Source organism: Halorubrum sp. B53, from assembly GCF_059752395.1.
On sequence record NZ_MWTH01000015.1, the window covers coordinates 55,424 to 111,239 of the forward strand.

Here is a 55,816-nt window from a genome sequence, read left to right on the forward strand (position 1 = left end):
CTCGAAGGCGTCGAGCGCGAGCGACTCGACGACGTCGGGGAGCTCCATCGACTCCACGAGCGCGACAACCTCGGGGTAGCTGCGGTGGACGCCGGCGCCCTCGGCGCGCTCCGATTCGTGGTCGTGGCTGTGGTCGTGGTCGTGGCTGTGGTCGTGACCGTCGTTGTGGCTGTGGCCGTGCTCGTGGCTGTGACCCCGGTCGTGCTCCTGATCGTGGCTGTGACCGTGGTCGTCCGCGTCCTCGTTCCCAGTCGCCCCTCCGCCGTCCGCTCCGTCGAGGAGCACGTCCACGGTCGTCGCCCGGATCCCGTTCTTCGTCGTCTCTCCGACCTCGTATCGGACGGGGAGCGCGTCTTCCACGACCGAGAGGACATCGGGGTCGGCGCCGGCCGCGATCAGCGCGGCGCAGACCATGTCGCCGGCGGCGCCGGTCCGGCCGTCGAAGGCGAGCGTTCGCATGCCCGACCGGAGGCGAGCGCGGGACAAATACCTCCGGATCCGTCGACGAAGGCCGCCTCGATCTCCGGGCGCGACCGCCGCCGGATCGACGGCGAAAACGCACGCTTACGACGGCGTTTTAAGTGAGGGATTCGTATCGTGACATATGATAACACAGTTCTCTGTGCCCGCCGGTTCTCCCGGACTGGCCGGCGGCACCGCCAGGGGCAACAGGCTTATTCCCGAACCGGATGGAGATACGGACAACCCCCGCGAGGAATCATGAACGAAGTCCAACTCGAAGTGGCGAAGGCGTACCCGAACGACTCGGGACGCGGCATCGCCCGACTCGACCCCGACACGCTGTTGCACCTCAAGCTCTCGCCCGGCGACATCATCGAGATCGAGGGCGCGGAGACGACCGCCGCGAAGGTCTGGCGCGCCGACCGCCAGGACTGGAACACCGACACGGTCCGCGTCGACGGGTTCACCCGGCAGAACGCCGACGTCGGCATCGGCGAGCGCGTGACCATCCGCAAGGCCGAGGCCGAGAAGGCCGACAAGCTCGTGCTGGCCCCGCCGGAGGAGGCGTCCGTGCAGTTCGGGTCCGACGCCGCCGGCATGGTGAAACGACAGATCCTCAAGCGCCCGGTCGTCGAGCGCGACATCGTCCCCGTGATGTCATCGACGAACCACCCGTTCATGCGGTCGCCCGGGCAGGCGATCCCGCTGATCGCGGTGGAGACCGAACCCGACGGCGTCTGCCTGATCACCGAGGACACCGAGGTCGAGCTCCGCGAGGAGCCGATCTCCGGGTTCGAGAAGACCGGCGGCGGGATCACCTACGAGGACATCGGCGGCCTTCAAAACGAGATCCAGCGCGTCCGAGAGATGGTCGAGCTGCCGATGAAACACCCGCAGATCTTCTCGAAGCTCGGGATCGAGCCGCCGCAGGGGGTCCTCCTGCACGGCCCGCCGGGGACCGGGAAGACCCTGCTCGCGAAGGCCGTCGCCAACGAGACGTCGGCGTCGTTCTTCTCGATCGCCGGCCCGGAGATCATCTCGAAGTACTACGGCGAGTCCGAACAGCAGCTCCGGGAGATCTTCGAGGACGCGAAAGAGGAGAGCCCGAGCATCATCTTCATCGACGAGCTCGACTCGATCGCGCCCAAGCGCGAGGACGTCACCGGCGAAGTCGAGCGTCGGGTCGTCGCCCAGCTCCTGACGATGATGGACGGGCTGGAGACGCGCGGGCAGGTGGTCGTCATCGGCGCGACCAACCGCGTCGACAGCGTCGACCCCGCGCTCCGCCGCCCGGGGCGGTTCGACCGCGAGATCGAGATCGGCGTCCCCGACGAGACGGGCCGCAAGGAGATCCTCCAGATCCACACCCGCGGGATGCCGCTCTCGGACGACGTCTCCCTCGACCACCTCGCCGACGAGACGCACGGGTTCGTCGGCGCCGACATCGAGAGCCTGACGAAGGAGGCCGCGATGAAGGCGCTCCGGCGCTACCTCCCGGAGATCGACCTCGACGACGAGGAGGTCCCGCCGAGCCTCATCGACCGGATGATCGTCAAGCGCGACGACTTCGGCGGCGCGCTGAGCGAGGTGGAGCCGTCGGCGATGCGGGAGGTGCTCGTCGAGCTCCCGAAGATCTCGTGGGACGACGTGGGCGGGCTCAGCGACGCCCAACAGCAGGTGCAGGAGTCGGTGGAGTGGCCGCTCACCTCGCCGGAGAAGTTCGACCGGATGGGCGTCAACGCTCCCAAGGGCGTCCTGCTGTACGGGCCGCCCGGCACCGGGAAGACGCTGATGGCGAAGGCGGTCGCCAACGAGACGAACGCGAACTTCATCTCGGTCCGGGGACCGCAGCTGCTCTCGAAGTGGGTCGGCGAGTCGGAGAAGGCGATCCGGCAGACCTTCCGGAAGGCCCGGCAGGTGAGCCCGACGATCATCTTCTTCGACGAGCTCGACAGCCTCGCGCCCTCGCGCGGGCAGGAAATGGGGAACAACGTCTCCGAGCGCGTCGTCAACCAGCTGCTCACCGAGCTCGACGGGCTCGAGGACATGGGCGACGTGATGGTGATCGGCGCCACCAACCGCCCCGACATGATCGACCCCGCGCTGCTGCGCTCGGGCCGGTTCGACCGGCTCGTGATGATCGGCCAGCCGGACCAGGAGGGCCGCGAGCAGATCCTCGACATCCACACCCGGGACACGCCGCTCGCGCCCGACGTGAGCCTCCGCGAGGTCGCGGAGATCACTGACGGCTACGTCGGCTCCGACCTCGAGGGGATCGCCCGCGAGGCCGCCATCGAGGCGCTGCGCGACGACGACGACGCGGAGGAGGTCGAGATGAAACACTTCCGGCGCGCCATGGAGTCCGTGCGCCCCACTATCAACGACGACATCCTCGCGTACTACGAGGAGATCGAACAGCAGTTCAAGGGCGGCAGCGGCAGCGCGATCCGAGACACCGGCGGCCGTATCGGGTTCCAGTAGGCGGCGGACCCGTCTCCGGGCCCGACCGTCCGCGCCGACCGTTTTTGCGTGCGCGGTCCGTAGCGAGAGCCGACTATGTCCGAGGACGTCACCGTCGACGTCGAGGTCGAAGTAGAGGTCGACAGCGACGAGCTCGAGATCGAGCGCGACGACGCCGAACTCGTCGAGGCCAGCTACGAGGCCGGGGGCATCGAGATCGAGGTGGAGGCCGAGGTGGAGACGCACGGGGGCGGTCACGAAGACGACGACTCCGACCACTCAGACCACGAAGGCGACCACGAGTAGCCGCCCGTTTCGCCCCGGGATTTCAATCCGCCGAGCGTCTCGTTCCGCTTCTTTTAACCTCGACAGCGACCAAGCGGGGCCATGTCCCAGCCGCGCGTCCCGGGCGATGACGAGAACACGCTGGAGCTGCCCTGCGGGCAGACGATGGCGGCCGGCGAGCTGGACCTCGGCATGCGCGAGTTCGAGTGCGACTGCGGCGAGTCGCACGCGGTCGTGATGGACGTTCATCCGCCCGAGCGGTTCCTCCCCGACTTCCTCGTCGAGGTGCTCCGCGAGGCGATCGAGACGACCAGCGAGGAGATGCCGGAGTTCGACACGCCGCACCTCCTCGGCGTCGTGTTGGAGGAGTTCCCGGAGGCCGTCGTCGCCTACGACGCGAGCGAGAACGCGGACGTCGGCTACGCGATGGCGTGGGTGACCGACTTCGACTCCCGCCGCCTCCACGAGATCGTCGTCGAGCTCGTCGTCGAGCTGATGGAACACGCCGTGAGCCACGCCGACGACGACGAGGCGCTCTCGGCGTTCGAGGCGGAGATGGTCGAGTTCGACGTGAGCGAGTTCGTCGAGCAGTACCGCGCCGAGCGGGACCTCGAGGCCGAGGACCCGTACGCCTGACGTCCAGCGGCGGGGTGTCCGGGGCTCGAAATCGGCCGAATCCCCCGCGAACGCCGGTCTCACGCCTCTTGTCAGACAGTTGTCCGACTCCTGTCTCACTGAACCCTATATGTGCGGGTACCGTACGTAAGACGTATGAGCACCCGCGAATACGACCGATACGACCGGATTCGCAGCGTGCTCGCCGACGCCGACGAGCCGCTGACGGCGCGGGAGATCCTCGCGCTCGCGGAGGAATGCGAGGAGATCGACAGCCCGCACCGCGTCGCGACCGTGCTCGGTCGGTGGGCCGAGCGCGGCGAGGTCGAGGTCATCGCGGACCGGCCCTACCGGTACCGACTGGAGACCTGATCGCGGCGCCCCGACCGAAGCGACTCCCACGGACGGAGCGGTCAGTCCGGGTCGAACCGGAGCGCACCGTCCGCCGGATCGAGCGTCGCGACCGCGCCGAGCGGGAGCGGGAAGGAGGGGTCGGTGTGGCCGAAGTCGTAGCCGAGGCCGGCGACGGCGCCGGGCGCGTATCGCTCGAGTTCGCGAGTGACCACGCGCTCCAGCTCGGTCGGGTACTCCTCGGGGTCGGGGTCCCACTCCAGCGTCGGGGCGTTCGTCCGCGGGCGACCGACGAGCACGCCGTCGAATCGCTCCAACAGCCCGCGCTCGCCCATCGCGCGCAGCGCGTAGCCGACCTCGCGCGGCGGCGGCACGTCCTCGGATGTCTCCAGCGCGAGGACGGCGCCGTCGAGGCGCTCCGGGGCCGGCAGATACCGGTCCGCCTGGAGGTGCCACTTCACGATCCCGAAGGAGCCGCCCCAGACTCGGCCCCCGACCGGTTCGTCGGGATCCGCGTCCGGGCCGACCCACACCGTCGGGCCCGGGTTGTCGCGCCACGCGCGCGGTTCGCCCGTCTCGAAGTCGAACCACTCGTCGGTCCACTCGTCGGCGGGCTCGACGGTGCCGAGCGAGTCCTCGAACAGCGCGCGCCGGAGGTACCGCTCGGTGTACGGGTGGAGCTCGGCGTCGCAGACGAGGTCCGGATGGACGCCGATCCCGTAGCTGACGATCCCGAGGTCCCAGAGGAACAGCCGGAGGTTGTCGTTGTCGCTGTACCCGAAGAACCGCGTCGGATTCGCCGCGAGCGCGTCGCCGTCCAAGTGTCGCAGGACCCGTATCTGGTCGTCGCCGCCGGTGTACGCCATCACGGCGCCGACTTCCGGGTCGGCGAAGGCCGCCTCGACATCGGCGGCGCGCTCGGCGGGCGACGCCGGGTCGTCGCGGTCGGGCTCCGCCGTCGGCAGCACTCTCGTCTCGACGCCGAGCGCGTCGAGTCGCTCGCGGCCGATCCGAAGCCGTGTGGCGTCGGCCGGCCGCGAGGGCGCCGCGATCGCGAGCACCTGCCCGTCGGCGAGCGGCGGGGGCGTCGTGAACGCCATGCTGGCGGGCTGTGTCCGGCGGTCTTATAAATTGTCGGGGAGCGTGGCACCGTATCTCGTGCGCTATGGCTCGACATACCTTGCGAAAATCGCAAACTAGCTGCGAGATTCGTACTTTATCGTCGACCTTATTACGATGAGCGTACTTCGTCGCGATAATGAGCGAGGACCGGACCATTCTACTCATCGGTAGCGGGCCGATCCAGATCGGACAGGCGGCCGAGTTCGACTACTCCGGCGCACAGGCGTGCCGCGCCCTCCAGGAGGAGGGGGCCCGCGTCGTGCTGGTGAACTCGAACCCGGCGACGATCATGACCGACCCGGAGACCGCGGACCGGGTGTACATCGAGCCGATCACGCCGGAGGCCATCGCGGAGGTCATCCGGATCGAGGAGCCCGACGGCGTCATCGCCGGGCTCGGCGGCCAGACCGGGCTCAACGTCACCGCCGAACTCGCCGAGGAGGGCATCTTAGAGGAGCACGACGTCGAGGTGATGGGGACGCCGCTCGACACCATCTACGCGACGGAGGACCGCGACCTCTTCCGCCAGCGGATGGAGGGCCTCGGGCAGCCGGTACCCAAGTCGACCACCATCTCGCTCGACGAGGACGAGTCGGTCACCGACTTCGACGAGGAGTACTTCCGCGAGCGCGTCCAGGACGCCGTCGACGCGGTCGGCGGGCTCCCCGTCATCGCCCGGACGACGTACACCCTCGGCGGCTCCGGCTCGGGCGTCGTCGACGACTTCGAGAAGCTTGTCGAGCGCGTCCGCAAGGGGCTCCGCCTCTCGCGGAACAGCGAAGTGCTGATCACGGAGTCCATCGCGGGCTGGGTCGAACTGGAGTACGAGGTGATGCGGGACGCCGACGACTCCTGTATCATCATCTGCAACATGGAGAACATCGACCCGATGGGGATCCACACCGGCGAGTCGACGGTCGTCACCCCGTCGCAGGTGATCCCCGACGACGGGCACCAGGAGATGCGCGACGCCGCGCTCGAAGTGATCCGCGATCTGGGCATCCAGGGCGGCTGTAACATCCAGTTCGCGTGGCACGACGACGGGACGCCGGGCGGCGAGTACCGCGTGGTGGAAGTGAACCCGCGCGTCTCCCGCTCCTCGGCGCTCGCGTCGAAGGCGACCGGTTACCCGATCGCCCGCGTCACCGCGAAGGTCGCGCTCGGCAAGCGCCTCCACGAGATCGACAACGAGATCACCGGCGAGACGACCGCCGCCTTCGAGCCCGCCATCGACTACGTGGTGACGAAGGTACCGCGCTGGCCCATCGACAAGTTCGACGACGTCGACTTCGAGCTGGGCACGGCGATGAAGTCGACCGGCGAGGCGATGTCCATCGGCCGGAACTTCGAGGAGAGCCTGCTGAAGTCGCTGCGCTCCTCCGAGTACGACCCGGCGGTCGACTGGGAAACCGTCGACGACGACACCTTAGAGACCGAGTACCTCGAACGCCCCTCGCCCGACCGCCCGTACGCGATGTTCGAGGCGTTCGACCGCGGCTACACCGTCGCGGACGTCGAGGAGCTGACCGGGATCAAACCGTGGTACCTCGAGCGGTTCAAGCGCGTCAGCGACTCGGCGCAGGCCGCCCAGAACGGCGAGTTCGCGCAGGCGGCCACCGCGGGCCACACCAACGCCGAGATCGCCGCGCTGGCCGGCGGCGTCGACGTCGACGCCGTGGAGGCGGACGTTCCCGGCCGGACGTACAAGCAGGTCGACACCTGCGCCGGCGAGTTCGCCGCCGAGACCCCGTACTACTACTCCGCCCGCCAGTCGGAGTTCGAGCGGGGACCGCTGAAGGGCGACGCCGCGGCGGGCGAGCTCGTCGTCGACAAGAGCGTCGACAGCGTGGTCGTCGTCGGCGGCGGCCCGATCCGCATCGGGCAGGGCGTCGAGTTCGACTACTGCTCGGTCCACGCCATCCAGGCGCTCCGAGAGCTCGGCATCGAGGCGCACGTCGTCAACAACAACCCCGAGACGGTGTCGACGGACTACGACACCTCAGACGGGCTGTTCTTCGACCCGATCACGGCCGAGGAGGTCGCCGACGTGGCCGAGGCGACCGGCGCCGACGGCGTGATGGTCCAGTTCGGCGGGCAGACGTCGGTGAACATCGGCGAACCGCTGGAGGCGGAGCTCGAGCGCCGCGGGCTCGACTGCGAGATACTGGGGACGAGCGTCGAGGCGATGGACCTCGCCGAGGACCGCGACCGGTTCAACGTCCTGATGGACGAGATGGGGATCGCCCAGCCCGAGGGCGGCACCGCGACGAGCGAGGAGGAGGCGCTGGCGCTGGCCCACGACATCGGCTACCCGGTCCTCGTCCGCCCCTCCTACGTGCTCGGCGGGCGCGCGATGCGGGTCGTCGAGGGCGACGCGGAGCTGGAGGAGTACATCGAGGAGGCGGTCCGGGTCTCCCCGGACAAGCCGATCTTAGTCGACCAGTTCCTCGACGACGCGGTCGAACTGGACGTCGACGCCGTCGCTGACGGGGACGACGTGCTGCTCGGCGGCGTGATGGAGCACGTCGAGAGCGCGGGCGTCCACTCGGGCGACTCCGCCTGCATGATCCCGCCGCGCTCGCTCGACGACGAGACGATGTCGCGGGTCCGCGAGGTCACCGAGGACATCGCCCGCGCGCTCGACACCGTCGGCCTGCTCAACGTCCAGCTCGCGGTGACCGGCGTCGGCGACGACGACGCCGACAGCGAGGTGTACGTGCTTGAGGCGAACCCGCGCTCCTCGCGCACGGTCCCGTTCGTCTCGAAGGCGACGGGCGTCCCCATCGCGAAGCTCGCGGCGAAGGTGATGACCGACGACCTGACGCTCGCCGACCTCGACGCCGACGAGCAGGTCCCGGAGCACCGCAGCGTGAAGGAGGTCGTGCTCCCGTTCGACCGTCTCCCGGGCTCCGACCCGCGGCTCGGCCCGGAGATGAAGTCGACCGGCGAAGTGATGGGTACCGCCCGCTCGTTCGGCAAGGCGTACGACAAGGCGCAGGACTCGACCGGCAAGCCGATCCCGGAGTCCGGCACGGCGGTCGTCGACCTCTCCGCCGAGGAGTTCCCCGACCCCGACACCGAGGCCGGCGAGGCGCTGGTCGACGGGTACGCGGCGCACTTCGATCTCTCGACGGCGACGGACCTGATCGAGGCCGCGAAGCGCGGCGAGATCGACCTTATCGTCTCGCGTCAGCGCGAGCTGTTAGAGGTCGCCGTCGAGGAGGAGATCACCTACTTCTCGACGCACGCCTCCGCGAAGGCGGCTCTGGAGGCGCTCGACCACGCCGGCGACGACCTCGACGTGATGGCCGTCTCCGACCGGCCGAAGCGCGTCGAGCGGTGGGGCGCGAGCGAGTAACCGGCGGGAACGCCGTCGTCCACTCGCACACCGTTTATAAGAGACCCGCGCTCGCGACGACCTGTTTATAACGAATACGCCGTCGTCCACGATGTCGACGGACTCGATGTCGACAGCCTCGACTATTTATAAGGCTTCGAGCGTCGACCGTTCCACGTCAGTCGCCGCCATCGGTTCGCCCCCGTACTCCTCGACGAAGGAGTCGACGTCGTCCGCCTCGCTGAACGGGATCAGTTCGGGGCCCATGGCGCCGACGACCTCGCTGCGCGCGACGACCGTGAGCTCCGTCGTCCGCGAGAACGCCTCGCTCTCGACGTGTGAGGAGAACATCGTGTCGGAGCCCTCCTCGAACACCTCCTGGTCGACGAGCGAGTAGTCGGTGAGGAACGTCGCCAGCGGGGTCCGGCCCGCGTCCTCGGCGTCGAACAGGTAGGTGTACGTGCAGACGCTGCTGCAGAACTGTCCCGGTCGGCCGCCCTCGGGCTCGTCGTCCTCGAAGTGGATCTGCCCGACCGGACCGGGGTGGTCCTCGACTATCATGCCGCACTCGTCGCAGGCGCGCTCCCCGTCGAGCGAGATCGGCGTGATCGACGCGCTCTCCTCGCCCAGACAGCCGGCGGCCGCGAGCGAGAGGCCCGCGCCGACCCCGGCGAGAAGACTCCGACGCGACACCGACTGACGCTGGTGTTCGGTCATACGTAACCGTTGGAAGACGACCGTCTTAGCCCCTCGGAACCGATTCAAGCCGTCGTTCGAGGAACGAACCAGATCGGCTAAACCCCGGGGCTTCGAAGCCGCACCGTGACGCGTTTCGATCCCTACGGCGAACCGTCGCTCCCGGTTCGGCTCGCTGTCGCGGCGCTCGTCCTCGCCGCCGCGGCCGCGACGGCGGGGGCGTTCGTCGCCGACCCGGAGTCGGCCGCGCCGTCGCCGGTCGCCTACGACGACGTCGTCGAGCTCGGCCTCTCCTCCGAGACGGACGCGCTGATGGCGGGGTCGGCGACGATCCCCCGGACCCAGGTCTTCTACTCGCAGCTCCAGTACGTCGTCGGCTACAACGGCGTCGAGTCGTTCGCGGCGGCGCTCGACGACGGCCGGACGGAACGGCAGTTCGGCTACCCGGTCGTCGCCTACGTCGAGACGTTCGACGACGCGCGGCCGGGGACGACCGAGAGCGGCCTGTTCGACGCCGAGCTGGCCGGCGAGTGGACCCCGGCGCCGGAGGCGATGTACGTCGTCGGGAGCGACGCCCGGAGCCCGGCCGGGGAGACGGTCGTTCCGTTCCGGGAGCGGGGCGCCGCCGAGGCGTTCACCGCCGACCACGGCGGACGGGTGGTGGACTGGGAGGCGGTCCGGAGCCGGTCGTTCGACGTGGACTCCGCGGCGGCGGTGCGCGGGATGGCTCCCGACCGGTGGAACGCGGCCGACGAGCGGATCGCGGCCGCCGAGCGCCGCGCCGACCGGCCGGTCTCCGTCGTCGTCGGCGAGGACGCGCCGACGATCGAGGCGGCGCTCGCGGCCGCGCCGCCGAACACGACCGTCGTCGTCCCGCCGGGGACCTACGAGGAGACGCTGACGGTGACCGAGTCGGTCACGATCGCCGGCGACGACGCGCGGATAAGCGGTGACGGGAACGGGTCGGTGATCACGGTGCGAGCACCGGACGTGGCGATCACCGGAATCGCGGTGGACGGGAGCGGGGGCGAGACGCGCGACCCGGAGGCGGCGCGCGAGGACCGCGACCCCGAGGACGGGGCGTGGGACACTAACATCCAGCTCGGGTACGGCCACGGCGACGCGGGGATCCGCGCGATCGGCGCGCCGGGGCTCTTCGTCGACGACGTGACCGTCGAGGCGAACGCGAGCGGTCTGCTCCTGCGGGAGGGCTCGCGCGCCGCGGTCCGGGACCTCCGCGTCGACGGGGCGGACGAGTGGCAGGACGGGTTCATGGGAGTCACCGGCATGGGGTCGCGGGTGACCGTGACCGACAGCGCGTTCGCTGGCGGCCGCGACGGGATCTACCTCCACCGCGCCGACGGCTCGGTCGTCCGGAACTCGTCGTTCGCGGACAACCGCTACGGCGTCCACCTCATGTACACGAGCGACGCGCTGATCGCCGACAACGCCTTCCGGGACGAGCTGTTCGGCGGGATCACGGTGATGACGCGACCCTCGGGCAACGCGATCGTCGGCAACGACGTGCGGAACTCCAGCGCGGGGATCCAGGCGTCGGGGACCCGGGCGTACCTCGGCTACAACACCCTCGTCGGCAACGAGCTCGGCTTCTCGACCAGCTCGCGCGGGTCGCTGTACGAGCGCAACGTCGCCGCGAACAACGAGCTCGGGGCCCGCGCGACCACGGTCGTCCCGTCGAGCCGAGTCGTCGCGAACGACTTCGTCGGCAACGCGGACCACGCGGCCGCCGGGGCGGGCGCGCTCCGGGTCTGGGCCGACGGCGACCGCGGGAACTACTGGGAGGGGGCGAACGTCGGGATCCACGAGCCCGGCGAGCGCGCGTACCGCCCGACCTCGCCAGTCGACGGCGCGCTCCACCGCGAGGTCGCCGTGGTCGGCGTGCGCGAGTCGCCCGCGGTCGCCCTCCTCGACCGCCTCCGCGGGACGGTCCCCGGCGCGCGCTCGGGGAGCATCATCGACCCGGCGCCGGCGACCGAGCCGTACTCGCCCGACAGAGTCGACGCCGCCCTCGATCCGGGCGCGGGGCCGGTCCACGCCGACTGGCGCGCCCGATTCGACGAGCGAGCGGGGAGCGGAGCCGCTGGATCCCCGACCGAAACCGCTCGGAGCGCGACGAGCGGGGCGGCGACGAACCGGACCGTGACGAGCGGGGTGGCGGATGCCTGACGACCTCGTCGCGAGCCTCTCCGAGGTGGCTCGGACGTACGGCGGCGTCCGAGTGCTCGACGACGTGTCGATCGACTTCGAGCCGGGCGTTACCGCCGTCGTCGGCCCGAACGGTTCCGGGAAATCGACGTTACAGCGGATCCTGGTCGGCGCGACGGAGCCGACCGCGGGCGAGGTCCGGTACCCCGGTGCGACCGGCCCGAAGCCGATCGGCTACCTCCCGCAGCGGGTCCCGTTTCGGGACGGGTTCACCGCCCGCGAGACGCTCGCGTTCTACGCGCGGCTCGTCGACGACGACCCCGACGCGGCGCTGGAGCGGGTCGGGCTCGTCGACGCGGGCGGTAGGCGCGTCGAGGCGCTCTCGGGCGGGATGCGTCGCCTGCTTGGCATCGCACAGGCGGTCTTAGGTGACCCATCGCTCGTGGTCCTCGACGAGCCGGCGAGCGGGCTCGACCCCGGGATGCGCGAGCGCGCCTTCCGCGCGGCCGCCCGGCGCGCCGACGGCGACACCGCGGTCGTCGTCTCCTCGCACGCGCTCGACCTCGTCGACGCACACGCCGACCGCGTCGTGATCCTGGGACAGGGGCGTGTCGCCGCCGCGGGGGCGCTGGACCGACTCCTCGAGGAGCGCGACGTGGCCGACGCGAGCGAGCTCTACCGCGCCGTGATTGAGAGTACCGGAGCGCGGGCGAGCGACGAGGGAGACGCGGGCGACGGGGGCGGCGGTGACGGCGATCCAACGGAGGGAGACGGCGAGCGCGAGGAGAGCGACGACGCGGAGCGGGACGTCCACGTCACGGGGGTGTCCGACCGATGAGCGGCCGCCTCTCGGCTGTCGCGACCGTGTTCCGCCGCGAGCTCGCGACGGTGATCCGAACCCCCGGCTACGGCGTGTTGGCGGTCGGACTGTTCGTCGCCCTCGGCGGACTCCTCGCCGCGGGCGGGGGCGGCGCGACCGGCTTCGTGCCGGCGGTCGTCGACCTGCTCCTCCCGACCGAGGCCTTAGTCCCGCTCGTCGCGGTGGTGTTGGGCTACCGCGCGCTGCTCACCGACGCCGCGAGCGGCGAGCTCGCGGTGATCCGGACCTACCCGGTCCGCGTCGGCGAGTACGTCGCGGGGGTGTTGCTGGCGCGGACGGTCGCGCTCGTCGCCGTCGTCGGCGTCCCGTACGCGGTCATCGGGGGGGTCGTCTGGCTGACCGCCGCGCCGGACACGGGGATCTTCGCGACGCATTCGGGGGTCGACTCGCCGCTGTTGTACCTGCGGTTCCTCGCGTTCGTCCTCCTCTTAGGCGCGGCGTACGTGTCGCTCGCGGCGGCCGTCTCGGCGCTCGCCGCGAGCCGCCGCAGCGCGATCGCGCTCGGCGTTCTCGCCTTGGTGGGGGGCGTGCTCGGCGGCGACCTCGTCCTGCTCCGGTCGCTCGCGGCCGGGGCGTCGCCGACGACGGTCCCCGCCTCCATCGCGCTCGCGCCGAACGGAGCGTTCCGCGGGCTCGTGTTCGAGCACGTGATCGGGGTCGCCTTCGCCCCGGAGGGCGGGTTCGTCGCCACCGGACTGGCGGTCGGGTCGCTGGTCGGCTGGACGCTCCTCGGCGTCGCCGTCGCGGGCGCGACGCTCGCGTTCGGTCGCCGCGTCGACGCCGCGATCGAACGCGTTCGCAGGGGGATCGGGGACTGAGCGCGCGGCGAGGGACCCCTTCCCGGTCAATCCGAGCGCGCGTCGTCCCCCACCGACCCGGGGGCGTGAGCGTACACCGCGTAGAGGACGAGCGCGGCGATCGTGAAGTCCAGCCCGTGTTCGAGGAAGTGGTGGACCGGCATCGGCACGACGCCGAGGATGGTGCCCGCGCCCACGACCGAGCGGGCGAGGAGGGCGCCGACGGCGACGCTTATCAAGGCGTACTGCGCGCTCCGGCGACGGCGATACGCGGCGAGGCTCACGAGGAAGAGGGCCCCCGTTCCGACGCCGGCGACGAGCACGACGGCGAGCAGCGGCAGCGACCCCTCGACGCCCCAGCCGCCGGCGGTCGCTGTCGGGGGCACCGTAGTCGTCGCCGTGGCGGTCGCGGTCGCGACCGCGGTCGCGGAGGTCGGGCTCACGCTCTCGACTCCTACTGCGGCGGGCGATAACAATACTCTCCCGGTCGCTCCCGCGCGGATAGAACGCGCGGGCCCGTTTTAAACACCGACCCGGTAGCTCGAGATAAGCACCCATGTCGGACACCAGAGCCCGGGTCCGTCGACACGTCCGCGACACGCCCGGCGTCCACTTCAACCGGGTGAGCCGCGACCTCGACATCGCCACCGGACAGGCGCAGTACCATCTCCGCCGCCTCGTGAGCGACGACGAGGTCGCCGTCGAGCGGATCGGCGGCCGCGCCCACTACTTCGACCCGGCGTTCGACCCGTGGGAGCGACGGGCCGTCGCCTTCCTCCGTCGCGAGACCGCCCGCGGGATCCTCGTCCGGCTCCACGCCGAGGGGCCGACCCGCCCCGCGACGCTCGCCGACGAGCTGGACCTCGCGCGGAGCACCGTCTCGTGGCACGTCTCTAACCTGGCCGAAAGCGGGATCGTCGAGCGGTCCGACGACAGCCCGATGCGCGTCTCGCTCGCGCGCCCCGAGCAGACCGCGGCGCTCCTCGACGAGGTGTCGGGGTCGCTCCCGGACCGGATCGTCGATCGGTTCGTTCGGACCGTCGACAGCCTCCTCGAGTGAGCGGCGTCGCCGTCAGTTCGTCCCGTCGCCGCCGTCGCGTTCGTCGATCGCACCAGATCCGTTAGGGCCGCCGCGCGCGACCGATCGATCATGAGCGGGTTCGGGGATGGTATGCGTGGACTCGGAGACGGCATGCGTGAACTTGGAGACGGCATGCGTGAACTCGAGGGCGGCGTCGACTCGCTCGACGTGACGTCGCACGTCCCCGCGACGGCGACGTGTGAGCCCGCGGGGGACGATCCACTCGGCGGAGCCGCTGAGCCTCGGCGTGTTCCTGCTCGTGGGGCTCCTCGGCGGCGCACACTGTATCGGCATGTGCGGCCCGCTCGTCTCGACGTACGCGGACCGACTGCGGGACGGCGCCGCCGGCGACGGCGCCGACCGCGGCGCGAGCGGCTCCGGCGGCCGCGGTCGCGCCGGCGGCCGCGGTGATCTCACCGTGCGACAGGTGCGCCAGCACGCGCTGTTCAACCTCGGGCGGACCGCGAGCTACGCCGCGATCGGGGGCCTGTTCGGCCTCGCCGGGAGCCTCGCGTTCGTCACGGGTCGCACCGTGACGACGGTCGCCGACGACGTGCACGCGCTCACCGGCCTCGTGGTCGGGGCGGTCGTCGTCGCGATCGGCGTGCGGTACGCCCTCCGACTGGAACTGCAGCGGATCCCGGTCCCCGGGATCGAGGCCGCCTCCGGGGTCGTCACGGATCGGATCGTCCCCCGGGTCGACGCGTGGGTCGGTAACTGGCGGATCGTCGGGCTCGGCGCCGCGCACGGGCTCCTGCCGTGTCCCCTGTTGTACCCGGCGTTCCTGTACGCGTTCGTGCAGGGGAGCGCGCTCGGCGGCGCGGCCGCGCTCGCCGCGTTGGGCCTCGGAACCGTGCCAGCGATGTTCCTCTTCGGCACCGCGTTCGGGTCGGTGAGCGTCGAGACCCGCATGCGGCTCCACCGGGCGCTGGGCGTCGCCTTCGTCGCCCTCGGCTACATCCCGCTCCAGCACGGGCTCGCGACGCTCGGCGTCCCGCTGCCGCACCTGCCGATCCCGTACTACTCGCCTTTATAAAGGGACGAGCCGAGTGCGGCGTTCGACGCCCGCACCAGACCGGTTATGCGACCGGCGTCCGTCGGATCGGGTATGCAACGGCGAGCGGTACTCGGCGGAATCGCCGCGGCGACGATCGGCGCGACCGCCGGATGCACGTCGGTGCTCGGCGGCGAGCCAGAAGGTGTCGTGCTCGGGCCGCAGGAAGACCAGCTCGCGGACAGCGAGGACCTCGCGTACCCCGCGTACGGCGAGCCGCTCCCCGCGTTCGAGCTGCGCGACCCGATCGCCGGGATCACCATCGACAGCGAGGCGCTTAACCGCACCGCGATCGTGACCGGGGTGTTCACCTACTGCCCCGTGGAGTGCGGGATCCTCCTGCGGCGACTGGTCGGCGTCCAGCGACGCGTCGCCGACGCTGGACTGACCGACGAGACGGTGTTCCTCCCGATCACGTTCGACCCCGAACGCGACGACGCGGCGGCGCTCCGCGAGAACGCCGAGACGATCGGCGTCGACCTCGACGCGGGCAACTGGCACTACCTCCGCCCGGAGAGCCCGGAGCGGGCGAAGGCGATCGTCGAAGACCGGCTCGGGATCGGCTTCGAGAAGACGACCGAGAGCGAGCGGCTCCCCGGCTACGACTTCACGCACGCCGTCGTCACCCTGCTCGTCAACCCCGACGGGATCGTGGAGCGCGCGTACCGCGGCGAGCAGATCGACCGCGACCGCGTCGCCGGCGACATCGAGACGGTCGTCGAGGCGTTCGACGAGGAGTGAGCCGTCGGGGGAACGCACAAGCCCTCCGCCCCCCTCCGGGTCGGTATGGACGTCGACGTGCTGCTGTACGACGGCTTCGACGAGTTGGACGGGATCGGCCCGTACGAGGTGTTCGACTACGCGCTGGGCTACGCCGCCGAGGGCGGGGACCGCGCCGGGCGCGTCCGGTACGTGACCCTCGACGAGCGCGAGTCGGTGACCGCGAGCCACGGGACGCGCGTCGGCGTGGACGCGACTATGCCCGGACCGGACGCCGGCGAGGCCCCCGACCTGCTGGTCGTCCCCGGCGGCGGGTGGAACGCCCGCGACGAGGAGGCGAGCGCGTGGGCGGAGGCGCAGAAGGGGGACGTGCCCCGCGCGCTCGCCGCCCACCACGCGGCCGGCACGCGCATCGCCTCGGTGTGTACCGGGTCGATGCTGCTCGCGGAGGCCGGCGTCACCGACGGGCGGCGCGCGGTCACCCACGCCGGCGCGATCGACGAACTGCGCGAGTCCGGCGCCGAGGTCGTTGACGCGCGCGTCGTCGACGACGGCGACCTGCTCACCGCGGGCGGCGTAACCTCCGGTATCGATCTGGCCTTATATATCGTCGAGCGGGAGTTCGGCCGGGAGATCGCCGACCGCGTCGCCACCGTCATCGAGTACGAGCGTCGGTACGCGGTCGCCGGTCCGGACGGGGAGAGCGCCGAGCGGTCGGAGTAGGGAGTCGAGCGCACACGGAGAGCGTTTCCGCCGCGACCGCGGTCTCAGTCGTCGCCGTCGTTGGGCAGCGGGGCGCCGGACCCGTCGTCCTCGGCCTCGTTGCTCGTGGTCTCGCCGTCGGCCGCGACCGTGATGACGGTGCAGTCGAGCTCGCTGCGGAGGAACGCGTCGATGTCGGGATCGGAGAGGAGCTTCTGGACCATCCGCCGCCAGCGACCCGCCTGCTTCGAGCCGATGACGACGACGTCGGCCTTCTCGGCGACGATCTCCTCCAAGATGGTCTCCTCGACGAGGAACCCACGCCGGACGACGTACCGAGCCCGGTCCACCTTGCCGATCCGGTTCTCGACGGCGCGCTTGAGGTCGCTGCGGGAGACGCCGCCGGAGTTCTGATAGAGGTCCACGTGGAGGACCGTGAGGTCGGCGCCGCGCTCCTCCGCGACCCGGACCGCCTCCCGCAGCGTCGCCTCGGAATGCGACGACGGCGGGAACCGGACCGGGACCACGACAAGAGTCATGTCCGTAAGGTTGCATGCGGGGGATAAATACGCTGTCGGTGCGAGTGACCGCACTGATAATTGAGTCCCCGCCGTTCAGACGACGGGAGCGCCGGCGAACGCCGCGAACCGCTCCGGATCGAACCGAACTCCGCCGACGGCGTCGATCCACGGGAGCCGCCCAAGCTGTCTCGCGCGCCCGTGCGGCAGGCGAACGACCGCGAATCCCGACTGGTGGTGGAGCACGAGCCGACCGGAGGTCCCCACCAGTCCGAGCAGGCCGGTGACGAACGCCTCGTGGTCGACCGCGTCCCGCCGCTTCACGAAAAAGAACCCCTCCGCTTCGGGATCGGGCCCGTCGACCTCGATCGACGCGCCGAACCGCTCCGCGACGCTCATCGGGCCCCCGCCAGTTCCGTCGCCTCCTCGATCCAGCCGGCGGCCCTGCTCGTCGACGCCCGGGTGATCTCGGCGACGGTCTCCGGGTCGAGCGCCGCCAGCTGCGAGACGTTCCGGACGCCCTTCTCACGAAGTCGGCCCGCGTACGTCGGGCCGATCCCGGAGACCGCTTCGAGCGCGATCGGATCGCCGCCGCCCAGCCGCCGCTGGAGTGCGACGATCTGCTCGACGGGGATCGACAGCTCCGCGGCGAGCTCTTCGGGATCTAACGCGATCAGCGACTCGAGGTCCGTGACGCCGGCTCGCTGAAGCCGTTCGACGACAGCGTCCCCGTTCTCGGGGGCCACGTCGACGATAGCCCGTCTGAACGCCTCCATGCGGGCTCGCTCGTCGTCGGCCTCGGGACTCTCCGACCGGTCGGCGTCGTCGGACGGCGACGAGCCCGCGTCGTCGCCCTCGCTTCCCGCGTCGGCGTCGGGCTCGGGTGTCGGTTCCGCGTTCGGCTCGGTCGCCGAACTCGACTCGCTCGCCGCCCCCGACTCGCTCTCCGGCGCCTCGGCGAGGACGAGGTCGACCGGCGACCCTGGTTCGGCGACGGCGTACGGCTCGGGGAACTGTTCGACGACGGTCCCCGGTGGAGCGTCCGGATCGACGGCGCGCTCGACCGCGCCGACAGTCAGGTCCGCCGCGGCGAGCCGGCGTGCCGCGACTTCGTGCGGCTGCCCCCGCAGGTCCGGTACGTCGGTGTACGTCGGACCGGCGGCCTCCGGCTCGCCGCGAGGCGCCCGCAGCCGGAACGAGACCTCGCTGAGGTTCGCCGACACCGACGACTCGTCCAGCGACGGCAGGTGCATCCGGATTCCGTCGTCGGTCTGGATCACGTTCGTCTTGAGCGTGAAGTCGACGTCGTCGACGCGATAGCGCTCGCTCGCCAAGTCGTCGTCGACCTCTTCGAGCGCCGCGCCGAGGTTCGAGAAGACCTGTTTCGGCTCCACCGCCGGTCGCTGGGCCTCCAGCTCTCCGACCCGCTCCCGCAGCTCCTCGCGCTGGGCCTCGACCTTCGAGAGCTGGCGTTCGAGGGCGGTCCGCTCGCTGCGAACGTCCAGCACGTCCGCCTGCAGGCGAACGAGCGACTCCTGCTGTTCGGTGACGAGCCGTTCGACCGCCGCCCGCTCGACCGTCTCGAACTTGTCGACGTCGAGTTGCGGGATCTCCTCCAGCTGGAACGTCTCGGCGAAGCGAGTCGCGCCGGCGTCGAACGTGAACCGATCGCGTTCGCTCATAGGCTTCGGGACTCCGGCGGAACGGGAGCGATGCGGAGTCGCACTTCGCTGGCGATCTCGGCGTCGAGGTCGTACTCGTCCGCGGTCCGGTGGTTCAACGGAACGGCGCTCACGACCGGCTTGTAGGCGCGGACCTCGTCGGTCTCCGGATCGCGGATCTCCCGTCCCTCGATCGACAGCGTCATCTCCAGGTCCGCCTCGACGTCGGCGAACCTGAGCCACGACGCGTCGAGGTCGTACGCGAGGCTCCCGTCCTCGATGTCGCGTTCGATCGACCGCTGGACCGCCATCGACCGCCGGTCCAGCTCCTCTTGGCCCTCGGCGACCGAGAACGCGACCGTCCGGATGAACTCCTTGAGCGGTCGCGCGAGCCACTGGTCAGTCGGCACGCTCGCCTCCGTCGACGGCGTCCAGCGCCTCACCCGTCGCGTCCGGTCCGACCGCGGCCGGGGTGGGAGTCGGTTCGAGCCGCGCCGCGAGCCGAGCGTTCGCGCCGGCCTCGCGGTCGAACGTCCGGCGGTCGATCACGGACTGCGTGCCGGCGCGGAGCTCGTGCGCCCGATCCGCGCGCTCGGATTCCACACGCTCGGTGTCCGAGCGGCCGTTCTCCGAGCGGTCGCGTTCGGCGACGCTGACATCCATCTCGACTTCGATCGTCGCGTCGCTGAATCGGTAGTGGGCGGGGGTGACCCCGAGCTCGAGCAGGGACCGCCGCTCCGTCGCCGCCGTATCGGTTGTGACCGTTCCGTCCGGCTCGATGGTGCGAGTCACCGACGGGACGACCTCGATCTCGGTCTCCGCGAGCGACGCCGCCGTCTCCGCGGTCTGCCTGTCGAGCGCGGTCTGGGCGTCGGCGACGCCCGTGGCGAGCAGGGAGACGAGGTCGTCGAACGGGATGTCCGAGACCGTCTGGGTCGATCGATCGGGAGCGGTACTGCGCGGTGGTCGGTGATGTGCTCGTAGCGGCATGGATGTGGGTGTCTCGGCGTGGTTCAGGCGTCGCCCGCGAGAGCCGCGCTCACGCCGGCGGCGACCGGAGACCGAGTCGGTCGCGGTTATTCGGTCGTCTCTGCGTCGGCCTCGGGGCGGTTGTCGACCGTCTCGACCTCGGGGAAGAGGTACGGCGGCTCCGGCACCGGGACCATCGTGGTCTTCAGCTTGCTCGTCCCGTGGACCTCCTTGCCGAACTTCCGGTTGTGGCTCACGTCTGTCTGGATGCTGCCGCCCCACAGCCCGAATCCCGCGTGCGCCTCGGCGCTGACGTCGATGTTCGTCTCCCGCTCGGTGGTCGTTTTGATGTCCATCTCGACCTCGATGACGGCCTCGGAGAACTGGTAGAACGTCGGGAACAGCCCGGCCTGCAGCAGCGAGGTCTCGATCGGGGACGCCTCGGAATAGGTGACGTCGCCGTCCGAGTCGATCGTCCGCGTGATCGCCGGGACGACATCGATCTTCGTGTCGGCGAGGACCTTCGCGACCTCGACCGAGTTCATGTCAAGCTGGTTCTGCGCGTCTGCGATGCCCTGGCCCATGCTGGCCACCATCTCAGGGAACGGTACGTCGAGGAGTTCTTGTCCTACGGACATTCTTAAGTATTATTCATAATAGATATTAAACTAGTATGTAATAAATTAGAGGAGTTGATTTTGGTTTTTGCGGGATTAACCGTGCTCGTGGCGTATGTCGACGGTCCTCGGGTGTCACGGTTCCGACTCGGCGGCGCGCTCCAGACGCTTCTTACGAGGAATCACGTTGTCTCTGCCGGGGGGCGCTGCGGAGTTTCGTTGATGAGGATCATTACGCAGTCCTTCTTCGATTCGACGCCCGCCGTGGTGAGCGACTGCTCCGCCACCGCGAAGAGAGAGTCGTCCGCCTGACGGATCAGGAAGTGGATGTACTCACGCGGCTCATTCCGTGTTCGTCGGCCTGTTCGGTCACGTCGTCGACCATCTCCGTCGGCATGTTGACGGTCACGTTGACTGATAGCTCTATGCGAGTAATACATTAAGGTTGATCGTGCTGTAAAATAGGCACAAATCGAAGGGAAAGTTCTGATGGACATGACCTGAGCGGAAGCTCTACGACAAATCATGGGTCGAGCTATTGATGATCCATCACTCTTCGCAGAATTAGGTGACCCGAATTAATATCTCGATTCGGACTCACTGGCTCTACACAGCAATATATTCAGTATATCTGCTGATTCCCGATACATTAATATGGCGGTTCGTCAACACGAATAATAACACATGCCGACTAGAGTTGCCTCCGTATTAGGATCATATGATTTGTTTGCTAAAACGATTCCTGGCACGCTGTTCTTTATTGCTCTAGTATCCCTCAGCCCGTCCATTCCGGATGTATCAATTGAAGGAACAAGTCTAGGAGTTATTTCAATTCTGCTCATAGTTACTGCAGTATCTGGTCTCATTATCGGCCAAGTACTACATTCAGTTGCTGTAGCGGGTGAAACCGCTGGGTACAAACTCACCCAAATTATCCACCGTCGTTCCACAAGGGCAAGAACAAGTTACTGGCAAGATTATCAGAGAATGGATCCAAGATCTCCAGAAAACACTCTGTCCAAGAGATGGCCCTATATTGAAACAGAGCTTGTTCTACGCCGATTGTTCTGTCGCATATACTGTTGGATAGTCACCCGTGTAAACGAAGTCGTTCTTCCCCACCGGGTGTGGTTCAAGATGCGACTTAGAGACGAATTTGGTGAAGGAAATGAAGCAGATGGATTGTACGACTGGTTTAAATTACAGTCTAGAAACCAACTAAAGTCGATGGACATGGATCTGGTTGAAGAACATGAAAAGATCTACCGGTTCGTCATGAGCTATCTTAGGTTTGTCAACAGTGGAAGAGCCAGAAAATTTCAGGCTACATCATCATTCTGCAGAAGTACATGGCTCACATTACTAACATTTACCATAGTATATACGGTTATTATCTTAGGTAATGTGGAGTCTGTATTGGGTTACTCTCCAGTAATTGTGCCTGTATTGGATGAATACGGTTTCAGTATACCAACTAGCCTATTAGTTGGCACACTTTTATTCATGTATTCAGCTGGACAATATAAAAGACACTTTACGGAGTATATTGTAGTTGATTTTTATAATGCTGCAGAGAATAATTCAGAGTCTAAGGAGATAAGATTGGAAGCCGAAAAACTAGATATAGATCTTAACAATAATGACACATAATTGAGGCAAATCCTTAAGTCAATACCGTCAGTAAACCAACCCATGCCCCTGTACAAGAGGGATATCGAAGATAAGCAGGAAGGCTTCAGGGTCTCTAAAGCAGATACTGGGAAGCTTAGTGATGACCCCTCTGAGTTATATTATGATATCTTCACAGACCGATTTATGAATAGGTACTCTAGATTCAATTCCTTCAGAGAATTCATGGAAAAAAGCCCCTCGGAATCAGATCACCCAACCTCGCCGCAAACTAGAGATTTTAGCAGATTCGTCTCAAAGCAGACCGTCTTTGATGATTGGGATGAAATGAAAGAGAAGGCAATTGAGGAATGGGTCGTATCTGAGATCGATCTCTAGATTTTAGTCGACTCTAGGATTGTAGTCATCGCTTGCCCTATTGTACAGGTAGGCTAAAGATAGCCGGAAACGGTAGATATCAGCTATTCCAACGGGACGGCTTCGCCGGCTGGATACTCCTTGATCTGGTCGATCTCGGCTTCTAGGTCGGCCACCTCCTACTGCAACCGTTGGCGCTCCAGCTCCGCCTCGATGTATAGCAAGAGGTCCATCGCTCGCCGCGGCGTCGCGGGCTCCAGGTAGTCAGCGGCGCCAACGTTGGTGCCCATCATACCCAGTACCTCACCAAACGCCTGCTGTGCCTCTGGTCTCAGCATCCGCCTGAAATCTTCCAGTTTCTTCGCGCGCTGCTCCACCATCGTCTCTACACGAAGGAGACAGAACATACGGCCCTCGCTAAGAACGTCACGAGAGCAACACGGGTGTGCACTAAGAACCGGCTGGAAAGGAAGTTCGCCCTCGCCGAGACAGTCCGGGCGTGCGGCTCGCTCCGCTCGCCGTTCCGGGCTGTGACTCGTCTGCTCAATTCGGGTCGGTCGTCCCTCACGGACAGCAACCGTTCGCTGTCGCTCACGGTTGCTGAGGTTCAGTCCGCCCTCCCCGAATTGAACGGGGGACAAGTCGATCTACAGTCGACTGCTCTACCAGGCTGAGCTAAGGGCGGTTACCGTATTCTAGCCGCCGGATTCAACTTAAGGGTTCCCTTTCAGCGGAGGTGTGATCCGCCGTACCGCGGGCGCCTCCGGCTCCGGCGTCGTCGCTCCCTTCCCGCCCGCCGCGCGCGGTTTTTAAGTCGCTCGCGGCGGGAGCGGGCGTATGGCCGACGGCGACGACAGACAGGCGACGTTCGGGTCCGACGGGAGCTTGGAGACCGACACGACGCCCGACGCGACCGGCGAGAACGACTTCGGCGAGCCCAAGGAGCCGAACGAGACCGACGGCGGCTACAACCGCTACGCCGTCTCCAGCCTGCTCCAGAAGGCCGTGCGCCGCTCCGACGAGGAGGTCGCCGCGTGGGCCGCCTGGGAGCTGGCCCGCTCCGGCTACGCGTGGAACCTCTGGGACCGCCTGACGCTGTACGTCGTCGAGGACCTCCGCGCCGGCAGCGACGTCGCCCTCACCATCGAGCGCTACGAGGAGCTCGCCACCGAGCGCTGGGAGCCCGCCGAGTGGAAGGGCCGCCTCTGCGCGATCCACGCCGCGCTGGCGGCGGCCCGCGCGCAGTCGACCCGCGAGGGCCCCAACGCCGACGAGTACTTCCGGGCCGTCGCCGACGTCCGCGCCGAGGCCCGCGAGCGCGGCGAGGAGCCCGCCCACGACTTCCCCGTCGGCGACCTCGACCCCGGCGGCGAGTTCGACGCGATCTTCGACGGGCACACCGGCGAGGGGTCGAAGCTGGGACGCGGCACGCGCTTCTTCAAGACCCGCGGCGCGCGGGTCGGCCCGGAGGGCGAGGGCGAGCACAGCGCCCGCTGGCAGCGCCTCGCGATGATCCTCGACGCCGAGCGCGACTACGACGCCGCCGAGCTCGACCGCGCGGTCGAGCCCGTCGACCCCGACGACCCGTGGCACGAGCCCGAGGAGATCGGCGGCGAGGCCGAGCGAAACGACGCCGACGAGGAGAGAGACGACGCCGACGCCGGTGACCGAGCCGACGCTGACGCCGGTGACCGAGCCGACGCCGACGATACGCGCGGGTCGCTCTCCGACTTCTCGTCGTAGCTCTCGGCGGTCTCCGTCCGGCGCACTCCGCCGCCGGCGACGCCGCGCGCGTGAGTACCGCACCCGCGTCACCGGTTCCGCCAACGCTTATCACGCCGCGACCGGAATGACGGCCATGGCAGACGTAGCTATCGTCGGCGGCGGACCGGCCGGACTCAGCGCGGGACTGTTCGCCGGGAAGAACGGGCTCGACGCGGTCCTGTTCGACACCGACAAGACGTGGATGCACAAGGCGCACCTGTTCAACTACCCCGGGATCGGCTCGGTCGGCGGCAGCGAGTTCCTCGCGACCGCCCGCCAGCAGGCGGACGACTTCGGCGTCGACCGCCATCAGGGCGAGGAGGTCACCGACGTCGCCGAGTCGGGTGACGGGTTCGCGGTGACTACCGAGTCCGACGAGTACGAGGCCGACTATCTCGTGCTGGCGACGGGCGCGAGCCGCGACCTCGCCGAGTCGCTCGGCTGCGCGCTCGGCGACGACGACACGGTCGAGGTCGACGTCTCCATGGAGACGACCGTCGACGGGGCCTACGCGACCGGCGGGATGGTCCGCGCCGAGGAGTGGCAGGCGGTCATCTCGGCCGGCGACGGCGCCGCCGCCGCTCTCAACATCCTCTCGAAGGAGAAGGGCGAGCACTACCACGACTTCGACGTGCCGGACACCGCGACCTCGGTGTTCGGCGGCCTGATCGACGACGGCGAGTAGTCGGCACGGTCTCGCCGCCCCCGAATCTCCTCTTTTCAATCGTCGGCAGCGGCGTCGACGACGCCGGCGTCGGTCGGGTTCGCCCCGCCGTACCGCGCGACGAGATCGTCGAGCCGGTCGGGGTCGTCGGCGCCGGGGAGCCGCTCCGTCGCGGTTTCGCAGTCGGCGTCGACGCCGAGCCGCTCGCAGACGAGGTCGCTCGTCGCCTCGGCCATCTCCCTGTAGGTCGTCAGCTTCCCGCCGACGACGGTGTGGAGGTTCGCGACGCCCTCGTCTGCGTGGTCGATCACGCTGAACCCGCGAGAGATCCCCCGTCGGTCCGAACCGGCCTCGTCGGGCGCGTAGAGCGGACGAACGCCCCACCACGTCCGGACCGTCGGCGCGTCGGCGACCGCGGGGAGCATCGCCGCGCACTCCTCGACCGACCGCTCCACCTCCCAGTCGGCGCGCTCGTACTCGTCGGGGTCGTCGACCGGGACGCTCGTCGTGCCGAGCACGGCCTCCCCCTCGTGGGGGACGACGATGTCGCCGTCGTCGGGGTCGCGACACCGGTTCAACACCGGGTCGAGCCCGTCGTACTCGACGGAGATCATCACGCCGCGGCTCGGCGCCATCCCCACCTCGACGCCGGCCATCTCGGCGATCCGGTTGGCCCACGCCCCCGTGGCGTTGACGACGTGGTCCGGTTCGAGGGTCGCGTCGACGTCGCCGCCGAGGCGCACGCCGGAGACCGCGCCGTCGTCCGTTTCGATGGCCTCGACGGGCGCGTCGATGCGGACGGCGGCGCCGTGTCGCTCGGCGTCGGCCGCGTTCGCGGCGACGAGTCTGGACGGGTAGATCACCCCGTCCGGCACGCGGAACGCCTCGGCGACGTCCTCGGAGAGGCCGGGAACGACCGCCCGCGCCGCGTCGCCGTCGAGCCGCTCGGTCTCGATGCCGACCTCCTCGCAGGCGTCGATCTTCTCCTCGAAGTAGTCCGGGTCGTCGCCCGAGAGGCGGACGAACAGCCCGCCGGTCTCGCGAACGCACGCGCCGGCGATCTCGCGGAGCGTCCGGTTCTCGCGGAGGCACTCCTCGGCGCCGGGCGCGTCGGCCTCGGCGTACCGGGCCCCGCTGTGGAGCAGGCCGTGCGAGCGCCCGGAGGTGCCGCTCCCGAGCCCACCGCGGTCGACGAGGGTCACGTCGACGCCGCGGAGCGCGAGGTCGCGGGCGACCCCGGCCCCGGTCGCGCCGCCGCCGATCACGAGGACGGTCGGGTCGCCGCTCACGGGCGGTCACCTCGGTCGCCGAAGCGGTTCGACGCGCGCACCCACGCGGGGGTCGTCAGTCTGTCTCGCAGACTCATGTCACACGTTACGACTAGCCACACTTGAGGGTGCCGTCGCCGCCGGTCCGAAAGTCGCCGAGAAGTACCGTTTCAACGCTGCTGTCCGGACGCGACCGGACCAGCCGAGCGCTCTATCGCGAGCCGCTCGCCGACGCCGGACACGTGTCGACGCCGAGCAGCGAGTAGAGCAGACAGGTGCCGCTCGCGGCAGTCCCGAGCATGAGCAGCGACGCGACGCCGAGGACGGGCGCGGCGAGCGCCGGCAGCGGAACCGCCCCGGCGAGGGTCGCGAGCGAGGCGACACCGAGCACCGCACCGAGGGCCGTTCTAACGCGCTTATCCGTCGCACCGACGTTCTGGTTCATACTTCACAATACGACACACAAGCGTAAATACGTTCGCACGCGTCGCCGGGTCAGTCGTCCTCGTCGAACGCGGACAGGTCGGTCTGACGGCCGCGGTCGTCACCGGAGGCCGGCGCTCCGTCGCCGGTCGATCCGGACGGGGCCGTCCCGTGTTCCTCGGCGATGGCCCTCGCGGCGTCGGCGCGTCGCCCGGACCGCCCGCGGCCTCTGCCTCGTCGTCCGCGGCCATGATCGATCGCCGGTTCGGGCTCTCGGCGCAAGGGCCTGTCGGCGGCTTCCCCGCTTGGCGACGTATTTACGTAGCGTCACGAGTCGACGGCGGTGACCGCCGCCTACTCGCCCGTCTCGATCGGCGCTCCCACGAGGTTCCCCCACTCGGTCCACGAGCCGTCGTAGTTGCGGACGTCGTCGTAGCCGAGCAGCTCGTGCAGGAGGAACCACTCGATCGACGAGCGCTCGCCGACGCGGCAGTAGGTGATCGTCGACTCGTCGCCGTCGACGCCGGCCTCCGAGTAGAGCTCGCGGAGCTCGTCCGCGCTCTTGAACGTGCCGTCCTCGTTCAGGGTGGTCCCGATCGGGACGCTGCTCGCGCCGGGGATGTGGCCGCCGCGCTGGGCGGTCTCGTTGAGCCCCTCTGGCGCGATGACCTCGCCGGAGAACTCCTCTGGGGAGCGGACGTCGACCATCGGGATCCCCTCCTCGATCGCCTTGTCGATGTCGTCCTTGTACGCGCGGACGCTCTCGAAGGGGCCGCGGGCCTCGTAGTCGCGCGGCGTGAAGTCGGGCTCCTCGGTCGTGAGCGGGTAGTCGTTGGCGACCCAGTACCCCTTCCCGCCGTCGATCACGCGGACGTCCTCGTGACCGTAGTACTTGTAGATCCAGTAGCCGAACAGCGCGAACCAGTTGGGGACGCGGCCGCCGCCGTAGACGACGACCGTCGTGTCGGCGTCGATGCCGGCCTCGCCGTTGCGGGCCGCGAAGTCCGCCTTCGAGACGATGTCGCGCTCCGTCTCGTCGGTGAACACCTCGTCCCACTCGAAGTTCAGCGCGCCGGGGATGTGCCCCTCTTCGTACGGCGTGTACTCCGACTCGTCGGTGACGGTCGGATTGTTGATCTCGACGAGCCGCAGATCGGCGTCGTCGTCTTGGAACGCGTCGAGGTTCGATTCCACCCAGTCCGCCGTGACGAGTACGTCCTCGGACATCACTTCGTGTTACGCGGGCAACGGTTTTGAACTCCCGGTAATGGTGGTCCTTGCCGTGGTCTCTGACGCTCTACCGGATCACCGTCACCGGCACGTCGGCCTTGTCGACGACGCTCTTCGCGACGCTGCCGACCACCTGTTCGCGCTCCTCGCTCAACCCCCGGTGCCCGACGTAGATCGCGTTCACGTCCGCTTCGCTCGCGTACTCCGAAATCGCGTCTGCCGGGCGACCGGTGAGCAGCTGCGTCTCCACGTCGATCGGCTCGTCGCCGACCGCCTCCTCCGCGATCGTTCTGGCGTTGGCGAGAACCCCCTCGCCGGCCTCGACCGCGGCCTCCTCGCCGGGGAGGACGATCGTCCCGTCGATGAGCTCCGAGTCCGGGGTCAACACGTGGACGATCTCGAGGGTCTCGTAGAACGCGACCGCCTGTCGCGCGGCGTATCGGACGGCCTCGTCGCTTTCGTTCGATCCGTCTGTGGCCACGAGATAGCTCATACCCGGAGATGGCGCCGGCTCGCATTTAACTCCTGTCCGGCGTTCTCGGCTCCTGAATGCGCAGGCGCACCGTCTCCGGCGCCGTCGACGCTACGACTCCGAACCCGGACCGCTCGGGCCGTCGGCGTCACCCTCGATCCGTGAATACGCCACGTACGAGTACGCCGCGGTGACCACCGCGGCCGCCACCACCGAGGCGACGAGGAGAGGGACCGCGTACTCCCCGAACCCCAGCCCCGCGACGCCGACGGCCGCGGCGAGCTTGAACAGCCGTCCGCCGAGCCGATGGGTCCGGTCCCAGACCGCGTCGCTGCTGAGCGTCCACGGCGTGCGGATCCCCATGAACCAGTTGCGCTCGGTCCGCGGGAGCACCGCGCCGACGTAGTACACGAGGAGCGAGACGGCGGCCACGAGGAGCGACGTGAACGGGAACTCGTAGCCGAGGTTGAACGCGAGGATCCCCGCGTGGACGACGAGGAGGAACGCGGTCAGCGCGACGACGAACCAGTCGTAGGTCGGGCGGAACGCGGCGACGTTCTCGCGGAGCGGGTCGATCCGCGGCAGGGCGGCCAGAAGCAGGACGAGACCGGCCATGATCGCCGGGGAGAGCCAGACGGCCGTCGCCCGTGGGAGGGTCCCGGCCGGTCGCCCCGCGGCGTCCCAGTTCGTGACCACGCGCTCGGGGAGGGAGGGCGCCGCGACGGCGCTCAACGCGGCCGCGATCAGCACGAGCCACGCCGCCGCGGCGAGCCGATGAACGGTTCTCATACCGTCGCCCGACGCGCGCTGCGCCTATGAACGTGTCCACGGATACGGGCATGGGCGCGTCCACGGATACGGGAATGAGCGCGTCCACGGATACGGGAATGAGCGCGTCCACGGATACGAGTCACCGGAACCGCGGCGGCTCGGACGGGGACGAGTGAGGCGAGACGACTCAGCCGTCGAGCGGCCGAGCCACCATCTCCCCCCACGACTCGAAGCCGTGGCGGTCGTAGAACCCCTTCGCGCGCTCGTTCGCGGGGTCGACGTCGAGCACGAGGCGGTCGAGCGGGAGCGACTGGTCGACCGCGAGGTCGACGGCGGCGGCCATGAGGTCGTCGGCGACGTCCGCGCCCCGGTGCGCCGGAGCGACGTAGAGCTCGTTGAGCACGGCCGCGTCCCAGATCATCGCGAGCCGCTCGGGGAGGACGAAGACGTAGCCGACGACCTCGCCGGCCGTCCCGTCGCCGCCGCGGTCCCGGCCGGCGGTCCCGTCGTCGCCCCCCGCCACCGCCACCGTCACGCACCGCTCGTCGTCCGCGACGCACCGCCCGACCCACGCGAGCCAGCGCTCGCGGTAGCCGTCGGTGAGCTTCCCCTCGTAGGCGGCCGCCTTGTCGTCGCCGCCCGTGTTCTCGCCGAGCCCGCGCTCGAAGGCGAGCTTGCAGTCGTAGAGCCCATCGGCGTCGGTTCCGGGGTCGTACGGTCGAAGCGAGACCGTCATCGGTCGCCTCCACCGGCCGGGGCGGTCGCGTCGTCGCCCTCCCCCTGCACGAACTCGGCGAGCTTGGGGACGAAGGTCCCGATGTCGGTGACCATCCCGACGGCCTGCGCCGAACCGCGGTCGAGCAGCTGGGTGACGGTCGCGGGATCGATGTCGACGCAGACGGTCTTCGTCGTCGACGGGAGGCAGTTCCCGACGGCGACCGAGTGGAGCAGCGTCGCGAGCATGATCACGATGTCGGCCTCGTGGGCCTGCTCGCGGATCGCGTCCTGCGCCTCGACGGCGTCCGTGATCGTGTCCGGGAGGGGGCCGTCGTCGCGGATCGAGCCCGCGAGCACGACGTCGACGTCGCGCTCGACGCACTGGTACATCACGCCCTCCGTCACGACGCCGTCCTCGACCGCGGCCTCGATCCCGCCCGCCCGGATGATCTCCGAGATCGTCCAGATGTGGTGTTTGTGCCCCTTCCGCGGGTGTTCGAGCGTCTCGACGTTCATCCCGAGCGACGTGCCGTAGATGGAGCGCTCGAGGTCGTGGGTCGCGAACCCGTTCCCGGCCGAGAGCGCGTCGACGTAGTCGGCCTCGACGAGGTCCGCGAGCGCGTCGCCCGCGCCGGAGTGGATCACCGCCGGCCCCGCGACGACCATGACGTTCCCGCCCGCGCGCTTCACCTCGCGGAGCTCCGCCGCGACCTCGCGGATGGTGGACTCCGACGGGCGCTCCGAGGAGACGCCGCCCTGCATGAAGCCGAACGCGCCGCCGCCGCTGCGGGGTCGCTCAGGGGGGCGCACCCGGATCCCCGACTGGTCGGTCGCGATCAGGTCGCCCTCGTCGACCGCGTTGAGCACCTTGGTGTACGCTCGCGGCTCTCCGTCAGGCCCGCCGTCGGGGTCCACAACCAGCGCGCAGTCCATCTCGATCCGCTCGACCTCGATCCACTCGCCGTCGTACAGCACCTCGGTCGGGTGGTTCGTCGTCGAGTAGAAGTCGGGCGGGACGACCCTGTCCGCGGGGGCCGCGACGAGGTCGACGTCGGTCGGGTCCTCGAGCACCGCGCCGTTCTGGTGGAGCTCGTGGAGGATGGCCTGGAGCGTCTCCGGGTCGTCGGCCGAGACCGTCAGCCGGCAGTACGACTCCTCGTCCTCGTGTTTCCCGACGTCGAACCGCTCGACGTCGAATGAGCCGCCCAGATCCATCACCGCGCCGAAACAGCGCTGCATCGTCCCGCTGTCGATGATGTGTCCCTCGATCTCGACGGTGCGTTCGTGGCTCATACCGCACCGTTTCGGCCCGCGGAGAAACCCGTTTCCCTCTCGCGGAACCGGTCCGCGAGCAGACGCCGCCGGCGAGGCGGAGCGCGCCCGCCGGCCGTCAGATCAGCCCGAGCGCCGCGAGGATCTGGTTGCCGAACACCATCGCGATCAGCCCGGCGAGCATGACGAGCCCGGACGAGACCGTGATCGTGCGGACGGCGGCGTGCCGGTCGGAGAGCGGGATCCGGCTGACCACCGCCTCGGCGACCATCCGGAGGATCCGCCCCCCGTCGAGCGGGAACGCCGGCAGGCAGTTGAACAGCGCGAGCTGGATGTTGATCCAGCCGGTCCAGAAGAGGAGGTTCGCGAGCAGGAAGACCCCGCCGCCGAGCGCGCCGAGCGCCCCCTCGACGACGAAGAAGTTGGTCACCTCGCCGGTGAACCCCGCGAAGTTGAACGGGAGCCCGAACAGGCTGCCGAGCGGGAGGATCAGCGAGACGAACACGAGCCCGAGCGGCGAATCGGTCAGGCCGCCGAGCGCCATCCCGTCTCCCGCGGCCTCGCCGCCGTCGCCGCCGAGCAGTTCGAGGTACGCGCCGGCGGGGTACTCGGAGACGCCGAAGTCGTCGAGCGCGAGCCCGCTGGAGCCGGGGAACACCGAGACGCCCACGAACCCGCCGTCGCGGTTCGGGTGCGGGGCCAGCTCGACGTCGTACGCCTGCCGCTCGTCGTCGCCGTCGTACGCGATCACCTCGACGGTCGCGCCCGGCTCGCGCTCGCCGAGGACGCCCGAGAGCGCGTCCGCGTCGTGGATCCGCTCGCCGTCGATCGAGACGATCGTCAGCGGCGCGCCGGGCGCCGCGCCGGCGTCGTCGAGCGGCCCGTCTTCCTGCACGCCGAGCGCGTACGCGCCGACCGGGATCTCCGCGGTCGTGGCGTTGGCGTCGCTGGCGTTGCCGCCGCTTCCATCGGCGGCCGCCACCGACACCGTGGCGCGCTCCGCGTCGCCGACGGCGTCGTAGAACTCGCCCTCGGTCGCCACCGGCTCGCCGTTCACCGACTCGATCGTCAGCGGTGCGTCGGTGATCGTCACGCCGAGGGGGTTGCCGCCGGCGGAACCGACCGCGTGCAGCTGCCGGCTCACCTCGACGGTCCGCTCCCCGTCGCCGTCGTCGGCCGTGACCGTCACCGTGTCACCGGCATCGGCAAGCGCTGCCTCGAACTCGGCCGCCGTGTCGACCGGGGCGCCGTCGACCTCGACGAGTCGGTCGCCCGCCGCGAGACCGGCCGCGTCGGCCGGCGACCCGGGGGTCACCTCGCCGACGGCGTATCCCGGAGCCGGCGATATCGCGCCGACCACGGGGCCGAACAGCAGCGCGAACACGACAACCGTGAGCAGCGTGTTGGCGGTGACGCCGGCCGCGAACATCCGGGCGCGGCCGCCGCGAGACGCCTCCTGCGTCGCCTCCTCGTTCGGCTCGACGAAGGCGCCCACGGGCAGGACGGTGAAGAAGACGAGCCCCATCGACTCGATGTCGATCCCCTCGACGCGGCACAGCAGGCCGTGCGCGCCCTCGTGGATCACCATCGCGACCGCGAGGCCGGCGACGATCTCCGGCGCGACCGACAGCGGGAGGAAGTCGTTGACGCCGGGGATGATGAGGAAGTTCTGCGGCTGCTGGATGGCGGAGGGCTGAGCGGTGTTCAGCGCCGAGGCCGCCGACGAGAGGATCAGGAAGAAGGACCCGACCATCGCCACTAAGGCCCCGCCGAGCCCGAGGTTCGCGAGCCCGCGCCAGAACCGTTTCGGGGCCGCGAGCCGGTCGAGGAACTCGCGGCCGCGGAGCGTCCGGAGGGTCAGTACCGGGCCGGAGACGCCGACCGACTCCGGGAGTATCCCGCGGTTCCGGAGCCACAGCGCGGCCGCGGAGTAAGCGAGGACACCGGTGAGGACCCACAGGAGCGTGTTCTCGGCGAACAGGTCCGTCAACGCGTTCATTACCGACCGATCCGTGTCCGTCGGGTGTAAGACGTTCGGTTACCGGAACCGGGTCGGGAGGGACCGCTATCGCGACGGCGCTCCCCGGAGCCGCGGCGCGGTCACCGCCGAACGAGGAACGGCCGGGAACTCAACACCCAAGTACCCCGCGGAGAAACGTTGGATCATGTTCGCGCTCATCGACTTCTTCGCACGGCTGGTCGGCGACGTCGGCCGCTTCGTCGACGTCTTCCTGAACGACCTCATCCTCGGCGCCGGAGACCCCCTCTCAGCGCTGCTCGTCCTCGTCGGACAGGTCCTGATCGTCGCCTCCGTGGCCGCGCTCGGCTACACCGCTGTCGGGGCGCTCCTCCAAGAGATCGGCGTGACGCTTCCCTCGCTGGGCGGCCGCGGGCGGTCGGAGCAGTAAGTCGCGATCGATTCGGTAAGCCGCCGTCGATTCGGTAGGTCGCCGTCGCCCGGAGTCGCGACCGGTATCAGTCGTCGGTCGGAGTCGGCCGCGTCTGTGCGCCCGATCCGGACTCCGACTGCGCGCCCGCTCCGGTCGAACTCGACGCCCCCGTAGCGCGCTCGGCCGGCACCTCGAACCGGTCGAGCCGCGCGAGCAGCTCGTCGGACCGATCGGAGAGCGCGTGTGCCCTGTCGGTCACCTCCGAGACGCTCGCGGTCTGCTCCTCCGCCGCCGCGGCGACGGTCTCGGCCTCGGTCGCGGTCTGGCCGCTCACCGACGCGACGTCCTCGACCATGTCGACGACCTCCTGCGTCGTCCGGGCCTGGTCGTCGGTCGCCTCGCTGATCTCCTGGACCGTCTCGTCGACGACGGTCACGTCCTCGACGACCTCCTCGAACTCCCGGAGCGTGGACTCGACGGCGCCGACGCTCTCGGACACCTGCGACTCCATCGCGTCGACGTCGTCGGCCGTGTCGGCCGAGGCGGTCTGCACCTCGTCGATGCGGTCCGAGATCGCCGCGGCCTCCTCCCGGGTCTCCTCGGCGAGCGCCTTCACCTCGTCCGCGACCACCGCGAACCCCTGGCCGGAACCGTCGGCCCGGGCGGCCTCGATCGAGGCGTTCAGCGCGAGCAGGTTCGTCTCCTCCGCGATTCCGTCGATCACGGCAGCGATCTCGTCGATCTCGCCGATCCGGTCGACGAGGTCCTCGACCGCGGTCGCCGTCTCCCCGATCCGGGATTCGAGCGCTTCAAGCTCCGCGATCGCCTCGGCGGCCTCCTCTCGTCCGTCCCGCCCCCGGTCCGCGGCGCTCCGGGCGGTCGTCGCCGCGTCGTCGGCGGAGGCCGCGATCTCTTCGACGGTCGCCGAGAGCGTGCTCATCTCGGCCGAGACCGCCTCCAGGTCGCTCGTCTGTTCGCTCGCGCCGTCCGAGATCTCCTGTACCGACCGCGCCACCTCCTCGCTCGCGTCGTCGACCTCGTCCATGCTCGCCCGCACGTCGTCGCTCGCCGCCGCGACGTCGTCGGTGAACGAACGGACCTCGCCGATCGTCCCGCCGAGCGTGGCGACGAGCCGGTTGTAGTTCTCGACGAGGTCGTCGTATCTGTCGTCGTCGGTGGCGAGCGATTCCGCGTCGATCGTCGCGGTGAGGTCGCCGTCCTGCGCGCGCTGAGCCGCGTCGTCGAACGCGTCGACCACCGACTCCAGCTCGGCCGTGTACGCCGTCATGTTCGCGGCCATCTCGTCGAGGGCGTCGCCGAAGCCGCCCGGCACCTCCTCGTCGAGGACCGGATCGTCGAACTCCCGCGCCGCGAGCGCCTCGGCCTGCGCCGAGACGGTGCCGAGGTAGCGCTCGACCTCGGCGAACGAGTTCACGAGACTCCCGATCTCGTCCGGCTGGTCTGCGCCGACCGCCCCCGCGGGGCCGCGGCTCTCCGCCGCTCGGACGTCGCCGGCCGCGATCGCGTCCGCCCCGGCCTCCAACCGCTTGAGTGGCGCGACGAAGTCCCGCCGCACGATGAGGAGGGTGTTGTAGATCGCAGCGATCGCTCCGAGGAACAGCGCTCCGGAGACGGCGGACGCGAGCGTCCCGGAGAAGAGGATCGGCGTGAGAAAGATCCCGACGGTGACGAGAAACTGGATCCCGACGGCCGTCACGATCTTCCGCTCTATCGATTCGGAGACGCCGAGACGGTCCATCGTCCCCCAGAGGAGCGACTCGTACCGATCCCGAACCCCCGAGCGTTGCTCTCGGTCTGTCGACATGCCTCGAACTGTGTGGAACCGGCTTAAGAACCTCACCCCCGAGTTCTCACGAGCGATTCTCTGTTCCCCGGTCGTGAGATCGTCCGGTGTTTTTAAAAGAGACCGTCGACGGCGTCGGCCGCGAGGTCGACCGCCGACTCCAAGTCCGGGCCGAGCGGCGACCCGACGACGAGTCCGTCGGCGTGCTCCGCGACGGCGGCCGCGCGCTCGCGGACGGTCTCGGGCGAGCCGGCCATACAGAAGGCGTCGACCATCTCGGGGGTGACGAGGTCGAACGCCGCGGAGAAGTCGCCGGTCGAGACGCGATCGCCGATCTCGCTCGCCGCGTCGGCATCGATCCCGTGCCGCTGCAGGACCGGCGGCGCCGCGCCCGCGGTGATAAAGGCGACCGGCGGACGGGCTGCCTCGCGGGCCGCGTCCTCGTCCTCGTCGATCGAGACCGCGGCGTACGCGATGAGGTCGAAGTCGCCGCGGTGATCGGGGCGGTCGGAGAGGCCGTCGTCGACCTGCTCGCGGGCCCACGCGAGGTCCTTCGGGTGGGAACCGTTGTACAGCAGGCCGTCGGCGTGCTTCGCGGCCATCCGGCACATGTGCGGGCCCTCGCCGCCGACGTGGACCGGAATCGCGGCGCCCTGCGGCGGCTCGTAGTTGAGCCCCGCCTCGCTGGCGTCGAAGGTGCCGTCGTGGTCGACGCGCTCGCCGGCCCAGAGCTTCTGAGCGGTCTTGAACGCCTCCAGGACGGGGCGGAGCCCGCGCTCGTCGGCGAGCTCGAGGTTCGCGAGCGTGGAGGGGTCGCCGGGGCCGACCCCGAAGACGGCACGCCCCTCGGAGAGCTCGTCAAGGGTGGCGACCTTCGAGGCGAGCGTCACGGGATGTGTCTCGTACGGGTTCGCGACGCCCGGGCCGACTCGGACCGACTCCGTGGCGGTCGCGAGCTGCGAGAGGAACGCCCACGGGTCGCGGTTGTTGTAGTGGCACGTCGAGTAGACGGCGTCGTAGCCGGCCTCCTCGGCGCGGACGCCGAGGTCGACGAGGCGGTGCAGGTCGTGTTCGGGAGTGAGTTCGATGCCGAGCATGTCAGGTGTCCTCGTAGCTCCGTATCAGCGGTCCTCGTAGCTCCGTGTCAGCGGTCCTCGTAGCGCCAGTCGCGCAGCGCCTGGCGGACGAAGTCGCCCTCGACCTCGCGGAAGTGGCTGTCCGAGCCCTCGTGGTCGCCGAACGACCAGTCGCGGGCGACGACGACGGGCGTCCCGCCCGCGCCCTCGCCGGCGACGAGGTTTGCCGCCGACGCGAGCTCGTCGATCACGTTCTGGACGGTGACGCCCATCTCCCGGCCGTCGCGGTCGCGCTCGCCGCGCCAGTCGCGGCTCGCCGGCAGGCCGGCCCAGCCGATCGCGACCCCGCGTTGGCCGTGTCGGAACGGGCGCCCGCAGGTGTCGCTGACGACCACGCGGTCGGCCGCGACGCCCTCGCGGATCCGCTCCGCGCTCTCGGTGGGGCGCTCCGGGAGCAGCAGCAGGTCGCCGTCGGGGACGTTCGACCGGTCGATACCGGCGTTGACGCCGATGTGGCCGAAGCGCGTCGCCGTCAGGAGGAACGGGGCCTCCATGATCAGCTCCGTCGACTCCTCGATGACGGCCTGGGCGAAGCGCGGGTCCTTCTCCTCGCCCGAGATCTCCGCGAGCCGACCGGCGACTTCGTTCGCCCGCGGCCCGGCCGGGAACTCGTCGAGGTCGAACGTCCGCCCCTCGGCCTTGGAGACGACGGTGCTGGCGACGACGACGACGTCGTCCTCGCGGAGGTCGACCCGCTCGCCGATCATGGCCGCGAGGTCGTCTCCCTCCCGGATCTCCGGGAGGTCCGGGACGGCGAACAGCTCCATACGATCCACTGGGGTGCGACGAGGAAAAACCCCGCCGGTACCGGGCCGGTTTGACGGTATCGGGCCCCGTCGAAACGCCCAGCGGCTGCCAGAATCAGCGCGCCGAATTACGGACGACGCGTGCGGGTGAGCCACCTCATGTCAAACAAATAATTATTTCTCCGTTCCGCGCGAACGTGCAGTCGATGAGCCAAACTGCCTCTCTCCGGTCCCGGCTCGGACTCTCGGAACGGTCGATAGCGGGCTTCGGTCTCGCCGTGTCGGGAGTCATCGGATTCATGGGGATCATCACGGCGGAGGTCCTCTATCCGAGCTATTCGGCCCGACAGGATATCAGCGATCTGGGGTCGACACGCCCGCCCGACCCGGTGATACACGAACCCTCGGCGACGATCTTCAATTCCACGATGCTCCTGACGGGAGCGGTAGTAGTCCTCTCGGCGTACCTGCTGTACCGGGTACTGGACCGTCGCGGGTTCCCATTCGCGCTGGCCGTCTTCGGATTCGGCGCGTTCGGCGTCGGGGTCTTCCCCGGTAACGTGACCCCGTGGCACGGACTGTTCGCGCTCCTCACGTTTTTTGCGGGAGGGATCACGGTCCTCCTCTCCGCCCGGGTAGTCCCCCGACCGTTCTCGTTCCTCTGCGGGATGCTCGGCGGAGTCTCTTTCCTCGTTCTCGTCAGCGTCTTCGTTTTCGGATTGGTCGTCGGTGGCCCCCATCCGCTCGAATTCCTCGGGAGCGGCGGAATCGAGCGGTGGGTCGTCTATCCGCTCATTCTCTGGTTGCTCGCGTTTGGTGGCTACCTCTCGGCCAAACCGGAGGACACGACGGGGGATGTGCCGGAGTAGCCGGCCCGCGCTGATACCTCACCGGACCTCGAACCGGGTGTTCGCGAGACGTCGCGACCGACACGCCCGCCGCATGCGGCACGGCCGTCGACACCGATCACGTCCTGAGGAGTCCGACGGGGGCCGCCGCACGACATCGATACCGTCCGCCCGGTGCCGGTGTCGTTCAGGCTCGGTTCCCGTGTCGTAAACGCGGTCGCTCGTCTGCATACTCGCGTGGTGGAGTCCCGCTACCGAAGCAATTTTCGCCGAGTGTTCGCCGCGACCAGACCGCCGCCGGCGATGACCGCGACCGCCGCTGACAGCGGGTTGAAGAACCCGACGACCAACGCCAAGAGCGCGATCCCGTTGTAGGAGAACGCGAGGAGGTTGTTCTGTTTCACGCGGCGACGAGCCGCAGCCGCGAGGTCGAAGGCCGTCTCGACGGAGCGGATGTCGTTGTCGACGATCGCGACGTCGGCGGCGTCGGCGGCCAACGCCGTGCCGCCGCCCAACGAAATGCCGAGGTCGGCGGCCGCGAGCGCCGGGGCGTCGTTGGTGCCGTCGCCGACCATCGCGACTTGGCCGTCCGATTTGAGCCGTCGGATCGTCGCTGTCTTCCCTTCCGGCGGGACCGTCGCGAAGACGTGCGTCACGTCCTCGTGCCGCGTGAAGAAATCCGTCGCTTCTTCGTCGTCGCCGGTCAGGACGACGATGTCCGTGTCCCGCGCACCGAGTCGAGATATCGTGTCGTCCCAGCCGTCTCGAGGCTCATCGCCCACGACGATCAGTCCCTCTGCCGTCCCGTCGCGACCGACGACGACCGGAAGCTGACCGAACCCCCGAGCGTCGGCGACGCGGGACCGAATGTCGTCGTCCACGGTCCATCCCCGTTCCGCGAAGAGCCCGAGGTTTCCGACGAGATACGTCGTTCCGTCGATCACCCCCTCGATACCGGACCGGTGGTTCGTGAACTCGCTTATCCGGCCGGCGTCGAGGCTTCCCTGGACCGCGCTCTCGTCGGCGAAGGCCGTGGTGATGGCGTTTGCAGCGGGGTGTGACGCCCGCTGCTCGAGCGCTGCGACGGCGTCGAGTAGCTCCGCGGGGGCGTTCGCCTCGATCACCTCCATCTCGCCGGTCGTGAGGGTCCCCGTCTTGTCGAAGACGACGATGTCGACATCTCGAAGCCGTTCGAAGACCGTCTCGTCGAAGATAATGATCCCGTGACGGAGCGCGCTCGCGAGGCTCTTGGCAACCGAGAGCGGCGTCGCGAGTCCGAGGGCCCACGGCGACCCGGCGAGGAGGACCAGCAGTGCGAGGAGGACCGCGTCTGAGACGGTCACACCGAACGCGAGCGCGCCAGCGCCGCCGATCGCAACGGCGGCTCCGACGACGAGGAGCACCGCGCGCGACGCGAGTCGGTCAGCGTGGCGTTGCACGCCGTGAGTCGCGCTCTGGAGGTCCCAGACGGCGGTCGTTATCCGATCGATGCTGCTCGTCAGGTCCGGGCCGACGCGGATCAGGGCGGCTCCGTCCGTGACGATCGATCCCCCGATGACCTCGTCTCCGGCGCGTTTCGGCACCGGTAGCGACTCACCGGTGACGATCGATTCGTCGACGGTGCAGCCGTCGTCGACCAGTTCGCCGTCTACGGGGACTCGTTCGCCCTGTCGAACGAGGACGGTATCGTCCGCATCGAGGTCCTCGACGCGAACTTCCCGCGTTCCCCCGTCGGCGTCGTGCGTCCGTGCGCGCTCGACTTGCGATATCGTGAGCTCGGTCAGGCGGTCGAGCGCGCGTTGCTTGATCGACGACTCGTAGAACGCCGCCGCGGTGACCGCGGCCGTGACGACGATCGCGAGGTCGTAGAAGATGTCGTTCCGACCGAGGATGACGGCGACCGTGCTGTACGCGTACGCGCTGGTCGCGGTGATCGCGACTAGCAGGTCCGTGTTCGGGCGCCGCATCTTGAGACTGATGTACGCGCCACGCAGCACGGGGAGACCGGTAAAGACCAGAATGAGCCCGGTCATCACGAAATACAGCCGGAGGAAGACGAACGCTCCCTGACTATCGAGCCGGAACGCGCCTTGGAAGACGGCGAGCGCTTGCCAGTCGAATATCGACGCGAGGTGCGCCGGGTAGAGGATCGCGACGTACGGGACCAGCAGAAACGCACCGAAGAGGAACCCGACGGAGTATCGCATCCCCAGGAGCTGATCGTCGCGGCGCTTCCGAATGCCGCCCATCTCCCGCGATCGGCGCGTCGTTCCGCCGGTATCGCTCGTGTCTGTCGAGGCGTCTTCGCGGAGGTACGCCGTGTATCCGAGGGTACTCAGCGCGTCACGCAGCGACGCCTTCGACACGGTGTCGGGGTCGTGTTCGATTCGGATGGTCTCCGTGACGTAACTCGCCTCGGCATCGGTCACGCCCTCCCGGTCCTCGGCGAGCGATTCGAGATACGCCTCGCACGTCGCGGAGTGCATCCCGTCAATCCGGAAGAACGTTCGAAAACCGCTCCGATCGGGAGCATCAGCGTCGCCGCTCCGCGCACTCTCGGTCTCAGTCGAGGTTCGGGCGGCCTCGGAGCCGTCGGAAGCGCCGAGCGTCGCGTACACGTCTCGGCATCCGCTCGAACAGAACGACCGTCCGCCGACGGTCTCGAACGCGGAAGACCGGACCTCTCGACCACATAGGTGGCAGTTATCGGTCATATTCTCGTGGCGGCGCGTCCGCTTCGCGTCCGATATCACACCGGCCCGAACGGAGACGGTGGTGCAGCCTCAGTTCGTTTCCCGACGCGACCTGATGATGGAGTGTCAATCGCTTACGGCTCGGTACGGAGGTCGCGTTTATGGTGTTGTTGCTCTCTCGCACCGAGTCGCTCTCCGTGACGGACGCCGTATCGATCGATGAGAGTCGGCCCTGTCGAAGTCCCTGTCAGCTGGTCGAACACTCGTGCTGGACAGAGGGCGCGGGTTCGGCACGCAGCAATTGCTCAGGGGATGTTCGTTTCGGCCGAAAAGCCGCCGTATGGCCAGCCCGGGACCCCGGCGGCGACTGAGCGCGGTCGTCGTCGAACGACCTCCCTCGTATCCGTGTCAGAGCGGGAATCTGTCTCTGAGCGACTGGAACGCGAGTCGGCCGAGCAACCGACTGGGGCCGCGCTTCGGCAGGTCGCGGACGACGGCCGTCGTGCTCGGCGGCTCTGCCTCACCGATACCGAGTTCCCACTCCGTTTCCGACTCGAACCGGTCGACTGCGGCCTCGACGCGGTCTCGCACCGCATCGGCATCCATCGTCTTCACGTCGCCGGTCTCCATGAGCACGTCGCCGTCCACGATCACGGTCTCCACGTCAGCCGGCGCCGCGTTATTCGCCACCTGCGCCGGAACGTTAGTCAGCGGCGTGAATTTCGGCTTGTCGACGTCCAGCAGAATGACGTCGGCGCGCTTACCGGGTTCGAGACTCCCGATCTCGTCGCCGACCCCGAGCGCCTCCGCCCCGTCGATGGTGAGCATGCGTACGAGTTCCATCGAGTCGTACTGGCCGGCCGAGCGCTTGAGGTTCGCCGCGAGCCGGGCCTGCCGCGCCTCGCCGAACAGGCTGTAGGAGTCGTGCCAGTAGTGGTCGTCGATGCCCAGGCCGACGTCGACGCCCGCGTCGCGCAGCTCCGGCACCGGGGTCCACTGCACGTCGCCGTCCGTGTTCCAGTAACAGAAGATCGACGGGCAGTGCGCCACCGACGCGTTCGCCTCGGCGGTGCGCCGGATGTCCTCGTCGTCGGCGAGCCGGAAGTGCGCGGCCACCAGCCGGTCGTCGAGGAGCCCGACCTCATCGAGGAGCCCGAGCGAGTCCGCGGCGCCGTTCGACCGCGCCATCGCGTTGCTCGCCTCCAGTTCGAGCAGGTGGGTGTGGACGAGCAGATCTGGGTGTTCGGCGGCGAGGTCGGCGGTCCGTTCCCACAGTTCACGGGTACACGACCAGTCGTCGTGGGGGTCGATCGTCGCCCGGATCCGGCCGTTGTACGCGCCGTGGTACTCGTCGATGAACTCGCGGCCCCGGTCGAACTGCTCTCCGACGGGGACGTCCCAGAAGAGGTCGGAGAGCGCCATCCCGAAGAACCCGCGCAGGCCCGCTTCGCCGAACGTCTCCGCGCCCGCGCTCGGACGGACGTCCATCGAGTTGACGGTCGTGACCCCGCCGGTGAGGAAGTTCAGCGCAGCGAGTTCGTACCCCGCCTCGGTGACGTAGCCGTACTCGCCCTCGGCGATGTGTCCGAAAATGGCGGTCATCCCGCTCATCATCTCCGCGAGGTCGAGGTCGCTGAACGCGCCGAGCAGCGGCGTCAGTTCGAGGTGGGTGTGCGCGTTGACGAGCCCCGGCATCACGAGCGTGCCCTCGCCGTCGACGACGCGGTCGGCCGCGATGTCTGCGTCACCGTCCCGGGACGAGCGCACGTCGGTGATTCGGCCGTCCTCGATGAGCACCGTTCCTCGCTCGTAGAGCCGATTTCGCTCGTCCACCGTGAGAACGACCGCGTCATGAATTACAGTGTCAGCCGTCATTTTCGCCCACCTGTCAGAGCCGTGGCTAGTCGCTATTATTACTGCCCGTGTTCGCTCGCCCGCGAGCGCGGGACCCCCGCGAGTTCGCTCTTCGTGAGCGTCGGCGTCGCGACGCCTACGATCGCGTCCGTCGGAGCCTCGACGCACTAACACCCCTTCAACGGCGGCGGGCGTCGACTACCCGCGGCGCGTAGCGTCACGCTCGTTTCGTCAGTTCAGTTATAAACGAACACTCAGGACCGCAGGGCGGGTTCCGACCGCTCCGCACGTCTTATAACTGACTCAGCCGATTTCGTACGTGTGGACCTCCACGTCCGGTACGAGGGCGACGACGACCCCGAGAAGTGCACGGCCCGGAAGCTCGCGCGGTTCGACCTCGCGGAGCTGCACCGCTCCGACCGCGCCACGCCCTACGGAGTCGTGCTCAACCCCCACGCCGAGCGGGCGCTCTCGCCCGCGGACGCCGACCTCGCCCGCGACAACGCGCTCGTCGCGCTGGACTGCTCGTGGGAATCGGCCGGCGAAAAGACCTTCTCGCTACCCGGCGAGCACCGAGCGCTCCCGTACCTCGTCGCCGGCAACCCCGTGAACTTCGGCCGGCCGATGCAGCTCACGACGGTGGAGGCGTTCGCCGCCGCCCTCCACATCCTCGGCGAGCCCGACCACGCGGAACGGATCATGGCGAAGTTCACGTGGGGCGAGACGTTCCTCGACCTCAACGAGGAGCCGCTCCGGCGGTACGCCGACTGCGAGGACTCGGCCGAGGTCGTCGCGATTCAACAGGAGTACCTCGACCGGGAGTAGCCGGCGGAGCCCGCCGGGCCCGCCGAGCGCCCCACGCCCGACGGCGCCGATACCGGCACCGAACGTGGTCGCGACAAGCCTTTTGCGTGAATCGCCCCTATTCGGTAGCGATGGTATCCACTGGCGACACCGCACCCGACATCTCCGCGAAGATCGGCACGAGCGACCACGAACCGTTCGAGCTCGACGACCACCTCGGCGACGGGCCGGTGGTGCTGGCGTTCTTCCCCGGGGCGTTCACCCCGCCGTGCACGAACGAGATGGTCGCGTTCCAGGAGCACGCCGACGCCTTCGACGCGGCCGGCGCGACCGTCTTCGGGATCAGCGCGGACTCCCCGTTCTCCCAGGGGGCGTTCCGCGAGGAACACGGGATCGAGTTCGACCTCGTGAGCGACATGGGCGGCGACGCGATCCGGGCGTACGACCTCGAGATGGACATCGCCGAGCTCGGCCTCTACGGCATCGCCAACCGCGCCGTCTTCGTCCTCGACGCGGAGGGCGAGGTCGTCTACGACTGGGTCGCCGACGACCCGACCAACGAGCCCGACTACGAGGCCGTCCTCGACGCGGCCGAGAGCGCGTAGAGCGTCCCCGGTCGACGAGTAGCGGTTTCGGTCGCTTCTTCGGCCGTTCTTTCATAAACAGATGGTGGCGGTTCGGCGGCAAAACACCGGTAACGCCCCGGCCCTCGCTTATAAATAACCGACTCGGGATCGACGACGAACAACTTCAAAGCCCCAGTCGCGAGGCGGGCGCACGCTCGCTGCGGTCCTCGCTCACTCGCTCCGCTCGTTCTCTGCGGTCCTTGGGTCGTCATCAGAACGCGAAGCGTTCTGATTGGCTCACGAGAGCTTTGCTCTCGTGAACGCCTGCGCCCGCCTCGCGACTGCCCCTTTGAGTCCCGCCCCGCACAGCACCGCACCTCGTCCCTCCCCAGCCTCGTCGCTCACTTCGTCGCCGGCGCTTCGCGCCGGCTGCTCGTGGCGCTACGCGCCACGCCGTTCGCGACTCCCTCGCGCGCGCTCCTCGGCCGCAAGGCGGCCTCGGAGGCGCGCGCCAACCGGTAAAACACACCCACCGACACCACCAATCTGAACCGAATCAAAAAAGCCGACTCAGTCCCCGAGCACGCCGCCGATCGCGCCCGCGAGCGCCGAGTCGACCGCGAACAGGAACGTCACGAACAGCCCGACGACCAGCACGCCGGCGCCACCGAGCAGGCTCCCGATCGGGCCGCCCGCGAGCCCGACGAGCCCGCCGAACGCGGCCAGCAGCAGCGTGACGACGACGCCGCTCACGGAGCCGGCCAGGAGTCCGTGCCACGTCCCGGAGAGGAGGCCGCCGCCGGCGACGTAGCCGGCGACGAAGCCGCCGATCAGCCCGGCGCCGACGTGGCCGACCACCGGCGCGAACGTCGCGAGCAGTCCGGCGATCAGCATCACCGCGAACCCGTAGCCGACGGCGCGCCAGTCTGTCATGCGTCGCGATAGCGGGTGAGGGGGTAAGTAATCGCCGGGACGGCGCTGGTGTCGGGGTTTAAGCCGCTCACCCCGCAACAGCCACGGCGTGCCCTCCGATTCGCCCCGCTCGGTCGAGGAGGCGGTCTCGGCAGTCGACGCGGATGCCGACACCGCGGGCGACTCGACCGAGCCCTCGAAATCACCGGACGCCGTCGAGTGGGGTCCGGTCCGCTTCGATCGACTGCGTTCAGCGGCGTTCGGCGGAATCATCGTCGCGGGCGGACTCCTCCTCGCGGCACTCGCGGTCCTCGCGATCGGGGTGGGTGCCTCGCTGGTCGAGGGCGACTGGCCCCCGCCGTCGATGTGGGCGGTGGGCGTCATCCTCCTCGTCGGCGGGCCGGTGTCGCTGCTCTACTGGATCATCGCGTACGACCGGACCTCCCCGGAACGACGCCGAGAGCTCCGGTCGCAGTTCGGCGACTACTCGTTCGATCCCGCTCGGTTCCGTCTCGGCTGGACCCTCGCCGGAGCGGGAGCCGTCCTCGCCGTCGTCGTCGCGGCGACCGGGGGCGGTCCGCTCCCGGGCGCTCCGTCGCTGTTCCAGGGGGTCGTGCCGCTGCTCCTCGCGCTGCTCGCGTTCGCGCCGGCGCTCGCGGGCTCGCGGGGAACCGACGTGCGACTCGATCCGGCCGCGCTGAGCGTGGAGCGAACGTACCGGAGCCACGGTCGAACGCGCACCGACGAGCTCGGGGCCGCGGTCCGGACGCGCCGGATCGACCTCCCGTGGACGACCGTCTTCCTGGTCGCCTACCGCGGCAACGCGTGGTATCGTTCGACCCCGTGGCTGGTCGTCCCGACCGAACTGGCGGACGACGTCGAGCGGGGGCTCGCCGAGGCGCTCGCGCGGAGCGACGGGCCCGACCGCGCCAGCGTCGCGGAACGCGTTATCCTCGCGGCGCTGGGGTCCGCCTCGCTCGTCGCGGGCTTCGCGATGGCCGTCGCGGCGGGCGAGACCGCGGCCGGCGTGCTGTTGGCGCTCCTGACGGCGCCGTTCAGCCTCCTCTTCGTGGCGCTCGCGGCGCGGTTGTGATCCCTCCCGAGGCGCCGGTGGGGCCCCTCGTCGACACCGGATATGTCACCCCCCACCACGCGACTCATATAGCCGGGCCTCCTAACGTCGCACATGGACAGAAAGCGTCTTGAGAGCGCGCTGGCGGAGGCGTTCGACGGGACCGCGGCCGAACGGCGGGCCGTTTCCCGGGCGGCCTGCGACCTCGCCGACTCCGGTCGACCCTCCGAGGACCGGGGACACGCGCTCACCGTCTCGGGCGTGGTCGACCACCTCGACGACGCGCCCGACGGCTCCTCGCTCGTCGAGCGCTGGAACTGGTGGCTCGGCGCGCTCGACGCCGCCTACGGCGGGTACGACTACTTCACCGTGCGGTTCGTCGAGGGCGACGAGGAGGCGGGGCTTCGACGGTAGCTCGGCGAGAGCCCGGCGGGGAACTCCGCGGGGGGGTCGCGAGCCGAAACCCGAACGCGAACGCGGGATCGCCGGGTTCCGCCGTCGAGCCCTTCACTTTCACTTTCACTCCGGGCATGGCTCGCTTATAGGGGCGTTCCGCTCGACATCCGAAGTATGAGCGCGAGTACCCAGACCCGACCGCGGTACGCGACGCCGACGCGGAAAGACGTCACCGACTGTCGAACGGATCGGATCGCCGACCTCGTCCGGACGAACCGCGTGCGCGGGAGCGAGGTGGCGCTGGAACGGCGCGGCGGGCGGACGTACCTCGTGACGCGGCCGGCGGAATAAGAGCGGTCGTCGACCGAGCGGGGCGAGTCAGTCGTCGGCCGTGAGCGGGCTCCGGACGCTGCCGCCGTCGGAGAGCAGGCTGTCGAGGCCCACCCCGAGCGATTCGTCGGTCCGCGCGACCGACTCCGCGCGCGGCGTGTCGGTCATCAGCGCCCGGATCGCGTCGACGTTCTCGGGGACCACGTCGGCCTCCTGGTGGACGTTCTGGAACAGGTACAGGTCCCGCCCCTCGACGCTTATCGACTCCGCCCAGACGCAGTTCTCCCAGAGGTCGCCGCGCGGACGCCCGATATCGGCGGCGTAGTCCTTCAGCGCTCCGGCGCCGTCGATCCCGGCGCGTTCGGGGATCATGAACACGCGGCTCTCGTCGGCGAGGAGGTCCCTGACCGCGGCCGCGCTCGGCTCCTCCTCGAGAGTGACGTTCACGCTGTGGGTGTGCATCGCCGTGACGGGGGCCTTCAGCGCGGCCGTGTCGACGTCGACGTCCGGGAGGATCGTGTTCACGTCGGGACCGTGGTGGGAGGGGACGGTCTTCGGATCCGGCACGACGTCGTTGATGGGCCCCCGGTCGGTCTCGCTCGGGTCGCCGCCGCGGCGGACGAGCGTCACGCGCGCCTTCTCGATGCCGTACGTCTCGTCGAGGGGGGCGAGGATCCGGGAGAGCCCGGTGGAGTTACAGGAGACGACGCGGAGCGAGTCGGCGTCGCGGGCGGCCCCGTAGCTCCCCCGCGCGTTGAACGAGGCGTCGGCGACGGCGGCGTCCTCGCCGCCCTGGTAGATCGCCGGCACGTCGTGGGCCGCGTACGTCGCTCGGTTGCGCTCGCCGATTCCGGAGGGACAGCAGTCGACGACGACGTCGACGGCGCCGAGCAGGTCGGTGAGCGTTCCCGCCACGCCGAGCCCCGCGGCCTCGAACTCGTCGGCGCGGTCGGCGATCGCCGCGTAGAGGTCGTACCCGCGTCGGATCGCGGCCTCGGCGCCGTAGTTGGGGCTCGCCTTCGCCACGCCGACGACCTCCATGTCGGGCTGGGCCGCGACCGCGTCCGCGACCCGCTTCCCGATCGTGCCGTACCCGTTGACGCCCACGCGTATCATACCGAACCCTCGCTCACACACCGGCATAATCTTTTCGAGTAAATTAATAAGAAATTAACTACGGCGTGAGTAATCGGTCGGTAAATTCGACCGACGTGAGAGTGTAACAGAGTTTCGAAAAGGAGTAAAAATAAACAAATGAGAAGGACTAACGCCCGCGAACACCGAGTACCGATCATGACGTCCGACCTCTCCGAGGCGGCCGCGACCGCCGTGAACCAGTGTCTGAACGTCGCGCCCGACGAGTCGGTCGTCGTCGTGACCGACGACGAGCGCGAACCGATCGGCGAGGCTCTGTACGAGGCCGCGACCGCCGTCACCGACGAGACGACGTTCCTCCGGTACCCGCCGGCCGAACAGCACGGCACCGAGCCGCCCGCGCCCGTGGCGGCCGCGATGGTCGAGAGCGACGTCTTCCTCGCGCCGACGACGAAGAGTCTCAGTCACACCCGCGCCCGCGGAGCCGCCTGCGACGCCGGCGCCCGCGGCGCAACGCTGCCGGGGATCACGCCAGACGTGTTCGCCACGGGGCTCGACGCGGACTACGCCGCCATCGAGGCCGCGTGCGACGACGTGCTCGCGCAGGTCGCCGGCGCCGACGAGGTCCGCGTCACCTCGCCCGAGGGCACCGACATCACCTTCGGGATCGGCGACCGCGAGTGGCTCTCGGACACCGGGATGGTCCGCGATCCCGGCGACTTCTCGAACCTGCCGGCCGGCGAGGTGTTCGTCGCGCCGGAGACCGCGACGGGCACCTTCGTCGTCGACGGGACGATGATGCCCCACGGCCTGCTCGACGAGGACCAAGAGCTCACCTTCGAGGTCGAGGACGGACTGGTCACGGGCATCGACGACGACGCGGTCCGCGCCGACGTCGAGGCGGCCGCGGAGTCGGTCGGTGACGCCGCGTACAACCTGGCCGAACTCGGCATCGGGACCAACGTCGGCGTCGACGAGCTGGTCGGCTCGGTCCTCCTCGACGAGAAGGCCGGCGGCACCGTGCACATCGCGATCGGCGACAACGCCGGGATCGGTGGGGAGACGGACGCCCCGATCCACCTCGACGGGATCCTCCGGAACCCGACCGTCTACGCCGACGGCGCCGAGATCGAACTGCCGACCGCGTAGGGGGAGCCGGGTCAGAGACGGTCGCTCATTTATAAACGAACGTTGCGGTCGGCGCGTGCCTCCGAGCGCCCAGCGGGCGCGAGGAGCACGCGCGAGGGACGCGGCGACCGAAGGGAGCCGCGAGGCTGGGGAGGCGTGAGGCCGCGGTGCCGTGCGGGGCGGGACTCAAAGGGGCAGCCGTGAGGCGGTCACAGGCGACGTAAGCACTGGAAGGAGCGAGTGAAACGAGCGACTGAAGCGCGTGGTTCGAAACGGCTTCGCCGTTTCGTCATCACGAGACGCCTTTGGCGTCTCGAACGACAGCGAGCGTGTGACCGCCTCACGGCTGGGGCTTTGCAGGCATACACCATCGATCCGCCACCAGCAGTTATTTATAAACGAACGGTCGGATCGTTTTAGGTACTCACCGCGGCAGCAACCGTTTATAATCGATCGACACCCTATTCAACGACCGCGAGCGCGACGCCCGCCACGTCCCGCACGCCGACCACCTGGTGTCGCCAGCCGTCGCCGGCGTCGACGCACAGCGTGCCGGCCGCGGTGACGGCGACGGAGATTCCGGGACCGTAGCCGAGCGCGACCGGGTCCTCGTCCACGGGGAGCTCGGTCTCGCCCCACGTCTCGGCGTCCCACGCGACGGCCTCCGTCCCTGACGCGTCGCCGGCGTGGACCAGAAGATCGCCGTCGAGGACCGCCATCGCGTGGCCGTCGCCGTCGGCCGCGACCGCCTCCGCCGCCCCCTCCCGCGCCGTCATCCAGCCGTTGCCGAGCCAGTAGAGCCCGGACCCGGTCGCCGCGAGGGGCATCCCCGCGCCGGCGACGTCACGGGCGTCGTCGAGGCCGACCGCGGTGAGCGCGCGCGCCGCACTCGCGTCGGTCGCGGCGGCCGCGCCGTCGCCCTCGGTGACCCGATACACCCCGTCCGCGGCCGCGACGAGGGGGCCGTCGATCGCGCGCGGCTCCGACACGGACCCGACCCGGGTGACCGCCGCCGCGGTCGGCGCGCCGTCGCCCCCCTCGACCGCGACGCGGTCGATCTCGCCCTCCTCACCGGCGACGAGGAACGCGCCGTCGTGGACGCTCGCGGCGACAGCGGCGACCGCGGCGCCTGTGTCGGCATCGATCGGCTCGAACTCGGGGTCGTCGCCGACGAGGGCGACGCGCAGGCCGTCCGCGGTCGCGATCCCGACGAGGTCCGACTCGTCGTCCCGGGGGAGGACCGCGACGTCGCGGGCCGGCTCGCGGGCGACCATGTCGAACGCGCCGACCTTGTCGGCCGACAGCGCCACTCGGACGACCCCGTTCCCGGTGGCGACGTACGCGTCGGTGCGGCCCGCCGTCCCGGCGTACACGCGCTTCTCCTCGATCGAGATGTCGTCCTCCGCGGGTGCCATCGGCCGGGGATTCGGGCGGGGGTCTCATAAGCCCCGCGCGCCGGGGGCGCGGGAGCCGGGCGGCCGGCGGTCCGCGTGGCGCGGGCGCGGTCGCCCCGAGGCTTGACGACCGCCCGCCCGTTTCGACGCGCATTAGGTCGGCGACCGCGTACCGCCGGCCGTGCAACCGGTCGCCGCCGAGGTCGTCGCCCTGCTCGCCGAGGTCGCCCCGCGGCTCGCGCGGATCGCGGCGTTCATCGCGGTCGGCGTCTTCGCCGCCAACGTCGCGGTCGCGTTCGGGCTGATCCGGTACGTCGCGGGGCTGGCCGGGTGGCTCACCCGCCCCGCGAACCTCCCCGACGAGGTCGGCACCGCGATCCTCACGACGGCGGCGTCGACGACCGCGGGGTACGCCACGCTCGCCGAGTACCGCGAGTCGGGCCTGCTCGACGACCGGGCGACGCTCGTCGCCGTGACCATCAACACGTTCTTCGGCTTCGTCCAGCACGTGTTCACCTACTACATCCCGGTGTTGATCCCGATTCTGGGCGTCGAGACCGGGACCGTTTACGTCTCCGCGCGCGCCGGCATCGCCCTCACTATCACCGTCACGGGCGTCCTCGCCGGGGGCGTCCTCCTCTCCGAGCGCAACGTCGACCGCGCCGCGCTCGCCGATGTCGACGCGACCGGCCCCGAGGCCGACGACCGCACGAGCCGAGAGCGCGTCCGGGCGGCCGCCGAGAAGTCGTGGTCGACTCTCCGACGCATCGTCCCCCGACTCGCGGTCGTCTACACCCTCGTGATCTGGCTCGTCACCTCCTACGATGTCGAGGCGCTGACGAGCGTCGCCGAGCCGATCACCGGGGTTCTCGGGCTGCCGGGGGCCGCGGTCCCCGTGATCGCCGTGTACACCCTCGACACGACGGCCGGGGCCGTCACGCTCGCCGGCACCGACGCCGGCGTGTTCACCACCCGGACCGCGGTCGCGAGCCTGCTCATCGGCGGCATCCTCTCGTTTGCCGTCTCCACCTTCCGGCGCTCGATCCCCTTCCAGTACGGGATCTGGGGCGCCGAGTTCGGGACGAAGGTGATCGCCGTCAACACCGCCCTGAAGCTCGTCTTCATCTCGGCGACGGTCGCGCTGCTGCTCGCGCCGGTGTGGTGATGCGAGCCGAACGCTTCCCGTGACGCCCGCGCGGTCACGTGATCATCTGCCCGAACTGGAGGATCAGCGGAATCACCGACGAGACCAGGAGCGACACCACGCCCGGCAGGTCGTACGCCCACGTTCGGATCTCCGTCACGTTCCGCCGTCGGGCCTCGAGGACATCCAACCGTGTGGAGACGTCCTCGGGCGAGTGTGCCGAATCCCCCGCACTGGAGAGGGCTTCGTACATGCGCTCGTACTTCGCGTCTATCTCGCCCAAGAGCGTCCGTTTCTCCGACTGAAGGGCGGTGTGGATCGAAAACTGCGGGACCGCGAACAGGACGACGCCGAACAGGAACACGAGGAGGAACGTCGATAGGAACAGCGGATCCGTCCAGGGATCGTACTCGGTGGCGATCAAGAGCACCATCCCGAAGGTCAGGGAGGCGAACCACCCCACCGAGATGACGATGTTGAACCGCGCGAGCGGCGTGAGTTCGACCGCGGCCGTTCGAACCTCTCGTATTCGCAGACGCGTTACGTCGCTGACCAAGCGGACGTGGATCACCGCGACGTGAACGGCTATCAGGAGCCCAACCAGACTCACGATGCCGAACGCGTAGTTGATAACGCCCAGCCAGTCGGCGTACACGCCGAGGGGTAGACGCACCGTCGGAGCGGCGACGGAAACCCGGGGATCCGCGCTCCGTACGTAGATCACGTACGGGGCCCCGACCAACACCAAATCGTAGATGACGCCCGACAGCAGGACGACGGGAAACCACAGCAGGACGCGCCCGAGATCGTACATCTCGGCGATCCGAGACCGAACGACGGCTCGATACTCGGTCTCGGATACGTCGAAGACGGGTCTGAGCCTCACCCACAGCTCCGGGTATCGCTTGGCCCACCACCCGAACGTGAGTCCCCCGACGAACAGGCCGACGGTCCAAACGTAGACCGACCCGGTCCGCAGGAACCGGAGTCCGAACCCGCCTCGGAATGCGATGACCGCGCTCGCCGCAAACGGAACTCCCCCAACGAGCAGTGAGACGGCGAACAGGCTGCGACGGTCGAGCGACCGGAACGCGGCGATCAGCCGCGACGCCACCGGAGATCGGACGTCACTCAGCGCTAATTCGGCGTCTGGCTCGGAATTCTCGCCGGAGGAGGGATCTCCCCCCGGCTCCCCGTCAGGGGGCGCCATTCTACAGCGATCGACGGTAATTGATAAAGTTCTTCGGACGGTCGAGGCACCGCCGGCGCTCCCGGTCCGTCGGTCCCGGGGCGGTTCTCGACGCCGCCGGAGGATTCATCGCGGAGTGCGAAACCGCCGACCGACGGATTCGAGTCGCTCACTGACCGACCGATCGCGCGGATAAAAACGGCGTCCGCGACGAGCGCGGCGTCGCGACCTATTCGAGGTCGAAGCGGTCGAGCCGCATCACCTTCGTCCACGCGTCGACGAAGTCGCGGACGAGCTTCTCCTCGGCGTCCTGGCTCCCGTACACATCCGCGATGGCGCGGAGCCGGGAGTTCGAGCCGAAGACGAGGTCAAGCCGCGTGGCCTCCCACTCGACCTCGCCGGTCTCGCGGTCGATCCCCTCGTACACGTCCGCCTCCTCCGCGGCCGCCTCGACGGGCTGCCACTCGGTCCCCATGTCGAGCAGGTTCACGAAGAAGTCGTTCGTCAGCGACCCGGGGCTGTCGGTGAGGACGCCGCGGTCCGTGTCCTCGTAGGTGGCGCCGAGCGCGCGCATCCCGCCGACGAGCACGGTCATCTCGGTGGCGGTCAGGTCGAGGAGGTCAGCCTTGTCGACCATGAGCTCCTCGGGGGGGTGCTCGACGCCGTCCCCGAGGTAGTTCCGGAACCCGTCGACCCGCGGCTCGAGCGCCTCGAACGAGTCGGGGTCGGTCTGCTCCTGCGAGGCGTCGGTCCGTCCCGGCTCGAACGGGACCGTCACGTCGTACCCGGCGTCCGCGGCCGCCTGTTCGACGGCGGCGGCGCCGCCGAGGACGATCAGGTCGGCGAGCGAGACGCGCACGTCGTCGTCGCGCGAGGCGTTGAACTCCGCCTGAATTCCTTCGAGCGTCTCCAGCACCGCGTCGAGCTGCTCCGGCTCGTTCACGTCCCAGTCGCGCTGGGGGTCGAGCCGGACGCGCGCGCCGTTCGCGCCGCCCCGCTTGTCGCTGTCGCGGTACGTGGACGCCGAGGCCCACGCCGCCTTGACGAGCTGTCGCGTCGTCAGGTCGGTGTCGAGGATGTCGGCCTTGAGCTCCTCGGCCTCCGCGTCCCCGATCAGGTCGTGGTCGACCTCGGGGATCGGGTCCTGCCAGATCATCTCCTCGTCCGGGACTTCCGGGCCGAGGAACCGCGACGGCGGGCCCATGTCGCGGTGGGTGAGCTTGTACCAGGCCTTCGCGAAGTTCATGCCGAACGCCATCGGATTCTCCTGGAACTCCTCCATGATCTCCCGGTAATCGGGGTCGCGCTTCAGCGCGATGTCGGTCGTGAGCATCATGGGGGTGACGTCCTCGTCGGGGTCGTGGGCGTCCGGGGCGCTCCCGCGGAGCTCCCCGTCTTTGGGGAGCCACTGCCAGGCACCGCCGGGCCCTTTCTCCGCGACCCACTCGTACTCCAGCAGGTTGTCGATGTAGCCCATGTCCCACTCGGTCGGGGAGCCGGTCCAGGGGCCCTCGATCCCGCTCGTGATCGTGTCGCCGCCCTTCCCGGTCCCGTAGTCGTTCTCCCAGCCGAGGCCCTGCGCCTCGATGGGCGCCGCCTCGGGCTCCGGACCGAGGTGCTCGTCGGGGTCGTCGGCGCCGTGGACCTTCCCGAACGTGTGGCCGCCGGCGATGAGCGCCGCCGTCTCCTTGTCGTTCATCGCCATGCGGTCGAACGTCTGTCGGATGTTCTTCGCCGACAGCTCTGGGTCGGGGTTGCCGTCCGGCCCCTCGGGGTTGACGTAGATGAGCCCCATCACGGACGCGCCGAGTCCCGGCTCGATCTCGCCGGGCTCGTCGAAGCGCTCCTGGGTGTCCATCTCGGACTCCGGACCCCAGTAGGCGGAGTCGTCGGGCTCGAAGGCGTCCTCGCGGCCGCCGGCGTAGCCGAACGTCTTGAACCCCATCGACTCGATGGCGACGTTCCCGGCGAGGATCATCAGGTCGGCCCACGAGATCTTGCGGCCGTACTTCTGTTTGATCGGGAGGAGCAGCCGGCGAGCCTTGTCCAGGTTCGCGTTGTCCGGCCAGCTGTTGAGCGGCGCGAGCCGCTGCCGGCCGCCGGCCGCGCCGCCGCGGCCGTCCGCCGTTCGATACGTCCCGGCGCTGTGCCACGCCATCCGGATGAACAGCGGCCCGTAGTGGCCGTAGTCGGCCGGCCACCAGTCCTGTGAACTCGTCATCAGCTCCTCGAGGTCCGCCTTCACTTCGTCGAGGTCGAGCGACTGGAACGCCTCGGCGTAGTCGAAGTCCTCCTCGTAGGGACCGACGTCGCGGGCGTTCTGGTCGAGTATCTCCAAGTTCAGTTGGTTGGGCCACCACTCTTGAGTTGTCTTCTGAGACATTCGGATACGACCTCACGTTCCGTCACCTCGGATAAAAAGATGTTCACTTTGGAGGGATAATAGCAGCAAAAACAACCTGTGTTTCTACTTAATGAATATTTGTTTCTATACTGCGAATTTCATGAGTATTTGTTACGTGTGCTCTCCTCGCATGGACGCTACGTCGCCGTCGATCTGTCGTCCCCTGCGGGGCCACCGCCGACGAGGACCCGCTTGACGGCTCGCCCCGTCCCGACGAGCGTCACCGCCCAGACGAGCAGCGCGAACCACCCCCAGTAGGTCGGCACGACCGAGAGCGCTCCGAACGCGCCGATGCCGGCGAGATTGAGGGTGCCGGCGGTGTACATTCCCATCGGGAACACGCGGCCCCACGCCGTCGGGGCGTAGGCGTGGAGGCGGTCGCCGAACCCCAGCCGCGACCACGGGAACAGCAGCACCCAGACGGGAGGCCGACCCTCGACCCCGTCGGTGAGGAAGGCCCAGACGTCGAGGACGACAAGCAGGGGGATCCACCACGAGGCGATCGCCCACGCGAAGAACGTGGCGCCGACGACGACGGGAGCGTACGGCTCCCACCCGGGCACCGTCCCCAGCAGCGGGCCGACCGTCGCCCCGGCCAGCGTCGTGATGGCCGCCGCGCCCATCGCGATCCAGTACGGTCCCGTCCAGTCGTCGGGGCGAACCGCGCCGTCGAGGAGCCGGTAGGTGACGACGGTGACGACGACGACGTAGAGGACGTACCCCGAGCCGAAGTAGCTCATGCTCAACAGCACGACCGCGTTCCCGTACCCCGCCAGCGGTTCAGCGAGCAGCCCGCCGAGGACCGCGAGCGACTGCATACAGACGATCACGAGCAGAAAGGCCCCGTCGAT

The 55,816-nt window shown here is 69.1% G+C and carries 54 protein-coding genes, 1 tRNA gene and 1 pseudogene (2 of these 56 cut by a window edge); 25 read left to right on the top strand and 31 right to left on the bottom strand.

All coding sequences use genetic code 11. The features are described from left to right. Positions 1-459: the 5' end (the start) of a nickel pincer cofactor biosynthesis protein LarC gene (gene larC, locus B4V06_RS12715; protein WP_498170111.1), read on the bottom strand. 942 nt of this gene lie to the left of the window's left edge; only the first 459 of its 1,401 coding nucleotides appear in the window; the start codon lies at positions 457-459; its stop codon lies beyond the left edge, outside the window. Positions 460-720: 261 nt separating this feature from the next. On the opposite strand from larC, the gene B4V06_RS12720 reads away from it, so the two are divergent. The 4 genes from B4V06_RS12720 (at position 721) to B4V06_RS12735 (ending at position 4,194) form a co-directional block, all read left to right on the top strand. Beyond that, positions 721-2,943: a CDC48 family AAA ATPase gene (locus B4V06_RS12720; protein WP_123112355.1), complete on the top strand. Its 2,223-nt coding sequence runs from the start codon at positions 721-723 to the stop codon at positions 2,941-2,943. Between the two features lie 75 nt (positions 2,944-3,018). Then, the gene (locus B4V06_RS12725) at positions 3,019-3,228 is read left to right on the top strand and encodes a hypothetical protein (protein WP_498170113.1); all 210 of its coding nucleotides are present in this window, start codon (positions 3,019-3,021) and stop codon (positions 3,226-3,228) included. An 81-nt stretch (positions 3,229-3,309) separates the two neighbouring features. Beyond that, positions 3,310-3,843 (top strand): DUF5815 family protein, encoded by a 534-nt coding sequence (locus B4V06_RS12730; RefSeq protein WP_123112357.1) that lies wholly within the window; start codon positions 3,310-3,312, stop codon positions 3,841-3,843. Positions 3,844-3,978: 135 nt separating this feature from the next. Further along, complete coding sequence (locus tag B4V06_RS12735; RefSeq protein ID WP_123112358.1) at positions 3,979-4,194, top strand: hypothetical protein; 216 nt, start codon at positions 3,979-3,981, stop codon at positions 4,192-4,194. A 41-nt stretch (positions 4,195-4,235) separates the two neighbouring features. On the opposite strand, the gene B4V06_RS12740 is transcribed toward B4V06_RS12735, so the two are convergent. Further along, positions 4,236-5,273 (bottom strand): S66 family peptidase, encoded by a 1,038-nt coding sequence (locus B4V06_RS12740; protein ID WP_498170115.1) that lies wholly within the window; start codon positions 5,271-5,273, stop codon positions 4,236-4,238. Positions 5,274-5,431: 158 nt separating this feature from the next. Here B4V06_RS12740 and carB point away from each other — a divergent pair, with 158 nt between their 5' ends. Then, on the top strand, positions 5,432-8,653 hold the full coding sequence (gene carB / locus B4V06_RS12745) for a carbamoyl-phosphate synthase large subunit (protein WP_498170117.1): 3,222 nt from the start codon (positions 5,432-5,434) through the stop codon (positions 8,651-8,653). 126 nt (positions 8,654-8,779) lie between these two features. Here carB and B4V06_RS12750 read toward each other — a convergent pair whose 3' ends face one another. Then, the gene (locus tag B4V06_RS12750; protein WP_123112361.1) at positions 8,780-9,349 is read right to left on the bottom strand and encodes a nitrous oxide reductase accessory protein NosL; all 570 of its coding nucleotides are present in this window, start codon (positions 9,347-9,349) and stop codon (positions 8,780-8,782) included. A 105-nt stretch (positions 9,350-9,454) separates the two neighbouring features. On the opposite strand from B4V06_RS12750, the gene B4V06_RS12755 reads away from it, so the two are divergent. From B4V06_RS12755 to B4V06_RS12765, 3 genes are read left to right on the top strand one after another with little or no spacing between them, the layout of a single operon-like run. Next, a complete protein-coding gene (locus tag B4V06_RS12755) occupies positions 9,455-11,515 on the top strand; it encodes a NosD domain-containing protein (RefSeq protein WP_123112362.1) in 2,061 nt (686 codons plus the stop codon). Continuing rightward, positions 11,508-12,332, top strand: coding sequence for an ABC transporter ATP-binding protein (locus tag B4V06_RS12760; protein WP_123112363.1), 825 nt, complete (start codon positions 11,508-11,510; stop codon positions 12,330-12,332). Before B4V06_RS12755 ends, B4V06_RS12760 begins: the two co-directional genes overlap by 8 nt. Next, positions 12,329-13,192, top strand: coding sequence for an ABC transporter permease (locus B4V06_RS12765; RefSeq protein WP_123112364.1), 864 nt, complete (start codon positions 12,329-12,331; stop codon positions 13,190-13,192). Before B4V06_RS12760 ends, B4V06_RS12765 begins: the two co-directional genes overlap by 4 nt. A 26-nt stretch (positions 13,193-13,218) precedes the next feature. On the opposite strand, the gene B4V06_RS12770 is transcribed toward B4V06_RS12765, so the two are convergent. Next, complete coding sequence (locus B4V06_RS12770) at positions 13,219-13,557, bottom strand: DUF7471 family protein (protein ID WP_123114821.1); 339 nt, start codon at positions 13,555-13,557, stop codon at positions 13,219-13,221. A 170-nt stretch (positions 13,558-13,727) separates the two neighbouring features. Here B4V06_RS12770 and B4V06_RS12775 point away from each other — a divergent pair, with 170 nt between their 5' ends. From B4V06_RS12775 to B4V06_RS12790, 4 genes and pseudogenes are all read left to right on the top strand, one after another. Next, complete coding sequence (locus tag B4V06_RS12775; protein ID WP_123112365.1) at positions 13,728-14,231, top strand: winged helix-turn-helix transcriptional regulator; 504 nt, start codon at positions 13,728-13,730, stop codon at positions 14,229-14,231. A gap of 153 nt (positions 14,232-14,384) precedes the next feature. Then, positions 14,385-15,288 (top strand): annotated as a pseudogene (locus tag B4V06_RS12780) (sulfite exporter TauE/SafE family protein). A 72-nt stretch (positions 15,289-15,360) separates the two neighbouring features. Then, positions 15,361-16,047 carry an SCO family protein gene (locus B4V06_RS12785; protein WP_123112367.1) on the top strand — a complete coding sequence of 229 codons (687 nt, stop codon included), beginning with the start codon at positions 15,361-15,363 and terminating at the stop codon, positions 16,045-16,047. Positions 16,048-16,092: 45 nt separating this feature from the next. Next, entirely contained in the window at positions 16,093-16,749 is a 657-nt protein-coding gene (locus B4V06_RS12790) for a DJ-1/PfpI family protein (protein ID WP_123112368.1), read from the top strand. Positions 16,750-16,793: 44 nt separating this feature from the next. On the opposite strand, the gene B4V06_RS12795 is transcribed toward B4V06_RS12790, so the two are convergent. The 6 genes from B4V06_RS12795 to B4V06_RS12820 all read right to left on the bottom strand — a co-directional run bounded on the left by B4V06_RS12795 (position 16,794) and on the right by B4V06_RS12820 (position 20,514). Beyond that, on the bottom strand, positions 16,794-17,267 hold the full coding sequence (locus B4V06_RS12795; protein ID WP_123112369.1) for a universal stress protein: 474 nt from the start codon (positions 17,265-17,267) through the stop codon (positions 16,794-16,796). Between the two features lie 75 nt (positions 17,268-17,342). Continuing rightward, positions 17,343-17,645 carry a hypothetical protein gene (locus tag B4V06_RS12800; protein ID WP_123112370.1) on the bottom strand — a complete coding sequence of 101 codons (303 nt, stop codon included), beginning with the start codon at positions 17,643-17,645 and terminating at the stop codon, positions 17,343-17,345. Beyond that, entirely contained in the window at positions 17,642-18,928 is a 1,287-nt protein-coding gene (locus B4V06_RS12805) for a helix-hairpin-helix domain-containing protein (protein ID WP_123112371.1), read from the bottom strand. The genes B4V06_RS12800 and B4V06_RS12805 overlap by 4 nt, the downstream gene beginning before the upstream one ends. Continuing rightward, on the bottom strand, positions 18,925-19,317 hold the full coding sequence (locus B4V06_RS12810; RefSeq protein WP_123114822.1) for a hypothetical protein: 393 nt from the start codon (positions 19,315-19,317) through the stop codon (positions 18,925-18,927). The genes B4V06_RS12805 and B4V06_RS12810 overlap by 4 nt, the downstream gene beginning before the upstream one ends. After that, on the bottom strand, positions 19,307-19,897 hold the full coding sequence (locus B4V06_RS12815; RefSeq protein WP_498170118.1) for a hypothetical protein: 591 nt from the start codon (positions 19,895-19,897) through the stop codon (positions 19,307-19,309). The genes B4V06_RS12810 and B4V06_RS12815 overlap by 11 nt, the downstream gene beginning before the upstream one ends. A gap of 86 nt (positions 19,898-19,983) precedes the next feature. Next, complete coding sequence (locus B4V06_RS12820; RefSeq protein WP_123112373.1) at positions 19,984-20,514, bottom strand: hypothetical protein; 531 nt, start codon at positions 20,512-20,514, stop codon at positions 19,984-19,986. 663 nt (positions 20,515-21,177) lie between these two features. Here B4V06_RS12820 and B4V06_RS12825 point away from each other — a divergent pair. Continuing rightward, positions 21,178-22,143, top strand: a complete 966-nt coding sequence (locus B4V06_RS12825; protein ID WP_498170119.1) for a hypothetical protein — start codon at positions 21,178-21,180, stop codon at positions 22,141-22,143. A 42-nt stretch (positions 22,144-22,185) separates the two neighbouring features. Further along, positions 22,186-22,500, top strand: a complete 315-nt coding sequence (locus B4V06_RS12830) for a hypothetical protein (RefSeq protein ID WP_498170120.1) — start codon at positions 22,186-22,188, stop codon at positions 22,498-22,500. A gap of 158 nt (positions 22,501-22,658) precedes the next feature. Here B4V06_RS12830 and B4V06_RS12835 read toward each other — a convergent pair whose 3' ends face one another. Both B4V06_RS12835 and B4V06_RS12840 read right to left on the bottom strand, forming a co-directional pair. Then, complete coding sequence (locus B4V06_RS12835; RefSeq protein WP_498170122.1) at positions 22,659-22,886, bottom strand: hypothetical protein; 228 nt, start codon at positions 22,884-22,886, stop codon at positions 22,659-22,661. 204 nt (positions 22,887-23,090) lie between these two features. Further along, a tRNA-Tyr gene (locus B4V06_RS12840) sits at positions 23,091-23,164 on the bottom strand. Positions 23,165-23,316: 152 nt separating this feature from the next. Between B4V06_RS12840 and B4V06_RS12845 the strand changes: the two genes are divergently transcribed. Together B4V06_RS12845 and B4V06_RS12850 are read left to right on the top strand one after the other, a co-directional pair. Continuing rightward, entirely contained in the window at positions 23,317-24,222 is a 906-nt protein-coding gene (locus B4V06_RS12845; protein ID WP_498170123.1) for a hypothetical protein, read from the top strand. Positions 24,223-24,337: 115 nt separating this feature from the next. Continuing rightward, positions 24,338-24,928, top strand: a complete 591-nt coding sequence (locus tag B4V06_RS12850; RefSeq protein WP_123112377.1) for an NAD(P)/FAD-dependent oxidoreductase — start codon at positions 24,338-24,340, stop codon at positions 24,926-24,928. A 35-nt stretch (positions 24,929-24,963) separates the two neighbouring features. On the opposite strand, the gene B4V06_RS12855 is transcribed toward B4V06_RS12850, so the two are convergent. The 8 genes from B4V06_RS12855 to B4V06_RS12890 form a co-directional block, all read right to left on the bottom strand. Further along, positions 24,964-26,196, bottom strand: a complete 1,233-nt coding sequence (locus tag B4V06_RS12855) for an FAD-dependent oxidoreductase (protein ID WP_498170124.1) — start codon at positions 26,194-26,196, stop codon at positions 24,964-24,966. Positions 26,197-26,386: 190 nt separating this feature from the next. Then, positions 26,387-26,620, bottom strand: a complete 234-nt coding sequence (locus tag B4V06_RS12860; RefSeq protein WP_123112379.1) for a YgaP family membrane protein — start codon at positions 26,618-26,620, stop codon at positions 26,387-26,389. Positions 26,621-26,952: 332 nt separating this feature from the next. After that, positions 26,953-27,825 (bottom strand): sulfurtransferase, encoded by an 873-nt coding sequence (locus B4V06_RS12865; RefSeq protein ID WP_498170125.1) that lies wholly within the window; start codon positions 27,823-27,825, stop codon positions 26,953-26,955. Between the two features lie 70 nt (positions 27,826-27,895). Then, a complete protein-coding gene (locus tag B4V06_RS12870) occupies positions 27,896-28,321 on the bottom strand; it encodes a universal stress protein (RefSeq protein WP_123112382.1) in 426 nt (141 codons plus the stop codon). A 90-nt stretch (positions 28,322-28,411) separates the two neighbouring features. Further along, the gene (locus B4V06_RS12875; RefSeq protein ID WP_498170126.1) at positions 28,412-29,089 is read right to left on the bottom strand and encodes an SdpI family protein; all 678 of its coding nucleotides are present in this window, start codon (positions 29,087-29,089) and stop codon (positions 28,412-28,414) included. A 169-nt stretch (positions 29,090-29,258) separates the two neighbouring features. After that, the gene (locus B4V06_RS12880; RefSeq protein ID WP_498170127.1) at positions 29,259-29,807 is read right to left on the bottom strand and encodes a GNAT family N-acetyltransferase; all 549 of its coding nucleotides are present in this window, start codon (positions 29,805-29,807) and stop codon (positions 29,259-29,261) included. Further along, positions 29,804-31,081: an ornithine cyclodeaminase, nickel-pincer nucleotide-dependent gene (locus tag B4V06_RS12885; protein ID WP_498170128.1), complete on the bottom strand. Its 1,278-nt coding sequence runs from the start codon at positions 31,079-31,081 to the stop codon at positions 29,804-29,806. The genes B4V06_RS12880 and B4V06_RS12885 overlap by 4 nt, the downstream gene beginning before the upstream one ends. 97 nt (positions 31,082-31,178) lie before the next feature. Further along, positions 31,179-33,059, bottom strand: a complete 1,881-nt coding sequence (locus B4V06_RS12890) for a site-2 protease family protein (protein WP_123112386.1) — start codon at positions 33,057-33,059, stop codon at positions 31,179-31,181. 166 nt (positions 33,060-33,225) lie between these two features. On the opposite strand from B4V06_RS12890, the gene B4V06_RS12895 reads away from it, so the two are divergent. Beyond that, positions 33,226-33,468, top strand: a complete 243-nt coding sequence (locus tag B4V06_RS12895; protein WP_123114823.1) for a DUF8024 family protein — start codon at positions 33,226-33,228, stop codon at positions 33,466-33,468. 67 nt (positions 33,469-33,535) lie between these two features. Here B4V06_RS12895 and B4V06_RS12900 read toward each other — a convergent pair whose 3' ends face one another. The 3 genes from B4V06_RS12900 to B4V06_RS12910 form a co-directional block, all read right to left on the bottom strand. After that, a complete protein-coding gene (locus B4V06_RS12900; RefSeq protein WP_123114824.1) occupies positions 33,536-35,209 on the bottom strand; it encodes a methyl-accepting chemotaxis protein in 1,674 nt (557 codons plus the stop codon). Positions 35,210-35,367: 158 nt separating this feature from the next. Further along, positions 35,368-36,351, bottom strand: a complete 984-nt coding sequence (locus tag B4V06_RS12905; protein WP_498170129.1) for a 5,10-methylenetetrahydromethanopterin reductase — start codon at positions 36,349-36,351, stop codon at positions 35,368-35,370. Between the two features lie 47 nt (positions 36,352-36,398). After that, the gene (locus B4V06_RS12910) at positions 36,399-37,157 is read right to left on the bottom strand and encodes a coenzyme F420-0:L-glutamate ligase (protein WP_123112388.1); all 759 of its coding nucleotides are present in this window, start codon (positions 37,155-37,157) and stop codon (positions 36,399-36,401) included. Positions 37,158-37,342: 185 nt separating this feature from the next. Between B4V06_RS12910 and B4V06_RS12915 the strand changes: the two genes are divergently transcribed. Beyond that, positions 37,343-38,005 carry a DUF998 domain-containing protein gene (locus B4V06_RS12915; RefSeq protein ID WP_498170130.1) on the top strand — a complete coding sequence of 221 codons (663 nt, stop codon included), beginning with the start codon at positions 37,343-37,345 and terminating at the stop codon, positions 38,003-38,005. Between the two features lie 230 nt (positions 38,006-38,235). Here the strand turns inward: B4V06_RS12915 and B4V06_RS12920 are convergent, their stop codons facing one another. After that, positions 38,236-40,698, bottom strand: coding sequence for a heavy metal translocating P-type ATPase (locus B4V06_RS12920; protein ID WP_498170132.1), 2,463 nt, complete (start codon positions 40,696-40,698; stop codon positions 38,236-38,238). Positions 40,699-41,085: 387 nt separating this feature from the next. After that, the gene (locus tag B4V06_RS12925) at positions 41,086-42,552 is read right to left on the bottom strand and encodes an amidohydrolase family protein (RefSeq protein ID WP_498170134.1); all 1,467 of its coding nucleotides are present in this window, start codon (positions 42,550-42,552) and stop codon (positions 41,086-41,088) included. Positions 42,553-42,852: 300 nt separating this feature from the next. Between B4V06_RS12925 and B4V06_RS12930 the strand changes: the two genes are divergently transcribed. Further along, on the top strand, positions 42,853-43,356 hold the full coding sequence (locus B4V06_RS12930; RefSeq protein ID WP_123112392.1) for a DUF367 family protein: 504 nt from the start codon (positions 42,853-42,855) through the stop codon (positions 43,354-43,356). A gap of 110 nt (positions 43,357-43,466) precedes the next feature. Further along, entirely contained in the window at positions 43,467-43,940 is a 474-nt protein-coding gene (locus B4V06_RS12935; protein ID WP_123112393.1) for a redoxin domain-containing protein, read from the top strand. 531 nt (positions 43,941-44,471) lie between these two features. Here the strand turns inward: B4V06_RS12935 and B4V06_RS12940 are convergent. Next, positions 44,472-44,834, bottom strand: a complete 363-nt coding sequence (locus tag B4V06_RS12940; protein ID WP_123112394.1) for a DUF5518 domain-containing protein — start codon at positions 44,832-44,834, stop codon at positions 44,472-44,474. Between the two features lie 88 nt (positions 44,835-44,922). On the opposite strand from B4V06_RS12940, the gene B4V06_RS12945 reads away from it, so the two are divergent. The 3 genes from B4V06_RS12945 (at position 44,923) to B4V06_RS12955 (ending at position 46,632) form a co-directional block, all read left to right on the top strand. Then, positions 44,923-45,906, top strand: a complete 984-nt coding sequence (locus tag B4V06_RS12945; protein WP_498170136.1) for a hypothetical protein — start codon at positions 44,923-44,925, stop codon at positions 45,904-45,906. Between the two features lie 93 nt (positions 45,907-45,999). Beyond that, positions 46,000-46,299 (top strand): WNWW family protein, encoded by a 300-nt coding sequence (locus tag B4V06_RS12950; RefSeq protein WP_123112396.1) that lies wholly within the window; start codon positions 46,000-46,002, stop codon positions 46,297-46,299. A 156-nt stretch (positions 46,300-46,455) separates the two neighbouring features. After that, complete coding sequence (locus B4V06_RS12955; RefSeq protein ID WP_176329416.1) at positions 46,456-46,632, top strand: hypothetical protein; 177 nt, start codon at positions 46,456-46,458, stop codon at positions 46,630-46,632. A gap of 27 nt (positions 46,633-46,659) precedes the next feature. Here the strand turns inward: B4V06_RS12955 and B4V06_RS12960 are convergent, their stop codons facing one another. Further along, a complete protein-coding gene (locus B4V06_RS12960) occupies positions 46,660-47,727 on the bottom strand; it encodes a type II glyceraldehyde-3-phosphate dehydrogenase (protein ID WP_498170137.1) in 1,068 nt (355 codons plus the stop codon). A 177-nt stretch (positions 47,728-47,904) separates the two neighbouring features. Here B4V06_RS12960 and B4V06_RS12965 point away from each other — a divergent pair, with 177 nt between their 5' ends. Beyond that, positions 47,905-48,855, top strand: a complete 951-nt coding sequence (locus B4V06_RS12965; protein ID WP_498170139.1) for an aminopeptidase — start codon at positions 47,905-47,907, stop codon at positions 48,853-48,855. 440 nt (positions 48,856-49,295) lie between these two features. Here B4V06_RS12965 and B4V06_RS12970 read toward each other — a convergent pair whose 3' ends face one another. Further along, on the bottom strand, positions 49,296-50,249 hold the full coding sequence (locus B4V06_RS12970; RefSeq protein ID WP_123112399.1) for an HVO_0234 family beta-propeller protein: 954 nt from the start codon (positions 50,247-50,249) through the stop codon (positions 49,296-49,298). 160 nt (positions 50,250-50,409) lie between these two features. On the opposite strand from B4V06_RS12970, the gene B4V06_RS12975 reads away from it, so the two are divergent. Further along, on the top strand, positions 50,410-51,393 hold the full coding sequence (locus B4V06_RS12975) for a nucleoside recognition protein (protein ID WP_498170141.1): 984 nt from the start codon (positions 50,410-50,412) through the stop codon (positions 51,391-51,393). Positions 51,394-51,427: 34 nt separating this feature from the next. Here the strand turns inward: B4V06_RS12975 and B4V06_RS12980 are convergent, their stop codons facing one another. The 3 genes from B4V06_RS12980 to B4V06_RS12990 all read right to left on the bottom strand — a co-directional run. Beyond that, positions 51,428-52,582 carry a hypothetical protein gene (locus B4V06_RS12980; protein ID WP_498170143.1) on the bottom strand — a complete coding sequence of 385 codons (1,155 nt, stop codon included), beginning with the start codon at positions 52,580-52,582 and terminating at the stop codon, positions 51,428-51,430. Positions 52,583-52,790: 208 nt separating this feature from the next. Beyond that, on the bottom strand, positions 52,791-54,944 hold the full coding sequence (gene katG / locus B4V06_RS12985) for a catalase/peroxidase HPI (protein ID WP_123112402.1): 2,154 nt from the start codon (positions 54,942-54,944) through the stop codon (positions 52,791-52,793). Positions 54,945-55,102: 158 nt separating this feature from the next. Next, positions 55,103-55,816: the 3' portion of a tellurite resistance/C4-dicarboxylate transporter family protein gene (locus tag B4V06_RS12990; RefSeq protein ID WP_123112403.1), read on the bottom strand. The gene runs 507 nt beyond the window's last position; 714 of the gene's 1,221 nt are visible here — the last part of the coding sequence; its start codon lies off the right edge, out of view; its stop codon occupies positions 55,103-55,105.

What these genes read in the sequence shown, in the direction of transcription:
- B4V06_RS12980 (WP_498170143.1), bottom strand. Translation starts at nt 52,582, where the DNA reads ATGGCGCCCCCTGACGGGGAGCCGGGGGGAGATCCCTCCTCCGGCGAG.
- B4V06_RS12785 (WP_123112367.1), top strand. Translation starts at nt 15,361, where the DNA reads ATGCAACGGCGAGCGGTACTCGGCGGAATCGCCGCGGCGACGATCGGC.
- B4V06_RS12915 (WP_498170130.1), top strand. Translation starts at nt 37,343, where the DNA reads ATGAGCCAAACTGCCTCTCTCCGGTCCCGGCTCGGACTCTCGGAACGG.
- B4V06_RS12880 (WP_498170127.1), bottom strand. Translation starts at nt 29,807, where the DNA reads ATGACGGTCTCGCTTCGACCGTACGACCCCGGAACCGACGCCGATGGG.
- B4V06_RS12885 (WP_498170128.1), bottom strand. Translation starts at nt 31,081, where the DNA reads ATGAGCCACGAACGCACCGTCGAGATCGAGGGACACATCATCGACAGC.
- katG (WP_123112402.1), bottom strand. Translation starts at nt 54,944, where the DNA reads ATGTCTCAGAAGACAACTCAAGAGTGGTGGCCCAACCAACTGAACTTG.
- B4V06_RS12765 (WP_123112364.1), top strand. Translation starts at nt 12,329, where the DNA reads ATGAGCGGCCGCCTCTCGGCTGTCGCGACCGTGTTCCGCCGCGAGCTC.
- B4V06_RS12735 (WP_123112358.1), top strand. Translation starts at nt 3,979, where the DNA reads ATGAGCACCCGCGAATACGACCGATACGACCGGATTCGCAGCGTGCTC.
- B4V06_RS12845 (WP_498170123.1), top strand. Translation starts at nt 23,317, where the DNA reads ATGGCCGACGGCGACGACAGACAGGCGACGTTCGGGTCCGACGGGAGC.
- B4V06_RS12750 (WP_123112361.1), bottom strand. Translation starts at nt 9,349, where the DNA reads ATGACCGAACACCAGCGTCAGTCGGTGTCGCGTCGGAGTCTTCTCGCC.
- B4V06_RS12935 (WP_123112393.1), top strand. Translation starts at nt 43,467, where the DNA reads ATGGTATCCACTGGCGACACCGCACCCGACATCTCCGCGAAGATCGGC.
- B4V06_RS12970 (WP_123112399.1), bottom strand. Translation starts at nt 50,249, where the DNA reads ATGGCACCCGCGGAGGACGACATCTCGATCGAGGAGAAGCGCGTGTAC.
- B4V06_RS12805 (WP_123112371.1), bottom strand. Translation starts at nt 18,928, where the DNA reads ATGAGCGAACGCGATCGGTTCACGTTCGACGCCGGCGCGACTCGCTTC.
- B4V06_RS12790 (WP_123112368.1), top strand. Translation starts at nt 16,093, where the DNA reads ATGGACGTCGACGTGCTGCTGTACGACGGCTTCGACGAGTTGGACGGG.
- B4V06_RS12895 (WP_123114823.1), top strand. Translation starts at nt 33,226, where the DNA reads ATGTTCGCGCTCATCGACTTCTTCGCACGGCTGGTCGGCGACGTCGGC.
- B4V06_RS12925 (WP_498170134.1), bottom strand. Translation starts at nt 42,552, where the DNA reads ATGACGGCTGACACTGTAATTCATGACGCGGTCGTTCTCACGGTGGAC.
- B4V06_RS12725 (WP_498170113.1), top strand. Translation starts at nt 3,019, where the DNA reads ATGTCCGAGGACGTCACCGTCGACGTCGAGGTCGAAGTAGAGGTCGAC.
- B4V06_RS12835 (WP_498170122.1), bottom strand. Translation starts at nt 22,886, where the DNA reads ATGTTCTGTCTCCTTCGTGTAGAGACGATGGTGGAGCAGCGCGCGAAG.
- B4V06_RS12830 (WP_498170120.1), top strand. Translation starts at nt 22,186, where the DNA reads ATGCCCCTGTACAAGAGGGATATCGAAGATAAGCAGGAAGGCTTCAGG.
- B4V06_RS12950 (WP_123112396.1), top strand. Translation starts at nt 46,000, where the DNA reads ATGGACAGAAAGCGTCTTGAGAGCGCGCTGGCGGAGGCGTTCGACGGG.
- B4V06_RS12860 (WP_123112379.1), bottom strand. Translation starts at nt 26,620, where the DNA reads ATGAACCAGAACGTCGGTGCGACGGATAAGCGCGTTAGAACGGCCCTC.
- B4V06_RS12900 (WP_123114824.1), bottom strand. Translation starts at nt 35,209, where the DNA reads ATGGACCGTCTCGGCGTCTCCGAATCGATAGAGCGGAAGATCGTGACG.
- B4V06_RS12730 (WP_123112357.1), top strand. Translation starts at nt 3,310, where the DNA reads ATGTCCCAGCCGCGCGTCCCGGGCGATGACGAGAACACGCTGGAGCTG.
- B4V06_RS12910 (WP_123112388.1), bottom strand. Translation starts at nt 37,157, where the DNA reads ATGGAGCTGTTCGCCGTCCCGGACCTCCCGGAGATCCGGGAGGGAGAC.
- B4V06_RS12815 (WP_498170118.1), bottom strand. Translation starts at nt 19,897, where the DNA reads ATGCCGCTACGAGCACATCACCGACCACCGCGCAGTACCGCTCCCGAT.
- B4V06_RS12965 (WP_498170139.1), top strand. Translation starts at nt 47,905, where the DNA reads ATGACGTCCGACCTCTCCGAGGCGGCCGCGACCGCCGTGAACCAGTGT.
- B4V06_RS12775 (WP_123112365.1), top strand. Translation starts at nt 13,728, where the DNA reads ATGTCGGACACCAGAGCCCGGGTCCGTCGACACGTCCGCGACACGCCC.
- B4V06_RS12955 (WP_176329416.1), top strand. Translation starts at nt 46,456, where the DNA reads ATGAGCGCGAGTACCCAGACCCGACCGCGGTACGCGACGCCGACGCGG.
- B4V06_RS12960 (WP_498170137.1), bottom strand. Translation starts at nt 47,727, where the DNA reads ATGATACGCGTGGGCGTCAACGGGTACGGCACGATCGGGAAGCGGGTC.
- B4V06_RS12820 (WP_123112373.1), bottom strand. Translation starts at nt 20,514, where the DNA reads ATGTCCGTAGGACAAGAACTCCTCGACGTACCGTTCCCTGAGATGGTG.
- B4V06_RS12890 (WP_123112386.1), bottom strand. Translation starts at nt 33,059, where the DNA reads ATGAACGCGTTGACGGACCTGTTCGCCGAGAACACGCTCCTGTGGGTC.
- B4V06_RS12875 (WP_498170126.1), bottom strand. Translation starts at nt 29,089, where the DNA reads ATGAGAACCGTTCATCGGCTCGCCGCGGCGGCGTGGCTCGTGCTGATC.
- B4V06_RS12720 (WP_123112355.1), top strand. Translation starts at nt 721, where the DNA reads ATGAACGAAGTCCAACTCGAAGTGGCGAAGGCGTACCCGAACGACTCG.
- B4V06_RS12800 (WP_123112370.1), bottom strand. Translation starts at nt 17,645, where the DNA reads ATGAGCGTCGCGGAGCGGTTCGGCGCGTCGATCGAGGTCGACGGGCCC.
- B4V06_RS12850 (WP_123112377.1), top strand. Translation starts at nt 24,338, where the DNA reads ATGGCAGACGTAGCTATCGTCGGCGGCGGACCGGCCGGACTCAGCGCG.
- B4V06_RS12825 (WP_498170119.1), top strand. Translation starts at nt 21,178, where the DNA reads ATGCCGACTAGAGTTGCCTCCGTATTAGGATCATATGATTTGTTTGCT.
- B4V06_RS12740 (WP_498170115.1), bottom strand. Translation starts at nt 5,273, where the DNA reads ATGGCGTTCACGACGCCCCCGCCGCTCGCCGACGGGCAGGTGCTCGCG.
- carB (WP_498170117.1), top strand. Translation starts at nt 5,432, where the DNA reads ATGAGCGAGGACCGGACCATTCTACTCATCGGTAGCGGGCCGATCCAG.
- B4V06_RS12870 (WP_123112382.1), bottom strand. Translation starts at nt 28,321, where the DNA reads ATGAGCTATCTCGTGGCCACAGACGGATCGAACGAAAGCGACGAGGCC.
- B4V06_RS12920 (WP_498170132.1), bottom strand. Translation starts at nt 40,698, where the DNA reads ATGACCGATAACTGCCACCTATGTGGTCGAGAGGTCCGGTCTTCCGCG.
- B4V06_RS12760 (WP_123112363.1), top strand. Translation starts at nt 11,508, where the DNA reads ATGCCTGACGACCTCGTCGCGAGCCTCTCCGAGGTGGCTCGGACGTAC.
- B4V06_RS12795 (WP_123112369.1), bottom strand. Translation starts at nt 17,267, where the DNA reads ATGACTCTTGTCGTGGTCCCGGTCCGGTTCCCGCCGTCGTCGCATTCC.
- B4V06_RS12905 (WP_498170129.1), bottom strand. Translation starts at nt 36,351, where the DNA reads ATGCTCGGCATCGAACTCACTCCCGAACACGACCTGCACCGCCTCGTC.
- B4V06_RS12865 (WP_498170125.1), bottom strand. Translation starts at nt 27,825, where the DNA reads ATGTCCGAGGACGTACTCGTCACGGCGGACTGGGTGGAATCGAACCTC.
- B4V06_RS12940 (WP_123112394.1), bottom strand. Translation starts at nt 44,834, where the DNA reads ATGACAGACTGGCGCGCCGTCGGCTACGGGTTCGCGGTGATGCTGATC.